The following is a 56558-nucleotide window of genomic DNA, read 5'->3' on the forward strand; positions in this document are numbered from 1 at the left end:
CACCGTCGCCGACGAAGCCCGCGTCACCCAGATCCTGGCGAACCTCGCGGACAACGCCAGGAACGCGGCGGGCGACACCGGTCGGGTCGAGTTCCATTGTGGACAGTCGGCGACCGGCGTCTTCGTCCTGGTCGGCGATTCCGGGCCGGGCGTACCCGAAGCGGATCGCGAGCGGATCTTCGGCAGGTTGGTGCGCTTGGACACCGCACGGCGCCGTGATCGCGGTGGTTCGGGACTGGGCCTGACGATCGCCCGCGGCCTGGCCAGAGCCCACGGCGGGGACCTGACCTGCGAGGCTTCGGGATTCCGGCTCACCCTGCCGTACGGATGAGGTTGTCCAGCCTGGTGCTGTGTCCCGAAAGGACCCGGCCGGGGTCGGCGCCGAGCACGTCGCCGAGCACCGTGGCGTAGACGTCCCGGAAGTCGGTCGTGGCCTTGAGATCGTCGTTGTCGAGATCGGTCAGGCTCGGCTGCTCGCCGTGGAAACCGCCCTGGACGTGCTCGCCGAGCACGAACATCGGGCCCGCGGTGCCGTGGTCGGTGCCTTCACTGGCGTTCGCGCGCACGCGCCGCCCGAATTCGGAGTACACCAGCACGGTGACCTGCTTGCCCCGGTCGCTGCCCTGCAACCGGCGCACGAACGGCGTCAGCGCGGCGTCGAGCTCGGTGAGCAGCCGTTGCTGCGTGCCGCGCTCGTCGGAATGGGTGTCGAATCCGCCGAGCGACACGGAGTACGCGCGGGTCGGCACGCCTGCCTCGACCAGCCCCGCCACGAGATCCAGCTGAGCGGCGAGATCCGAGCGGCCGCCCGCCGAGGCTCCCTTGTTCCGCTGCTCGTCCTCATCGTCCTTTTCGGACGCGTCGTGCGCGGCACCGCCCAGGACGCGGACGGCGTCGTGCAGATCGCCGATCGAGCGAGAAGCCCTGGCACGCCAGGGATCCTCGCCGGGGACCGGGGTGCCGAGAGCGGCGAAAGCCTTGCCCAGCTCGCCCTTCGGCAGTACCAGACCGCTGACCGGCATCGAGGCGGCCGCGGTGCTCTCCCCGGCCAGCAGCGGAGGGAGGACCGGCTCGACCGAGACCGCGCGCAGCGGATCCGCGCCGGAGGTGTCCAGCCAGCGCCCGAGCCAGCCGGTCGGCACCGAAGTGTCGGGGGAGGCGGTCTGCCAGATCGCCATCGACCGGAAGTGGCTGTGATCCGGTTTCGGATAGCCCACTCCCCGCACGACCGCCAGTTTTCGCTCGTCCCACAGGCCTTTGAGCCCCTTCATGCCGGGGTTCAGCCCGAGCCCTTCACCGAGGTCGAGCACTTCCTCAGGCTGATACGCCAGCTCGGGCCTCGCGTCCTGGTACGCCTTGTCGCCCGCCGGGATCACGGTGTTCAGCCCGTCGTTGCCACCGTAGAGCGTGACGACCACCAGCACCCCCGCGTTCGGATCCAGCGGGTTCTCCGCGGCCGCGCTCATCAGCGAGTCCCAGTTCACCCTGGTCGCGCCGACGGCGAGCGCGCCGGCCGCGGTCACCCCGGTCAGGGTGAGAAAACTGCGCCGGGTCACGGTCTTCATGCTGTCCTCCTCATCCGCTCACCACGTACTCGGGCGCGCACGCGGCCACCGTGAGCAGTGTGCGAGGGTCCTTGGCCACGCCGTCCAGCGCTTTCCTGGTCCGGTTGGACCAGGTGTCGATCCCGAATGTCTCCGGCAGTCGTCCCAGCGCGTCGTCCCGCGCCTTCTGGGCGACCAGCCGCGCGAGGTTCAGCCGCGCGACCCCGGCCGACGTCGTCAGCCACGCCCCGCCGGCCGGCCAGCCACCGACGCTCGGCGGCCGGAACGGCAGCTGTCCCATCCCGCGCAAGCCGTTGAGCAGCTTCTTCGGCTCGAGATCGCTCGCCTTCAGCCCGGTCGCGCGCAGCAGGCCGACCAGCCATTCGACGGGCTGTTTGACGATCGTCGCGGCCGTGTCCCGGAACGCCGGTTCCCCGGCGATCGCCCGGAGCGCGGCCTGGATGTCCCGTCCCGGCCCGTACGCGGCGATGATTCGCTGATGTGCGTCCGGCGGCGGTGGTGTCGGTGAAACCAGGCGGAACCACAGCCGGCCGGTCACGAAGGCCGCCGATTCCGGCCGTTCCAGTACGAGGTCCACAAAGGACTCCGCGGTGAAGTCGGCGGTCCGGCCGAAGATCTGTTTCGGTCCGCGGTCCTGGCGTTGGGGTTTCAGCGCGGCCGCACCGGTTTTCTTGTCCAGCGTCCAGCCGGTGAGCGCGCGGGCCGACTCGCGCACGTCTTGTTCGGAGTAGTGCCCGACGCCGAGCGCGAACAGTTCCATGAACTCCCGGGCCAGGTTCTCGTTCGGCGAACCGACCTTGTTGTCGTTGCCGTCGAGCCATTTCAGCATCGCCGGATCCACCACCAGCGCCTTGGCCAGCCCGGTGAACGCGCCGCGGCCGAGCCGGTGGAAGGTCTCGTTCTGCGTCAGCATCAGCGACGGCGTGCGGACCTTCTGCTCGCTGGTCGCGAAATGACCGTGCCAGAACCAGGTGAGGCGTTCGGCGTCGTCGGCGACCATGCGGTCCAGCCACCAGAGCGTCAGCCGCTGCTCCTGCTCGGCTCTGGCCTGCTTTTCCTCCTTTTTGTCCTTGCGGTCGGGCAGCGCGGCCAGTTGCGGGGCCTGTCGTGCGCTTCCCGGCGCGAGGAGGTCGTCCAGCGCGGGGACCGGCTCCCCGGGGCGGGGGCCGAATCCGAACCGATCGGCCAGCCGCCGGGCAGCGGCGCGGTCATCGAGAACAGCCATGGCCCGATTCTGGGCAGCGGCGGGCCGGGCCCGCCAGGAACCCGGGCGCATCTTCAGGTGACCCGAAGGTCGCGGCCGTAGGACCCAGGGCCCAGCGGCAGCCGCCAGGTTCGGTCCCCGGTCCGACGCGCACGGGTGTCCCGCTGGAATTGACTGACGGGCGACGTGATCACGTTCGACGGGAAGAAGACCTGATGATCGAGTTCGACCGGCTCACCAAGCGACGAGGATCGGCGACGATCCTCTCTGACGTCAGTTTCGCGGCGCGCCCCGGCAGGGTGACCGGGTTCCTCGGGCCCAACGGTGCCGGGAAGTCGTCGACCCTGCGGATCCTGCTCGGACTCGACCGTCCGACTTCGGGAACCGCGCTGGTCGGCGGCGTTCCGTTCGCCGAACTGCGGGATCCCGTGCGCAAGGTCGGCGCCGTCCTCGACGGCTCGGGGGCGCATCGCGCGCGCACCGGCCGGGCGCATCTGCAGTGGGTCGCCGCGGCGGGCGGCGTCCCTCGCGGAAGGGTGGACGAGGTCCTGGCGGAGGTCGGTTTGTCCGCGTCCGCGGGGAAACGCGTCGGCGGCTACTCGCTGGGGATGGGACGGCGGCTGGCCCTGGCGGCGGCGCTGCTCGGCGACCCCGAGGTGCTGGTGCTCGACGAACCGGTCAACGGCCTCGATCCGGAGGGCATCCGCTGGATCCGCGGCTTCCTCCGCGAGCGCGCCGCGGCCGGGCGAACCGTCCTGCTGTCGAGCCATCTCATGGGCGAACTGTCGGAGACGGTCGACGACGTCGTGGTCATCGACGGCGGCAGGATCGTCGCTCGGGGAACGCTCGCCGAAGTCGTCGGCGGGCACCGGAACCTGGAGGACGCCTTCTTCGCGCTCACCACCGGGGCCGTGCGATGAGGGCCTACCAGGGCGAACTGCGCAAGCTCGCGTCCCTGCGGTCGGTGTGGGCCTCGATCGCGATCGGCGTCCTGGTCCCGGCCGCCCTCACGTTCCTCAACGCCAAGTCGGCGGCCGCTCGCGGCGGCAACGTGGACGTCGGGTTCCAGGAACTCGCGTTCGGCGTGGTGGGGGCGGTGATCCTGGGTGTCGTCGCGGTGAGCAGCGAATACACGGTGGAGGGGGAGAGCGCCGGTGGCGGCCGTCAGATCACCACGAGCCTGACGGTCGTGCCGTCCCGGCGGCGGTTGCTGATCGCGAAGCTGGCGGCGGTGATCACCGCGGTCGCCGTGCTGGCGGCGGTCTCCTCGGCCGTCACGCTGATGACCGTCGATGCGCTGCTGGGCACGAGTGATTTCGCGCGACTGCCTGGAGTCGTCCTGTACTGGGTGCTGACTGCGCTGCTCGCGTCCGGCCTGACCTTGGTGACGCGTAACGGAATCCTGCCGCTCGTCGTGCTGATCCTGAACTCGTCGGTGGTCACGGTCACCTACCTGCTTTCGAAACTCACGCCGCTTGCCGTGTTCTTCCCCGACCTGGCCGGGGTCCGCATGTTCGTCAGGCGAGTGGATCTGCCCGTCCAGCTCGCACCGGTCACCGGTGGCCTGGTGATGGCGGCCTGGGTCGCGGCGCTGCTCGCCGTGGGTTTCCTGGTTTTCCGCAGGAGGGACGCGTGACGGCCGGGCGGGCTCTCCGCGCCGAGGTACTCAAGTTGCTCAGCCTCCCGGCGACGTACTTCACCCTGCTGGGCACGCTCGGCGTTTCGGTGATCCTCGCGATCGCGTTCTCGCGACAAGGTGTTTCATCCATCGGTTATGCCCAGGCCGGGTTCCTCGTCCTCGGCGTCATCGCCGTGACGTCGGAGTACAGCGGCGGCCAGATCCACCGGACCCTGACCGCCCTGCCCCGCCGGATCGCCCTGCATCTGTCCAAAATGGCCGCTCTGCCGATCGTGGCCGTCCCCGCCGCAGGCCTTACCGCGCTGGTCTGTGGGCCGTTGTCCGAGGCGGCGGGAGCAAGTGCCTATCTCGCGCTCACCACGGTGCTCGCCGCCGCCGTCGCGACGGTCCTGCGGCGGAGTGTTCCGGCGGTGGCCGGGCTGCTCGGGTACTACTTCATCGCGGGCCCGCTGCTCCGGGATCGAGCCGCGTTCGCGGCGTACCTGCCGGACCTCGGAAGTCACCACCTCGTCGTGCTGGGCTGGGTACTCCTCGCGGTCGGGGTTTCCGCGATGGTGTTCCGGAGGCGGGACGCGTGACTCAGCTTCGCGGAGCCACCAGGCCCAGGTCGTACGCCGTGATCACCAGCTGAGCGCGGTCGCGGGCCGACAGCTTGCTCAGCAACCGGCTGATGTGCGTCTTCACCGTCTTGACGGCGATGGTCAGCGTCTCGGCGATCTCGGTGTTGGACAACCCGCGGCCGACGAACGTGAGGATCTCGATCTCGCGTCGGGTCAGCCCGGCCGGCGGGGGCGGGTTCCGGTGCGGCGGCGCCGTGACGTAGTGCTCGATCAGCCGGGTGAGAATGGCGGGCGCGAACAGGGATTCGCCGGCGTGCGTCCGGCGGACGGCGCTGATGAGCTCGTCGGGTTCGGTGTCCTTGAGCAGGAAACCGCTCGCTCCCGCACGGAGCGCGCCGTAGACGTACTCGTCCAGTTCGAACATGCTCAGCACGAGGATCCTGGTCCCGGCCAGGTCGGGGCAGGCGCTGATCTCCTTGGTGGCCACGATCCCGTCCTGGCCGGGCATGCGGATGTCCATCAGCACGACGTCCGGGCTCAGCCGTCGCGCCATTTCCACCGCCTGCGTCCCGTCCTCGGCCTGTCCGACGACGACCATGTCCGGTGAGGCGCCGAGGATGATCGCCAGGCTGTGCCGCAGCAACCGCTGGTCGTCGGCGAGCAGGATCCGGATCGGGGGTTGTCCGGGATTCGTCACCATGCTCCGTCCGGTAGTCGCGCGGTGAGCCGGAAACCGGTCCCGGCCGGTGCCGCGTGCAGGTCGCCGCCGAGTACCTCGGCACGTTCTCGAAGTCCCGCCAGGCCGTGCCCGGCGCCGCGGGCGGGGGACCAGGCACCGCGCGGCCCGTCGTCCTCGACGGTCACGACGATCGTGTCGCCCTCGCGCCGTAGCTCGACATGAGCGATCGTCGGTCCGGCGTACCGCGCGGTGTTCGCGACGGCTTCGCGGACGATTTCGCAGATCGTCGCTTGTACCCCAGGGGAAACGTCCCCGAGCCCGCCGACGTCCAGCCGTGGTTCGAGGCCCAGCGAGCGGGTGGCCTCGACGATGGCCGGAAGGTCCGAGAGGTTCCGTACGGGCCTCAGCGGCGCGCCGCGTTCGTCAGGGTCGCGAAGCACGGCCAGCATGCGCCGGAGTTCGGTGACCGCGTCGCGGCTCGTCTGTTCGATGTCGACGAGCGCCTGTTCGCGTTCCGCTTCCCGGATGTCGCCTTGGACCCGCCTCGCCGCGCTGGCCCGCAGCGTGATCACGCCGAGGCCGTGGGACACGATGTCGTGGAGTTCGCGGGCGATCCGGAGCCGCTCATGGTGCGTGGCGTGCTCGGCCGCCCAGCCGGTGAGGCGTGCTTCGTAGTCGAGGCGTCGCTTGCGGGCGCGGACCAGCGTCCACGTCGTCACTGCGGTCGCCGTGGCCACGACGAGGACCGGCACGACGATCGCGCCGGGCCCCTCCGCGCCGGTGGCCAGCAGCACGATCGCGGCCACGACCAGCACCGCGGAGGCGACCAGCCACGCACGCGATCGCCATTCGGGGCGGTCCGGCGGTGTCATCACCGGCCATCGTATTACCGGCGGGTCGGGTCGTGGGCCGGCCCCAGCACCCACGTTGCGAAAGCCACTTTCGCAACCTTCAACGTTGCGAAAGTGGCTTTCGCGACACCCGAAGCCGGTAGGCACGCGAGCGGCCGAACACAACAGGTTTGCCTTACCCCTCAAGCGAACCGTCCCAGCCACCCACGACCATCTGTACCGAGCCGGTTCTTTCGCGTGGCTGAGTGGACGTCACACGTGACTGGAGGGACGACACGCTCGCGGACGCCTCACACGGCATGCACCAGCGTCAGCGCGCCACCCGCCGCCGAAAGCAGGAGGACGGACCAGCGGACGGAGCGTTCGCCGACCCGGCGGCTCAGTGCTCGTCCCAGCAGGTCACCGGCGAGGGCGGCGCCCGCGACCGCGAGGAGCACGCTCACCGGCACCTCCACCCAGCCGAGACTGGGCAGCGCGACCAGGCCGAGCAGGAAGAAGTAGATCGACAGCGTCCCGCGCGTCTCGTCCGCGCCCCAGCCCGCGCTCGCCCCGTACACCGCCACGGCGGGTCCGGAGAGCCCGGCGACGGAGTTCATCGCCGCGCTCAGCACTCCGGCGCCGATGGCCCCTGTCCGGCCGGCCAGCCGCCTGCTGGTGATGCCGCTCGCCAGCACGCCGACGGCGAGGACGCAGCAGCCACCCGCCGCGAGCAGCAGCGGACGTGCGGGAACCCCGCAGACCACGAGGGCGACGACCGGGGTGAACACCACCGCGGGCACCGTCAGCCAGGCGACCTGCGCCCACCTGATCGCTCGCCAATGGGTGATCGCGACCGCGAGATAGACCGGGAAACCGAGCAGCAGGGTGAGCCGGACGGCGTCGAGCGGGCCCAGCGCCAGCGCCAGGAACGGTACGCACAGCAGGGAAAGTCCCATCCCGGAAAGGCGCTGGGCGACGACCCCGGCCGCCGCCGCCAGCGAAGTCATGGCCAGGGTTCCCACCGGACCACTGTGGACCGGAGGTGGACGGGAGGGTAGGCGGTGCGCGGCGAGGACGTCATAGCCCATCGCTATGAGTAGGCCGCACCAAACGAGATGTCGTGAGTGTTTTGGGTCGTTCCAACGACACTGATCACTCACGATGTCGTCGCCACCACCGCGTGACACCGGACCTATGGCGTCGACTGTGTGGATTTCGGTGCGTTAGATGACCAGAAATCCACACGGTCCCGCGTGACTGGTCCGGTCACGCAGGGGTGTGTGGATATAGGGACGTTGAACGTCCCTATATCCACACACCCCTCACCCTGAGTGACACTTCGTGCGATCATCTGCCACACACCGTCCCGAACTGGACCCGTCGATCGCGCGAGTTCTGGCTCTTCTGGCCGTGCCAGTCGTGCCGCACGCTCGGCGTCACTGCCTTTGGAACAGACGGGAGCGTGAGATGAGGATCGGTGTCCCTCGTGAAGTCAAGAACCACGAGTACCGGGTCGCGGTGACACCCGCGGGCGTGCACGAGTTCACCTCGGCCGGGCATGAGGTGTTCGTCGAGCGCGGAGCCGGGGAGGGATCGTCCCTGCGCGACGAGGACTACGCCGCGGCCGGGGCGAAGGTGCTGGACAGCGCCGACGACGTCTGGGCGACCGGCGAGCTCGTGCTCAAGGTCAAGGAGCCGATCGCCGAGGAGTACCACCGCCTGCGGCGCGACCAGCTGCTGTTCACCTACCTGCACCTCGCCGCGAGCGAGCCGTGCACGCGGGCGCTGCTGGACGCCGGGACGACGTCGGTGGCCTACGAGACGGTGCAGCTGCCGAACGGTTCGCTGCCTTTGCTGTTCCCGATGAGCGAGGTCGCCGGTCGGCTGGCCCCGCAGGTCGGCGCGCAGACGCTGATGCGTGCCAACGGCGGACGCGGGGTGCTGATCGGCGGCGTCTCCGGGGTGGCTCCGGCGCGGGTGGTCGTACTCGGCGCCGGTGTTGCGGGGATGAACGCGGTCGCCGGCGCGGCCGGGACCTGGGCCGACGTCGTCCTGTTCGACAAGAACGTGGACAAGCTCCGCGCAGCCGACCGGATGTACCAGGGCCGGATCCGCACCGCCGCGGCGAACGCCTACTCGATCGCGGAGGCCGTGGTCGAAGCCGACCTCGTGATCGGCGCGGTCCTCGTGCCCGGCGCCAAGGCACCGAGCCTGGTGTCGAACGAACTCGTGTCCCGGATGAAGCCGGGCAGTGTGCTCGTCGACATCTCCGTCGACCAGGGCGGTTGCTTCGAGGACACACGGCCGACGACGCATGCGGAACCGACGTTCCCGGTGCACAACTCGCAGTTCTACTGCGTCGCCAACATGCCCGGCGCCGTCCCGCACACCTCGACGTACGCGCTGACGAACGTCACGCTGCCGTACGCGCTCGAGCTGGCGAACAACGGCCTGTCCGGGGCCCTCGCGCGGTGCCCGGAACTGCGCGGCGGGGTCAGCACCGTGGACGGCCGGCTGACGTCCGCGCCGGTCGGCGAAGCACTCGGAATCGGCTCGGTCGCGCTCGACGACGCGCTCGGCCAGGTCGCGGCCTAGGCCGTGCCCTGTAAGTCTGCTCGCGGTCTTCGCGCCCAGGCGGTCCCTGGACGGCACGGGCGGATGCGGCCGAGTACAACCCGGTACGAGGCCGATCCGCCCGCACCGCCAGGAACCACCTGGATCACGAAGCCCATCGAACAGACTTACAGGACACGGCCTAGGTGGTGCGGGCCGGGATCTGGAGCTACGTTCAGGTCCCGGCCCCGTCGCCGTGAGGGAGGTGCCGTTGCCGCGAACGTTGATCGAAATCGACCGGACGTCCGCCGAACCGCTCTACCGGCAGGTGCGGCGCGCCATCGAGCACGGCATCGCGATCGGCACGTTCGACCCCGCGCACCGGCTGCCGAGCTCGCGTGAGCTGGCCGCCGAACTCAGCGTTTCCCGCAACACCATCAACCTCGCCTACCAGGAGCTGGTCGCCGAGGGGTTCGTGGAGAGCCGGGAGCGCAGCGGGCTGTTCATCAACGCGGAGATGCGGCCGCACTGCGCGGTGCAGGAACGGGGCACCAGCCCGGCCATCGACTGGAGCGCGCGGGTGCGCCGGTACCCGGACGCCGGGGTGCCGCACATCGAGAAACGCGTCGACTGGCACACCTATCCGTACCCGTTCCTCGCCGGGCAGGTGGACGTCACCGCGTTCCCGGCGCGGTCGTGGACCCGCTGCCTGCGTGACGCGCTGTACCGGCCGCACGTGTTTCCGAGCCTGCAGGACAGCGTCGGCTCCGACGACCCGATGCTGGTCGACCTGATCTGCCGTCAACTCCTCACCGCGCGGGGGATCGAGGCCGATCCGTCCGAGGTGCTGATCACCGTCGGTTCCCAGCAGGGTCTCGACCTGCTCGGTCGCGCGCTGCTCGGGCCGGACAGCGTCGTGGCGATGGAGACCCCGGGGTACCTCGACGCCCGGCACATCTTCCTGCGCACCGGCGCCGGGTTGCGTGGCGTCGACGTCGACCAGAGCGGTCTGCGTCCACCGGAGACACTCGACGGCGTCGATCTGCTCTACCTCACCCCGAGTCATCACCACCCGACGAACGCGACGCTGAGCATCGGCCGCCGTCGCCGGCTGCTCAGCCTGGCCGCGAGCGCGGGCACGGTGCTCGTCGAGGACGACTACGACAGCGAGTTCCGGTACCACGGCAGCCCGACACCCGCGCTCAAAGCGCTCGACGGCACCGGTGACGCGATCTACCTCGGCACCTTCTCCAAGTTCCTCTCACCCGGTCTGCGGCTGGGATACCTGGTCGGGCCGCGCGAACTGGTGCGTGAGCTGCGGGAGATCCGGCGCTACGTGCTGCGGCATCCGCCCGGTCACCTCCAGCGGGCGCTGGCGCTGCTCATCGACAGCGGCGAGTACCACCGGTCCCTGCGGCGGTACCGCACGAAACTGATGCGGAAATGGGAGGCGACCTGCGCCGCGGTCACCGAGCACCTGCCGTGGGCGCAGACGGCGTATCCGCCGGGCGGGGTCAGCCTCTGGATGACCGGACCGTCCGAACTGGACTGCCGGGCGCTGATGGAGCGCGCCGAACGCGACGGTGTCCTGATCGAACCCGGTGACATCTTCTTCGTCGGGGACGACCCGCCGCGCAACCACTTCCGGATCGGCTTCGCGGCGGTGCCGTTGCGCGACATCGATCCGGGTATCCGGCTGCTCGGCGAGGCCTGCCGCGACCTGCTCGGCGGCTGAGGGCATCTGGTACCACCGCACCGGACCGTTCTGGACCTGTTCATGCGGCCAGATGTGCCGCACTGTCTGGGGATCCTTCGTGAGCCAGGCAACGTCGCCAGGAGGTCCGTGTGCTGGAGTCCCTTCGAGAAGAACCCGCCGCCGATTTCGTCGCCCTCGGCGGCACGGTGCTCACTTTGGACCCGGCGGGGAGACGGGTCCGCGCACTGGCCGCGAGCGGCGGGCGGATCACCGCGCTGGGCTCCGAACGCGAGATCTCCCGGCTGATCGGCCCGGAGACCACCGTGCTCGACCTGGCCGAGCGCACGGTGATCCCCGGTTTCGTCGAGTCCCACAACCATCCGGCGTTCTTCGGGATGACACTCGCCGCGCCGGTCGACGCCGGCAGCCCGCCCAACGACACCATCGCCGACATCGCCGGCCGGGTCGCCCAGGCGGCCAAGGAGCTCGGACCGGGGGAGTGGATCCGGGGCTTCCGCTACGACGACACGCTGCTCGCGGACGGCCGTCATCCGACGCGCGCGGATCTCGACCCCGTCTCCGGCCGGAACCCCGTGGTGCTGACCCACGTGTCCGGGCACTTCTGCACCGCGAACTCCCTCGCCCTGCGTGAAGTCGGCATCACCGCCGAGACGCCGGACCCGCCCGGCGGGCTCATCGTGCGGGACGCCCGGGGCGAGCCGACCGGGGTGCTCGTCGAGACAGCGGCTTTCCTGGTCACGTCGCGGTTGCCGGGGCAGAGCGCGGGCGAACTGGCCGAAGCCCTGCTCCTGGCGGACGAGGAATACCTCGCCAACGGTGTGACCTCCGTGCACGACACCGGCATCGGGCTCATCGGCGGAGCGGCGGAGCTGGAGGCGTACGCGTTGCTGCGTCGGGCGGGGAAACTGCGCGTCCGGGTGCGCGGATACCTGTTCCACAGCCTGCTTCCCGGCCTGGACGAGGGCAGGCCGGAAGCACCGGACACCGGCGGCGCGGACGACAAGTTCGCGATGACCGGCGTGAAGATCGTCGCGGACGGGTCGATCCAGGGCAAGACCGGCTGCCTCGCGGAGGGGTATACCTGCGACCCGGACGAGCACGGCATGATGCTGCTCGAACCCGCCGAGCTCGGCCGCCGGATCGCCGCGCTCGACGCGGCGGGCTGGCAGGTCGCCGTGCACGGCAACGGGGACGCGGCGATCGACGCGATCATCGACGGCTACTCGCGGCTGGGTTCGCCGTCGGGAACCGGCAGGCGGCACCGGATCGAGCACTGCCAGACGGTGCGCGAAGACCAGCTGGACCGGATGGCCGCCCACGACGTCCTCGCGTCGTTCTTCGTCAAACACGTCTACTACTGGGGAGACCGGCATCGCGACGTCTTCCTCGGCCCCGAGCGGGCGCGCCGGATCAGCCCGCTGGTGTCGGCCCGCTCGCGCGGAATCCACTTCGGACTGCATTCGGACACCCCGGTGACGCCCGTGCCGCCGCTGGAAGGGATCTGGTGCGCCGTACGCCGGATCACCCGGCAGGGCAAGGTGCTCGGCCCCGAACAGGCCGTCGGCGTCGATGCCGCGCTGCGCGGCTACACGATCGACGCCGCGTACCTGGCGGGCGAGGAGAACGTCAAAGGCAGTCTGGAGATCGGGAAACTCGCCGATCTCGCGGTGCTGTCCGGCGATCCCACCACGGTCGACCCCGACCGGATCCGCGAGCTGACCGTGGAAGCCACCGTCAGCGGCGGCGAGGTCGTCTGGCGGCGCGAGACGGCGGGAGCACCGCGATGATCCGCAGCTGGCCGAGTGTCCTCATCGGACTGTTCGTCCCCGCTTTCGCCCTGCTGGCGGGAATTCTGGTGCTGTCGGGATCGACGGCGTCGGTGCTGGGCATCCCGGTGCTGTTCTTCTGGGTGTTCTGCTGCTGCGCGCTGACCACCCTGTGCCTGTGGATCAGCTGGCGTTTCTTCGACCGCGCCCACTACTCGGAGGACGACTGATGCTGATCGCGATCGTGGCGGTGGTGATGGCGGGTTCGATCGGGCTCGCCGTGTGGGCCGGACGGTCCACCCGCGGCGGCGGGATCTCCGAGTTCCTCGTCGGCGGCCGGTCGTTCCCGGCGTGGCTGGTGTACTTCCTCGCGGTCGGCGAGGTGTACAGCATCGGGACGATGATCGGGTTCCCGAGCGGGATCTACGCGCACGGCGCGAGCTACGGGATCTGGTTCATCGGCTACATCCTGCTCGCGTACTCGTTGGGCTACTTCCTGGCCCCGCTGGTGTGGCGGGCGGCGAAACGGTACGACGCGATGACCGTGCCCGACGTGTTCGGACGGCATTTCGGCAGCAGGCGGCTCGAACTGATCACCTGTGTCACGATGCTGATCGCGCTGGTCCCGTGGGGGCAGTACCAGTTCATCGGTCTCCAGGTGGTGCTGAGCAATCTGGGGCTGCGGCTGGATCCCGTGCAGTGCGTGGTGCTGGCGGGCATCGTGGCGTTCGTCTACATCGCCGTCTCCGGCGTGCGGTCGCCCGCGTTCGTGTCGATCCTCAAGGATCTGTTCATGCTGCTCGGCGTGGTGCTCGTCGGAGTGGCGGTCGTGCTCGCCGCCGGCGGCACCGCGAAGGTCAGCGGCCCCGAGGTGCTCAGCGCGGCGCAGACCACCATGGGCGGCTCGGAACTGACGTTCGCGATGACGACGATCCTCTTCCAGAGCATCGTGTTCTATCTCGGTTTCGGTGGCGCGTACGTGTTCCCGGCCCGCTCCGAACGCGCGGTGAAGAGCTCGACCGTGTGGATGCCGATGTACATGCTGATCTACCCGTTCCTGGTGCTGGCCGCGTACTACGGCGTGAGCGCGCATCCGGATCTGAAGAACCCGAACACGGTGTTCATGGTGACCGCCAAGGGTTTGCTGCCCGATTGGCTGCTCGGTCTGGTCGCCGCGGGCGCCGCGCTGTCCGGCGTGCTGGTGCTCGCCGCGACCGCGCTCAGCATCGGCGGCATGGTCTGCCGCAACCTCGCGCCGAACGTCCCGGCCGCCGCGCAACGGCGGTGGACGGTCGTCGCGGTGGCGAGCTTCCTGGTCCTGGCGGCGGTCCTGACCCTCGTCGCGTCGACGTTGATGCTCACGATCCTGAACCTGACCTACAACCTGCTGGCTCAGGTCGTCCCCGGCTGGCTCGCGATCCTGTTCGTGCGCCGGGTGCGGACGGCCGCGGTGGCCGCCGGGATGGTTACCGGGGTGCTCGCCGCGATCGTCCTGTACGTCACCGGTGCGACGTTCGGCGGGTTCAACGCGGGCCTGGTGTCGATGGGGCTGAACGTGGCGGTGGTGGCCGTCTGGAGCCTGGCGGCGCCGGACAAGGCACGGGTGCCGGTAGCGCGGTCGACGGGAAGCGCCCGGGCGTCCGCGGTGACGGCCGGGGCGGTCGTGAGCGGCGAATAGTCTTGCGGGTGCCAAGTCCGTGAAGGCCTCCTTGAGGGACTCTGGGTCCCTCAAGGAGGCCTTCACGGACCGGTGTTCGGCGCAGTCCCGAAGCGTTGCGAAAGCCACTTTCGCAACCTTCAACGTTGCGAAAGTGGCTTTCGCAACACCTGCGGGCCCGCCGAAGGTCACTGGGCGACGGTGATCTGCGTGTCCAACGCCTTGTCGCCCTGTGCCTTCTCGTTGCCGCTCGCTTCGCTCTTGACGCGATCCTTGGCCACACCCGCTCCTTCGAGGGCGGTCGCGATCGCTTCCGCGCGCTTTTCGGAAAGCGCCTTGGACTTTTCGGCGTCGGGGTAACCCGCGTGGGTGGCGACGGCGATCTTGACGTCGTTGCCCTGCATGGCCTTGGCGATCTCGCCGAGTGCCGTCTTGCTCTTCTCGGACAGTTCGGCGCTCTCCGTGGTGAACATGATCGGTGACTGCTGGGCCGCTTGCTGGATCGCCGCGGTCACCTTCTGGGCCGCTTCACCACCGGCCTGACCCGCGTCCCCGGTCCCCGCTCCCGATGACGCGTCGGCTCCGGTACCGGATGACGACGCGGCCGGTGCGCTTGAAGCGTTTCCATTCGCGCCATTCGTTCCAGCCGCACCGTTTTCGCCCTCGGAGCCGCATGCGGCGACCAGACCGGCCACGATCGCCACACCCGTTACCGTCCGGGCAATTGTCCTGCGCATGAAGATTCGAACTCCCTTGGGTCGTCTCGCATTGGCTGACGCCGGGGATACGAACACGAAAGAGCTAAAAGCGCCAATCGTGGTCGAGCGAACGGACGGCAAGACCACCCGAGTGAGCTACCTCGGTAGCCCGGTCTTCACGGTGGTCGAGGCCGATTTCCTTGCCTGGAAAGGGTAAATGAGGTGAAGTCGCGGAAACTCACCCAGCCGTCCGGCTCAGGTTGCAGGACGGCGCGAATGGCCTTTGATGGAGGTACGCGTCGATCTTCGGCGCCCAGCGAATATCAGAGGAGTTCCGATGGGTATCGACTTCGAAGGCATGAAGGACAAAGTGAGCGGGGAGCACGTCGACAAGGCCGCCGATTTCGCGAAATCCCGCTTCGGCGAACACTCCGACAAGATCGACACCGCCGCCGACAAGGCGAAGGACTTCCTCGGCGACTCCGGCGGCGAGCAGCAGGGCGACCAGCAGCAGGACTCACCCTCGGGCCAGTAACCCGAGGACGTCCCGGAACGGGGCGTACCCCGACGTGACCGAGGTGTCGAGAACCCGGGAGCGGCGGTAGAAAGGGCTGAGGTCGAGCCCGACGCCGACCCCGCGGATCTCGACGGTGCTTTCCTCGCGCAGCACCGTTTCCCGCAGATGCTCGTCCAGGTAGTGCGGATCGTTCGCCAGGCTCGTCGCGCTGTCCATGGGGCTGCCGTCGGAGAGGACGAGCAGGATCCGGCGCGATTCCGTTCGCGCGCGCATCCGGCCGCAGGCCCAGGCCACCGCCTCGCCGTCGACGCCTTCCCGGAACAGATCGGCCTTGAGCAGGGCCGCGAGATCCGGGCGCGCCCGGCGCCACGGGGTTTCGGCGTCCTTGAACACGAGGTGGAGCCGCTCGTTGAGCCGGCCGGGATGCCGCGGCCGTCCCGCCCGCCTCCAGTCCCGCGCGGGCCTCGCCCCGTTCCAGCCGCCGGTCGTGAAGCCGAGTACTTCGCAGGTCGCACCGGCGAGTTCGATCGAACGCGCGAAAAGATCGACCAGCGCGGCGACCGGTTCCGCGTGCGCCGTCATCGAACCCGAGCAGTCGATCAAGAACGTCACGAGCGTGTCCGCCACCGGTTCGATCCGTTCGGTGCGGAAGATCCGCCGTTCGGTGGGGGAGCTGATCAGCTGCGCCAGGGCACGGCCGTCGAGCAGGCCTTCCTCCTGGCCGCTGTCCCAGCCGTCGCGCGCGGGCTCGGCGAGCACCGCCTTGAGGTCGCGTGCCAGCCGCCCCGGGCTGACGCCCTGCCTCCCGACCCGGCGGTCGAGCCGTTCGCGGAGTTCGGTCAGCGACCCGGGGCGCACCAGGTCGGCCGCGCGTCGTTCGCGGTCGTACGTGGTGGTGTAAACCCGGTACGCCGCACCGGATTCGCCCAAGGTCCGGCTGGTTCCGGCGGTCGCGGAAGGGATCTGCTCGCCGAGACTCGCGTCGAAGTCGATCAGGAGGGTGAAGCGCGGGTCGATGGGATCGCCGTCGTCCTCGGCCTCCTGCTCGGCCCCGGTGAGCAGGACGCCGACCGTCCGGGCGATCCCCAGCGCGTGCCCGGCGAACGCCTTCTGATCCGTCCGGTGCCGGCGCAGCCCGGCGAGGTCGTGACCGAGCGAAGGCGCCAGCGCGAACCGGGTCGCCTCGATGAGGTCCTCGGTCTCCTCGACCACGGGTTCGCCGGTGATCCGCGACCGGCAGATCTGCGCGACCGTGTACAGCGTCAGGCCTCGGACGGTCTCGGTCAGCCCGGACCGGTGGAACTCCAGCGACCAGCGGACGTGCCGGAGGCGCAGGTTCCGTCGTATCCCCGGCAGTTCGGCCGGCGGGAGCGACTCGACGCGGAACTGTTCCAGCAGCTCGAAAATCCCGCGTTCGGCCGGATCTCGAGGGCACAGGCTCCGGTGCAGGACGGCGTCCGACGTGGTCAGGCGCAACGCCATCCCGTCCGCGATCCCGCGTGAGGACAGCAGATCGTCGTCGGCGGACTGCCGCAGATGCGGCGCGTGCAGGGGAAGCGGCTCGCGTCCCCGATGCAGTCGCCGCGCCCGGAAATGCAGAGCCGGATCGCCGCTGAGCGCGCGGACCGCGGCCGCGCACAACTCCTCGACCTGTTGACGGCGCAGGGTTTCCGTCTGCCCGGCGGTCATGCCGAGAGCAGCTGGAGCTCGTCGTCGAAGCACCGCTGGAAGTACTCCGCGACGATGGCCCGCTCGGCCTCGTCGCATTTGTTCACGAAGGACAGCTGGAACGCCGTCGCCGGATCGCGGAAGATCTCGATGTTCTCCGCCCAGGTGATCACTGTGCGCGGGGACATCAACGTGGACAGGTCACCGGCCTGGAAACCCTTGCGGGTCAAGGCGGCCACCGCGACCAGGGACGCGGCGAGGGGTTCGGGGACGCTGGGCACCCTGGCCCGCACGATCGCGATCTCCTCGGCGGCGGGCAGGTAGTTCAGCGACGCCACGATGTTCCACCGGTCGATCTGCGCGTGGTTCAGCCGCTGCGCGCCGTGGTAGAGCCCGTTGAGATTGCCGAGCCCGACCGTGTTGGCGGTGGCGAACAGCCGGAAGGACGGATGCGGCCGCAGGACCCGGTTCTGATCGGTGAGGGTGAACTTCCCGTCGCGTTCGAGGATCCGCTGGAGCACGAACATGACGTCCGGGCGGCCGGCGTCGTATTCGTCGAGGACCAGCGCGACCGGCCGTTGCAGCGCCCACGGGAGGATGCCCTCCTGGAACTCGGTGACCTGCTTGCCTTCGCGGAGTACTACGGCGTCACGGCCGACGAGGTCGAGGCGGTTGAGGTGACCGTCCAGGTTGACGCGTACGCACGGCCAGTTGAGCCGCGCGGCGACCTGCTCGATGTGGGTCGACTTGCCGGTGCCGTGCAGCCCCTGCACCAGCACGCGGCGGTCGCGGGTGAACCCGGCGAGCAGGGCCAGCGTCACGTCCGGGTTGAAGCGGTACGCCTCGTCGATCTCGGGGACGTGCTCGTCGCGTTCACGGAACGCGCCGACGACGAGATCCGAATCGATGCCGAACACTTCGCGCACCGAGAGCCGCAGCTCGGGAACCATGCAAACTCCTTACGACGGAACACTTTCCGGTTCGGACCCGCCCTCGGCGTCGACGCTGCTGATCGCCTCGGCAGCACGCTGCAAGGCAGGGAGCGTTTGCAGCGCCTTGTCCGGTGTCAGCCGCATGACCGGCGCCTGCACGGCGACGCACAGGTTGGCGCGACCCGGGACGAGGACCGCGACGCAGACCAGGCCGGGCAGGAACTCCTCGTCGTCGAGCGCGAACCCGTCGCGGCGGATGCGGGTGAACTCGGCCTCGAGCGCGTCGAGGTCGGTGAGGGTCTTGTTCGTGTACTGCTTGAGCGGCGCGTGCGCGAGCAGTTTCCGCCGCTGCGCCGGTTTCATCTGGGCGAGGATCATCTTGCCGCTGGCCGAACAGTGGATCGGCACCCGTGAGCCGGGCCGGAGGTAGAACCGCAGCGGTTCCGGGGTCTCCACCCGGTCGAGGTACACGATCTCGTTGCCCGACAAGGTGGTCACGTTGCAGCTCTCGCCGAGTTCGTCGACGAGGTGACGCAGGACGGCGTGCCGCGCGCCGTGGTGGGTCGCGTTGAGGAGCAGGTTCTCCGCGAGCTGCCGCAGCCGGTGGCCGGTGCCGTAGTGGCGGCCGTCGGCCTGGCGGACGAGCAGGCCCGCCCCTTCGAGCTGCTGGAGCATGCGGTGCAGGGTCGGTTTCGGCAGCCCGGTCTCCTCGACGAGGCCCTGCAGCGAGACCAGCTGATCCTTGGCGGCGATCAGTTCGAGCAGGGAGAACAGCCGGATGGTCGGCGTGTCCCCGGTGATCGGATCGGGTTCGCGAAGCAGCTCCATGTCCCGAAAAGTAGCACACCGCGTCTCGGTTTCCAGAATCCGACGTTGACCCTGGGTGATAGTCGTCCTATCGTCGACCGCATCCTGATTTCAGGAACGCCACGTATCGTTTTTTGTAAATCTCGCCTGCCGAAGGAGCGGAACATGACGGAACGGAAGACGGGTGACGGCCGCACGGTCGTCAGCGGCCGGAAGAAGATGACCCCGTCCGAGGCCTTCGTCGAGACGCTCGTGGCCAACGGCGTCACCGACATCTTCGGCATCATGGGGTCGGCGTTCATGGACGCGATGGACATCTTCGCGCCGGCGGGTATCCGGCTCGTACCGGTCGTGCACGAACAGGGCGCCGGGCACATGGCCGACGGCTACGCGCGGGTGAGCGGCAGGCACGGCGTCGTCATCGGCCAGAACGGCCCCGGTATCAGCAACTGCGTGACCGCGATCGCGGCGGCGTATTGGGCGCACAGCCCCGTCGTCATCGTGACGCCGGAAGCGGGCACGATGGGCACCGGGCTCGGCGGCTTCCAGGAGGCCAACCAGCTGCCGATGTTCCAGGAGTTCACCAAGTATCAGGGGCACGTCAACAACCCGAAGCGGATGGCGGAGTACACCGGCCGCTGCTTCGACCGGGCCCACTCGGAACTCGGCCCGACGCAGCTCAACATCCCGCGCGACTTCTTCTACGGCGAGATCGAGGCCGAGATCCCCGCGCCCGCCAGGCTCGACCGCGGTCCCGGCGGGGAGCGGAGCCTCGACGAGGCCGCCGCGCTGCTGGCCACGGCGGAGTTCCCGGTGATCATCTCCGGCGGCGGCGTGGTGATGGCCGACGGCGTCGAGGAGTGCAAGGCGCTCGCCGAACGCCTCGGCGCGCCGGTGGTGAACAGCTACCTGCACAACGACTCGTTCCCGGCGAGCCATCCGCAGTGGTGCGGGCCGCTGGGCTACCAGGGGTCCAAGGCGGCGATGAAGCTGATCTCGCAGGCGGACGTCGTGATCGCGCTCGGTTCGCGGCTCGGCCCGTTCGGCACGCTGCCGCAGCACGGCATGGACTACTGGCCCAAGGACGCGAAGATCATCCAGATCGACGCGGACCACAAGATGCTCGGACTGGTCAAGAAGATCACCGTCGGCATCTGCGGCGACGCCAAGGACGCGGCGGTCGCGCTGACCAAACGCTTGTCGGACCGGACACTGGCCTGCGACTCCAGCAAGGACGCCCGCGCGGCGAAGATCAAGGCGGAGAAGGACGAGTGGGAGGCCGAACTCGACGCCTGGACCCACGAGACCGACGCGTTCAGCCTCGACATGATCGCGGAGCAGGAAGGTGAGGAGGGCAACTGGCTGCACCCGCGGGAAGTGTTGCGGGAACTGGAAAAGGCCATGCCGCCGCGGGTGATGGTGTCGACCGACATCGGCAACATCAACTCGGTCGCTAACAGCTATCTGCGCTTCGAGGAGCCGCGCAGCTTCTTCGCCCCGATGAGTTTCGGTAACTGCGGATACGCGCTGCCGACCATCATCGGCGCCAAGGCCGCGGCGCCCGACCGGCCCGCGATCTCCTATGCCGGTGACGGCGCCTGGGGGATGAGCATGGGCGAGATCATGACCGCGGTCCGCCACGACATCCCGGTCACCGCGGTGGTGTTCCACAACCGGCAGTGGGGCGCGGAGAAGAAGAACCAGGTCGACTTCTACAACCGCCGCTTCGTCGCGGGCGAACTGGAGAGCGAGAGCTTCGCGGGGATCGCGAAGGCGATGGGCGCGGAAGGCATCGTCGTCGAGAAGCTCGACGAGGTCGGCCCCGCGCTGCGGCGCGCCGTCGAGGCGCAGATGAACGAGGGCAAGACCACCGTCGTCGAGATCATGTGCACCCGCGAGCTGGGCGACCCGTTCCGCCGCGACGCGCTGTCCAAGCCCGTGCGGTTCCTGGAGAAGTACAAGGACTACGTGTAGGTCGCTTTGCGCGTGAAGGCCCCCTTCCCTCGGCTGAGGTTTTGAGTGACCAGCCGAGGGAAGGGGGCCTTCACGCGCGTTGGGCGGTGCGTAGGGGAGGGCTGCGGGGAGGCAGCGCCGAGCGTCGCGAAAGCCACTTTCGGGACATCTGACGTCGCGAAAGTGGCTTTCGCGACGTCTTCGGGTCCCGCTGCCCGCGAGGACAACACCCCACTCGTCACCACCGAGCAGAAGTCCGTGAAGGCCTCCTTGAGGGACCCAGAGTCCCTCAAGGAGGCCTTCACGGACTTGGCACCCGATCTGGACCCATCGAACGCCGCCGCTCTGGCGCTGGGCCGGGGCCGGGCGGATTGCGAAAGTCGAAGCACAGACTCGTGTCTCGAAGGAGGTCTCCGTGGACGTCACCCAGTTGCGAGCGCAGGCTCGACGGCATCTCGGCCCGCACTTCACCCGCAAGGACACCTGGGCCTCGGATTTCCCGGTGTTCGTACGCGGCGAGGGAAGCTACCTGATCGACAGCGAGGGACGCCGCCATCTCGACGGCCTCGCCGGGCTCTTCTGCGTCAACATGGGCCACGGGCGCGCCGACATCGCCAAGGCCGCCGCCGACCAGGTCGGCACCCTGGCCTACGCGAGCAACTGGGGTTCGGCGCACACCCCCGCGATCGAAGCGGCCACGCTGCTGGCCGGACTCGCGCCGGGCGACCTCGGGACGACGTTCTTCGTCAACTCCGGCTCGGAGGCGGTCGAAACCGCGCTGAAGTTCGCCCGGCAGTACCACCGCAGCCAGGGACAGCCCGAGCGGACGAAGATCATCAGCCGCGACATGGCCTACCACGGCACGACCATCGGCGCCCTTTCGGTGACCGGGCTGGCGAAGATCAAGGAGCCCTTCGGCCCGCTCATGCCGGGCGTCCGGCACGTGCCGAACACGTTGGGACTGCTGGGAGACTGCGGCCCGGCGGCCGAATTGGACTGTGTCGCGGCGATCGAGCGGGTCATCCTCGAAGAGGGCCCGGAGACCATCGCGGCGCTGTTCGCCGAGCCGGTGCAGAACGGCCGCGGCGCGCTGGTCCCGCCGAAGGGGTACTGGCCCGCGTTGCGCGCGCTGTGCGACAAGTACGGCATCCTGCTCGTGTCGGACGAGGTCATCTGCTCGTTCGGCAGGCTGGGGCACTGGTTCGGGCACGGCGTCACCGGGGTGGTGCCGGACCTGATCACCTTCGCCAAGGGGTCGACGTCGGGCTACGCGCCGCTCGGCGGGGTGATCGTGCGCGAGAAACTGGTCACCGAGCTGTACGACTCGCCGAAGGGCGGCGTCTTCACCCACGGCGCCACCTGGGGCGGGCATCCGGTCGCCACCGCGGTCGCCGTCGCGAACCTCACCGCGATGCGGGACGAGAAGGTGCTCGACAACGTGCTCACCGAGGGCCCGGAACTGTTCGCCGCGCTGAACTCGCTCAAGTCCGCGCACCGCTGCGTCAAGGACGTCCGAGGCACCGGGTTCTTCTACGCCATCGAGCTGATGGCGGACAGCGACAGCGGCCGTGAGCTGACCGAGGCGGAGTCGCTGAAGGTGCTTCGCGAGGTGCTCCCGGAGGCGTTCCGCCGCACGGGCGTCATCCTCCGCGGCGACGACCGCGGCGCGACGATGCTGATGATCTCCCCGCCGCTGGTCGCCGATCACGAGGTGCTCACCGAACTGCTGCACGGCGTCGACGCGATGCTCAACGACGTCGAGAAGGCCGTCCAGCCCTGAACCAGCCCCTTTCACCCGGTGGGGGTCGCCGTCTTCCGGCGGCCCCCGCTTCGTACGTGGAGGTACTTCGATGAGCCTGATCACCGAGGCCACGCCGGACGTGACGCTCGACAGATGGCGGAAGGCGTTGCGCGGGCGGAACCTCCGCGTCGCGCTGCCCGACGGCGACGACGATCGCGCCGTCCGAGCCGCCCTCTCGCTCCGGGCCGAGGGGATCGTGGTGCCGTCGCTGTTCGGCGACGGCGCGCGGCTTCGCTCCGCCGGGGTGCCGGACGACGTGATCGTGGACGTCGCGGACGCCCTCGCCGACGACCGGACCGCGGCCGCCCTGACGGCGGGTTTCTCGCGTCACCCCGAGAAACTCGCCGACGCCCGGCGCGATCCGGTGTTCGTGGCGGCGGCCGCCCTGCGGGCCGGTCGGGTGGACGCCTGCGTCGCCGGGGCGACCCGGCCGACGGCGGACGTCCTGCGCGCGGGGCTGCGGGTCGTCGGCCTGGCCCCTGAAGTGTCCACATTGAGCAGTTGCTTCTTGCTGTTGCTCCCGGACGGGCGGCGGCTGACCTTTTCGGACTGCGCGGTGGTTCCCGAGCCGGGCGCCGAGCAGCTGGCCGACATCGCCCTCGCCGCCGCGGCGACCCATCGCGGTCTGACGGGGGAGGACCCGGTGGTCGCGATGCTGTCGTTCAGCACGCAGGGGAGTGCGGCCCATCAGCGCGTCGAGGTCGTCCGTGAGGCGACTTCGCTGGTGCGCCGGCGAAAGCCCGGCCTCCCGGTGGACGGCGAGCTCCAGTTCGACGCCGCGCTGGTGGCGTCCATCGCGGCGGCGAAGGCCCCCGGCTCCGCGGTCGCCGGTCGCGCGAACGTCCTCGTGTTCCCGAATCTGGACGCCGGCAACATCGGCTACAAGATCGCCGAACGGCTCGGGGGCGCCGTCGCGCTCGGCCCGATCCTCCAAGGGCTCGCGGCCCCGCTCAACGACCTCTCGCGCGGCTGTTCCGCGTCCGACATCGAGACGCTCGCCCTGCTCACGGCCGCCCAAGCCCTGGACGTTCCGTGAAGGCCTCCTTGAGGGACTCAGAGTCCCTCAAGGAGGCCTTCACGGAACGCGGACTAGCCGACGAGCAGGGCCAGGGCGACGTAGGCGATGGTGCCGACCAGCAGCGTGGAGAGCAGCCCGAGCAGCAGCGCCCGCCCGCCAGTGCGGATCAGGGCACCGATCCGGACCGCGCAGCCCAGCCCGAACAGTGCTCCCGCCAGCAGGAGCGTGCAGACCACCTTGGCGACGTCGAGCGCCGCGCCCGGCAGGATCCCGGTGCTCCGCACCACCACCATCGCCAGGAAACCGAGGACGAACAACGGGACCAGCGGGGCACGCTTCCCGGCGGCGGAAGGGCGGCGACGGCGTTCGCGCACGCTGACCGCGGCGACCATCGGTGCCAGCAGGACGACCCGGCTCAGCTTGACGACCACGGCGACCGCGACGGCGGCGGTCCCGGCCGGGGTGGCGGCCGCGACCACCTGGGCGACCTCGTGCACACCCAGCCCGGCCCAGCCGCCGATCCGCAGCGCGTCCATCCCGAGCCAGCCGCCCAGGAGCGGGACCGCCGCGATCGCCAGACCGCCGTAGAAGGTGACCAGGGCGACCGCGGTCGCGACGTCGGAGTCCTCGCGTTCGACGACTCCCTCCATCGCCGCGATCGCCGACGCGCCACAGATGGAGAACCCGGTCGCGACCAGCATCGCGAGGCCGCGCGGGACGCCGATCAGCCTGCCGATCCCGATCGTGCCGAGGAACGTGAGGCCGACGGTCAGCACGACCGCGAGCAGGGTGCCGGGGCCGAGGGAGAGCACCGACGGGAGCGCGAGTTGCAAGCCGAGAAGGACGACACCGGCGCGCAAGAGCTTCTTCGTCACCTTCGCGATCGCTTGCCGGGTGCCGTCCGAGAGGACCGGCAGCGAACCGGCGAGCACCCCGAGGACGACGGCGAGGGTGAGCGCGCTGAGCACGGGAACCGCGGTGCTCAGCAGGTACGCGACGGCCACGCCGAGAGCGGTGACGGCCAGACCGGTCAGATGCGGCTTCGTTCGCCGCGCGGTGATGGTGCCCATGCCGACGAGCGTCGTCCGGCGAAGACCACGCCGGTAGCCGGGAGAGCGACGGGTAGGTCATGCACTTTGGCTATGACCGCACCGGAGCTGGACATCTTGCGCCTGCTCGTTCTCGTCGGCGAGCTGGGCAGCATTAGCCAGGCCGCCGCCGTCCTCGGGATGACGCAGCCGTCGGCGAGCAAACGTTTGTCCACTGTGGAACGCAGGCTCGGCCTGGTGCTGATCGACCGCACTCGCCGCGGTTCCGCGCTCACCCCGGACGGCCGCGTGATCGTGGGCCGGGCGCACCGCGTGCTCGGCGAGCTGGCCGGACTGCTCGACGGCGCCGAAGCCCTGCGGACCCGGCACGAGGCCGGACTCCGGATCGCGGCGAGCATGACGCTGGCCGAGCATCTGGTCCCGGGGTGGATCGGCGAGCTCAACCGCGCGAATCCCGGCCTCCGCCTCGGTCTGGAGGTCACGAATTCGGATCAGGTCGCCGAACTGGCCCGTTCGGGCAAGGTCGACCTCGGCTTCGTCGAGTCGCCAGGGGCACTGCCCGGTCTCACGTCGTGGAAGGTCGCCGTGGACCGGCTCGTGGTGGTCGTCTCCGGTGGCCATCCCTGGGCGCGCGACCGTCGGCCGCTGACCGCGGCGGAGCTGGCGAGCACGCCGCTCGTGGTGCGGGAACCCGGTTCCGGAACCAGGGAGACCGTCGACACCGCACTGCGCAAGGCCGGGCTGGGACCGGTGAAACCTTTGCTGGAACTGGGATCCGCGTCCGCCGTCCGCAACGCCGTCGTCGCCGGCGCAGGCCCCGCGGTGATCAGCGCGCTGGACGTCACGGACCACGGACTGGTGCCTGTCGAGGTGGAGGGTGTCGACTTCGGCCGGACGATGCGCGCGGTGTGGCCGGAAGGCCGGCGTCTCGCCGGACCTGCGGCGGAGCTGCTGGCATTGGCGGTGCGCCGGTCGTCCCGAGGGTGATCTGGACCCCTGTCCCACATCGTAACTGGCACTCGCCCAGGGCCCGACTTGTTCCTACGGTGACCGGAACCACAATGGAGCTCCCAGCGCCACCGCTCCGGCGGTGCGTGCGAGAAGGAGGAGACGTGACTTCAGCGTCCGACCCGGCACAGAGCAGCGGCCTGAAACCAGGGCTCAAGCAGCGACATATGAACTTGATCGCCCTCGGCGGCGTCATCGGAGCCGGACTGTTCGTCGGCAGCGGCGTGGTCATCCAGTCGGCCGGTCCGGCCGCGGTGATCTCGTTCCTCATCGCCGGCCTGATCACCGTGCTCATCATGCGCATGCTCGCCGAGATGACGATCGCCAAACCCGCGCTCGGGTCGTTCTACGTCTACGCGAGGGAAGCGCTCGGCAACCGCGCGGGCTTCGCCGTCGGCTGGATGTACTGGTACTTCTTCGTCATCGTCGTGGCGGTCGAAGCGGTCGCGGGCGGCCGGATCCTGCAACTGTGGGTACCGGACGTGCCACTGTGGGTGCTCAGTCTCGGCCTGCTCCTGATCCTCACCGGCACCAACATGGTCTCGGCCCGTTCCTACGGCGAGTTCGAGTACTGGTTCTCCTCGATCAAGGTCGTCGCGATCGTCGTCTTCCTGGTCGTCGGCGCCCTGTACCTGTTCGGTTTCTGGCCGGGTGCCCACGGCGGTTTGACGAATCTGGTCTCCCACGGCGGATTCGCGCCACTCGGTATCGGCGCGGTACTCGCCGCGGTGGTCCCGTGCATCGGTTTCTACACCGGCGCGGAGATCGTCACCATCGCCGCCGCCGAGTCCGCGGAGCCGCAGAAGGCCGTCGCGAAGGCCATGCGGTCGATCATCCTCCGGGTGGTGCTGTTCTACGTCGGTTCGGTGTTCCTCGTCGTCGCGATCAAGTCCTGGGACGATCCGGCGACCGCGGTGAGCCCGTACGCGGCCGTGCTGGAGGTGCTCGGCATCCCGGCCGTGGCGACGATCATGAACGCGATCGTCCTGACCGCGGTGCTGTCCTGCCTGAACTCGGCCCTGTACACCTCGTCGCGGATGCTGTTCGCGCTCACCAGCAACGGCGACGCGCCGAAGGCGTTCACCAGGCTTTCCCGCAGCGGTGTGCCGCGGCGCGCGATCCTGGCCGGGACGGTCATCGGGTACGTGTCCGTCATCGCCGCCTACACCTCGCCCAACCTGATCTTCCAGTTCCTGGTCAACTCCTATGGCGCCGTCGCGCTGTTCGTGTATCTCTCGATCGCGCTCGCGCAGGTGCGGCTCCGCCGCAGGCTGGAACGGGAGGACCCGGACAAGCTCACGCTCAAGATGTGGCTGTTCCCGTGGCTGAGCTACGCGACCATCGCGCTGATGGCCGGGGTGATCCTGGCGATGGCTCTGCTGCCGTCCACCCGCTCGCAGTTCTGGCTCAGCGCGGTGACGCTGGTGCTGATCCTCGTCGGATTCGAGATCCGCAGGCGGCGCGGCAAGCCCGTGGCCGGGGTTCCGGCCGAGCCCGGCCCCGTCGAACCCGAGCGGGACGCGGCCCCGGCCGCCGTCCGGGAGTGACCCGGTGGTCCCTGACGGACGGTGTGGTGCACACACCGTCTGTCAGGCCGGGCCGAGTGGGATCAGGCGTCTCGCCTCGTGATGGCGGCGAGTCCGGCGTAGATCGCCACGGTCACCCACACCGCCATCGCGATGAGCGCGCCCAGCGGGGAGAGGTGTGTTTCCGTCGCCGCCCCGCTGAGCTGGCCCGCCAGTTCCGAGGGCAGCACCGAGGCGATCCGGCCGCCCCAGGGCGCGGGCAGCAGCATCTGCGGCAGCATCGGGAGGGCGAAGAGCAGCACCGCCATCGTGACCAGCGTTCCGGCGGTGGACCTGATCATCGTGGCGAGGCCGAGCGCGATCAGGGCGACGACCATCATCAGCAGGCCCTCGGCCAGTACCGCCGGAAGACCGGTGTCCACAGTGGTCAGTGACCCGATGGGCCGGTCGCCGATCAGCAGCCTGCTCACGAAGAACGTCGCGACCGCGATCACCTCGCCCGCGATGAAGGTGCTCGCCGCGACGACCAAGGCCTTGGCCAGCAAGAGCTTCCGTCGTACCGGGACTGCGACGAGGCTGGTACGGATCATTCCGGTGGAGTACTCGGACGTGGCGGTCAGGATGCCGAAAGCCATCAGGCACAGCTGCACGACGGTGAGGACGGAGGTGCCGTCACCGAGGCCGCCGAAATGGGCGCGTTCGTCCGGGGTGGCCGCGTCCCAGGCTCCGGCGGAGATCAGGGCCATCAGGCCGCCGACGAAGACGGCCGAGGCCGAGGAGGCCAGCAGCACGCGAGTCGAACGGACCGATCTCGCCTTGACGGTTTCCGAAGCGATGACGTCGATCACGGGTTCGCCCTTTCCGCGCGGTATTCGATGCTGTCGTCGGTGAGCTTGAGGTAGGCGTCTTCGAGGGAGTCGCTGCGCGGCGTGAGCTCGTGTACTGCGATGTGGTTCCGCACGGCGATGTCACCGATGGTCACGGCGTCGAGTCCTTGTGCGGCAAGGCTTCCGTCCGGCTGGCGGGTGACGACGGCACCGGCCGACCGCAGCAGGCGGGTCAGCTCGGCGACGTCCGGCGTGCGCACCAGCACGTCGCGCCGGAACCGTTCCGCGAGTTCGCTGATCGAGGCCTCCGCGATCAGCCTTCCCCGCCCGACGACCACGATGTGATCGGCGGTGAGTTCCATCTCGCTCATGAGATGACTGGAGACGAGGACGGTTCTGCCTTCGGCCGCCAGCGAGCGCATGAGGTCGCGGATCCACCGGATGCCTTCCGGATCGAGGCCGTTGCCCGGCTCGTCGAACAGGAAGACGCCGGGATCGCCGAGCAGGGCCGCGGCGATCCCGAGCCGTTGCTTCATCCCGAGGGAGAACCCTCCGATCCGCTTGCCCGCGACGCCGGCGAGACCGACCCGGTCCAGCACCGCGCGCACCCGCGCCTTCCGGATCCCGTTGCTGCGGGCCAGGCAGTACAGGTGGTCGAAGGCAGTACGCCCGCCGTGCACGGCGGACGCGTCCAGCAAGGCACCCACCTGGTGCAGAGGGCGATCGATGGCCGCGTAGTGCCGCCCGTTGATCAGCGCGTCGCCGGAGGTCGGTGTGTCCAGACCGAGCACGGCCCGCATCGTGGTCGACTTGCCCGCCCCGTTGGGGCCGAGGAATCCGGTCACGTAGCCGGGTTCGACCCGGAAGGAGAGATCGTCCACGGCGACCGTCGGGCCGTAGCGTTTGGTCAGTTCCCTGATCTCAATCATGACGGAAATACTGTCCCGCCAACGGGATCGGCGAATCGGACCGAGGGGCGAAGTCGCGGGTGCGACCACGGTCGTACCCGCCCCGGCGCCGCGGCCAGGTCATCCACTCTGCGGATGACCTGGCGGTGCTTGAGGAGCTACTGCGAGCGCAGGAAACTTTACGGACGCGCGGTTGACCTCCAGTAAGGTTGAGATTCTATCGTCCGTTCATGACGATTCAGTTGAACCACACCATCATCAACGCCACGGATCGGGCCGCCACGGCGGACTTCCTGGTCTCGATCCTCGGGCTGCCCGAGCCCGTCGAATACGGCCCGTTCCTGGTGGTCCAGACCGGCAACGAGGTCTCGCTCGACGTCATGCACAGCACCGAGGAGTTCTCCCGGCAGCACTACGCGTTCCTGGTCGAGGAGGACGAGTTCGACACGATCTTCGGGCGGATCCGCGACGGAGGCGTGCCGTACTGGGCGGGGCCGAGGCACCACCGGCCCGGCGAGATCAACACCGAGGACGGCGGCCGGGGTGTCTACTTCGACGACCCCGACGGTCACATCCTGGAGATCATCACCCGCCCGTACGGATCCGGCGGCTCCTGAACCGGCCGGGAACCACGGCGGGCACCACGCGGTGTCCGCCGTTTTGCCCTTCGAGGCAACTCCGTCTCGTTCGCGGCTTCTAGCGTCTTGGGCAAACCACCCGGTCGAAGGGACGAGCCCGTGGACACACAGACGTCGATGGTGGCGCTGGAGGTCATGGAAATTGACGAGGCGTCCATCATCCCGTTCTTCACGATGGTGGCGGAAGCCTACGAGGCCATGGAGGACAAGGAAAACCTCGACGGCTTCAAAGCGAAGCTGAACGAGAAATCGGATTTCCCGGCCGAGCGGGAACTCTTCCTCCGGCACGTCGAGGACACCGACCGGATGGAGCTGGTCCGACATCTGGCCGAGCTCGGAGCCGACGAGATCCAGCGGGAATGGGAAGCGGCTCAGGCGGCGGGACAGCCGGACGAGGAGGACGAGCCGGATCGGGCGCCGTTCGTGGCCGATCTTCAGACCTACAGCGGGTACTGGGATCGGACCGAGGAGGGTTGGCCGGTCTTCACGGACGCTTTCCAGGGGTATGCGGAGGGTACTCATGGTCAGGTGGCGGTCGGGTTCTTCGAGCGTGCCGCGGCGGGGGAGGACAAGCAGGCCTTGTTCGCCGAGTTCGAGGTGACCTTCGCAGACGACGGTGAGCCCGACGACCCGATGAAGGCCGTGGGGGAGCGGTTCGCCACCCTGTGGGCGGAGTTCGACGGCACCCGGGAGAGCTGGGACCAGTGCCGCGACCTGACCTACGGCGCGGCCAACGAAGCGGACCCGCAGCTCTACGCGATGGTGTACGAGCAGTTCCAGGCGTTGGAGGAACTGCCGATGCCGGACCGGGTCACGCGGCTCAACGAATGGGGCTTCGACCTCAGCGCGACCGGCGAGGAAGACGAGGACGCCACCTTCGCCGCCATGGACGCCATGTTCGACGAGGAAACGATCGCCGAGACGACCAGACGGCTCACCGACGCCGCGGCCACGGCCCTCCCCGAAGAGGCTTCGAGGGTGATCGGCCAGGCGTTCGACGACGTCCTGGCGGAACTGCCCTGGGCGGGAAACCTGACCCAGGAGGAGATCGACGAGGTGCTCGCCTCCGTCAAGAACGACCTGCAGACCAGCTGAGCCGGCGCACCGACCCCGTCGATCGAGAGGAATGACCGATGACCAGCGAAGTCAAGGACGCGCCCGGCAGGGACCTGACCGACCTCAAGGTCCGGCTCGCCGAGGCGCTCCGCGTGCACATGACGCCGGACTTCTCGGCCGAGGAGCTCGACACCGCCGCGGTCATGGAAGCGCTGGATCGTGCCATCGCCGTGACCGGCCTGGACGAAGACGAAGCCGCCGCGTTGTGGGAGTCGTTCGTCGAGGTCGTCGAGCAACTTCCCGAAGCCACGAAGCTCGACGACGCGGACCTCGCCGAGATGATCGCCGAGATGACGATGGCGACCGACTGACGACGGCAGACCACGGCGCGCAGCGAAAGGACCCGGAGACGTGACCGCACCTACGCAGACCAAAGCCGACAGCGCTACCAAATCGACCGTTTCGGTCATGTGGAAGCAGCTGTACACCTCCAAACGAGAAAAAGCGGTGGCGAAATTCGCCAAGCTTCCGCCCGCCGAGCTCGAAAAGCGGAAGACGGAGATGCTGGAGACCATCAAGACGGTCAAAGACCCGCTCAACATGAAGAATCTCCAAGCCATGCAGCTGGCCGCCGACATCCACGAGCTGGGGAACTACGAGTTCATTTACCTCAGCCCCAGTGGCAACGGGCTCCTCGTCCAGGGCAAACTGCTCGAACGGACCGCGGCGACCTTGCGCGACAAGGTCGTCACCAAACTGTTCACGGCCGACCAGAACCTGCGGGGTGCGCAGACCCCGGAGCAGCTGATTCCCGCGCTCGCGACCGCGGACAGCGCGATCAAGGCGTCCGGCGACATGATCGAAGAGCTCGCCAAGACACTCGCCAAGCTTCAGACCTACGCGCCGCAACTGCTGGAAACCAAGGCGGCGAAGGCATGGGCGAATCAGAATCCGAGCAAGGCCACGAAGGCGATCGAAGTCATTCTGAAGATCGGAAACGGAACGCTGGCACTGGGCACCGAGTTCATCCCGCCGGGGTACCGGACGCTCGGCGCGATGGCGGAAGCGGGCAAGGCGGGTTTCGACCGCGTGGTACAGGAATTCAGACTCGCACGGGACGCGAAGGAATTCCAGGACGAGAACCTGAAGGGCGCGGCCTTCGACAAGCTCACTGAAGACCCGGCCGCCATGGCGAAGTACGTGGCGGATCAGTGCGGCAAGAACTTCGACCTGTTGCTCGCCGTCGCCGGTATCGCCTGTGTGGAGGTGCCTGGCTGGGGCGAGGTCGTCTCACCGGCGATCGCCGGGGCCGGTCACGCCTATTTCCAGGAGCGGGTGAGTTTGCTCGAGGCGTCGTTGAAGAAAGCGGCAGGCGCCACAGCCAAGACGTCGAAGGAAAAGGTGCTCGAAAAGACCAAAGAAGCGATCAAGGCGACGGTCAAGGAAATCAAGGACAAGCTGAAGGACCATCTGCTCGAGGCAGTGGGTTCGGCGGGCTTGACCGCGCTTCAGCTCGGACGGTCGAAGACCATGGCCGTCGAGTCGATCTCCAGATTCGTGGTGAAGCAGATCGTCAAGTACCTGCCCATCGACCCGGCGCAACCGATCTCCGGGGATCAGCTGAAGGCCGACATCCAGGAGATCACCAACAACTCGACTCTCACGCTTTATCACAAGAAGGGCCAGGCCGAGGCGCCCATCGATTACCCCTCGGAGACCGCGGACGGGGTGAAGGTCACCATGATCATGGACCCTGTCCCGAGAAAGGACGGGGCACGCACTTTCGTCTGGGCGAAGGCCGAGGGACTGCAAGGCAGGTTGTACCTGGACGACAAGAGCTTCGTCGCCGAGCTACCCGACCCCGAGATCTCCCAGCTTCCCGACGCCGTCAAGGACGGGCGCCCGATCGACATGATCCGTTCCGGCAAGGAGAACGGCCAGTACGTGGCGAGGGTCGAGGGCATATGGGGCCTGGTGGACCCCAAGACCAAGGCGTGGGCGTATGGGCAAGATCTGACAGCCAACGTGAAGGGCAGTGTCGCGTACAACATCACCGCCCTGCTCAGCGGCAAGGTTCCCCAGTCGTATCAAGGAAGACTCTGACCTGGGCCGTCGTGAGCGGTGCGGCCGGTCCGGAACCGGCCGCACCACTCACGAATCTTTCAGCAGCTGATGTACGGATACACCCAGTCTCCCCAATCCCCGGCGGAGCCGTCGCCGCCGTCGTCCACGGCGAGCGCGAGCACTTGCACGTCCTTCACCGGCACGACGAGGTACTGTGAGGGATCTCCGTGCCGCATGTTCCCCGTGGCCTCCAGCTCGACGCCGTCCCCGAGCACACGGAATCCGAGTGTCCCGTTAGGTCCCCGGTCGTCGACGCCCACCGTCACGGCGAGCTGCTTGCACTTGCCGCCGAGGTAGTACTTCACCACCGACGGCGCGTGCGCGCCCAGCCCGCCGCGCGGGGAGACGACGCCGTTGATGGTGAAGGGGTGTCCGTTGTCGACGCTGTCCCGCTCGACCGGGCCGAGGCCGTTCTCCATCGAGATCCACGGAACGAGGTTGGGCGACACGCCCGATGTCGGCGCGAGCATGAGCGGTGCTTCGCCCGACGCGGTCGCGGTCCGCGGGCCTTGCGTGGTCTCGTAAGTCACGACGGCAGGCATCTTGAACGGCTGGGTGGCGGTCCCGATCGGGCGCAGCGTTGTCGTGGTCTTCCACGTTTCACCCGGTGGGAGGATCTCGATGGTCGCTTCGGTGGGGCCCTCGAACTGCCATTGCGCGGGCTCGGTCAACCGCAGACGAGAACCGTAGACCGGCGTGGTGCCGTTGTTGGTGAACTCGACCGTGGCGGTCACCGGCTGGGACGGCGGCACGGAGCCGGGCAGGTCGACGGTCAGCGACGTCCGCGGCGCGGCGGACGCGGTCCTGGGCCACACGCGCAGCACGGTGGCGGCGTGCCGCCCGACGGTTCCGCCGAGCGCGCCGGTCGTGACGGTCTCGTCGCCCGTCCACAGATCACGCACGCGATACCCGGCCGAGTCGGGAAGTCCCGCGTCGGCCACGGAGGTGGTGATCGGCGCGGCGAGCTCGCCGCGGTTGAGCAGCACCAGCACGGCCGATCCGTCGGACATCGGTTTCGTCCACACCTCGGTCCATCCCGTGTCGCGGACCTTGTGCCCGGCGACGCCGGCCCAGTCCCGTTGGACGGCGATGATGTCGGGATTGTTCATTTCCGCGGCCGGAAGGTTGACGTCCGCGGACAGGAACATGTCGACCACCAGTGGCGCGTTGAGCACCGCCCACAACCCGAGTTTGGCCTGGCGCTCCGCGGTGTTGAGGTAGCTGAAGGTGAAAGAGCCCGGCATGTTCCAGCCGCCCGGGCCTTGGTGCCCGTCGAGCCCGAACTGTTTGTCGAGACTTTTCATCGAGAAACCGAAGTCCGAGGTCGAGTTCCAGTCGTTCGATCGCCAGACCTGGGCTCCGGCGGCCCGTGCCCACAGCCACTGCTTCTGGGCGCGGTCGTAGTCGTCGATCTCGAGCGTGATCGGACGGCCGGCGCGTTTGATCGCGTCCGCTATCTTCTTGACCCGCGCGGGCGCGTCGCCGTTGACGCTGTAACAGGTGTCGTAGCGCAGGTAGTCCACGCCCCAGTCGGCGAAGGTCCGGGCGTCGAGGTCCTCGTGGTCGAGCGAGCCCGCCGCCCGGCCGCTACAGGTTTTCGCGCCTGTGCCGCTGTACAAGCCGATTTTGAGCCCGCGTGAGTGGATGTAGTCCACCAGCGCCGGGATGCCGGACGAGAAGGGGGCGCTGACGGTGAGCTTGCCGTCGGCGTCGCGCTGATCCGACTGCCAGCAGTCGCCGACCATGACGTACTCGTACCCGGCGTCACGCAGCCCGGTCGTGACCAGCTGGTCCGCCGCGGCCTTCACGGCGGCCTCGCCGAGCCGGGCGGAGTCACAGTAGGGAGACCCAGTCGCCCAGGTGATCCCCATCGGGGGTCTTTCGCCCGGAACCGGGTCGGGCGGCGTATCGGCCGCCGCCGGGACGGCGGTGGCGGTCAGGAAAAGTGCGCAAAGAAGGACGAAGAAGCGTCGCATTATTCTCCTCGGGAGAAGCGGACAAGACTGCCAGGATCGTCTTGTCGCGCGACAAAGGTCAAGAGGGATGCGTTGGCCTGTAGGGTCATCCGGTCGTAGAGTTCGCGCCGTGACCGAGTTGCCGCGCGAGATCATCGAGCATTACCGGTCGATCGACGAGGGAGCACGACTCACCGGCGCGGTCGGCCGTCTCGAGTTCCTGCGGACCCAGGAGATCGTGCGCCGGCATCTGCCCGCCGGCTCCCTGCGCGTGCTCGACATCGGCGGGGCCACCGGAGTGCATGCCGCCTGGCTCGCCGCCGACGGCCATCGAGTGGCGCTGTTCGACATCGTCGACGATTTCCGGCGACGGACACTGGGCGCCGCGCTGGCTGCCGGAGAACAGGTCGAATGGTTCGTCCTCTACACCGAAGCCAATGTCGAAATCGACATCACGGCCGCCGACGCGTTGCGCGAAATCTGCGTGGAGCTGCGGCGGCACGGAATCACGTTCGCCTTGGCCAGGGTGAAACAGGAACTGCGGGAAGACCTCGCGGCGGCCGGTCTCCTGGAGCTGATGGGCGCCGGGTACCTGTATCCGACGCTGCCCAGCGTGGTGGAGGCGTTCCGCCGGAGGGGGAAGTCGGGTACCGGTAAGGAAAGGAAATCGGGCATGAACGATGTCCAGAGCACACCGGCTGTCCTCGAACAGGATCAGGAGGAACCCTCATGAAAGGCCGGACGGTCGAGGACGTCATGACCGGCGAGGCCCACTCGGTTCGCCGGAGCACTCCGCTCTCCGACGTGACGAGGATTCTGGCCGCTCGCGGCATCAGCGCGGGGGTCGTGAGTGGAAAGTGTCGTTAGAACGACTCAAAACACTCACGACCCCCGTGCCCAGGAGCACCACCTTCGCCTTACTCCTCACCGGCTAAGGGCCGCCCATCAGGTCGTACGTCAGGTAGCAGTCGGCGGAGGCCTCGACGACGATTGTCGTGAACGTTCCGGCCGGGGTGACGCCTACGGTGAAAACGGGGTGCGAAGGCCCGAACAGAGTGAAGACTTCATCGACCCGCACCAGCCCCGGGTCGCTGTCGCCTCTCCCGAGGCGCAGCTCGGCACGAGGCTTGCAATACGGTCTTGCTCTCTGCTCCGGAGTTCTTTCTTCTTCGCACCATCGCGCGCCGGCGCACGTCACGTCGCTGCGGTAGTCCCGGCCGTTGTAGTGGATCTTGTACGGAAGGCCCCTTTCTCCCGGCAGGGCGTAGCCGAAGCGGTTCGCCACCTTGGGGAGGAACGGGGCGCCACACAGCGCGGCGAGCACCACCAGCACAGCGAGGGAAACCACACGCCTGCGGACACGTCGACGACGTGTCGGGGACCGGTCGTCGACGTCTTCCGCGCTCATGGCTCCATCGTGCCCGAGATAGAGGATCCAGGTTTCGTCGTGGACATCGGGAAAGATGTCGGCATGACGGAAATACCTTCCGCGGCAGACCCCGAGAGACGCCACCATTTGGAGGCCTTGCGGAATGTCGCTCAGGCCGAATTGGCCGCCGCCGGATTGCCGGTGGCGCCTGGTGGCCATCCGACGGGCACCGCCGGTGCGGTCGTGATGGTCGATATCCCGGATTTGCGGGGCGTGCTGATCGACTGGCGAGCGCACGATGTCCTTGTCGACGCGGCACAAGAAGCCTGGTTCGACGACCCGCATCGGGAAGGCGAGGAGACAGCCGAGTTCGCGCGGTTGACGTCCACGATCGGTGAGGCGATGGCCGTGGCGATGCGGACCATCCTGACGGCCGCCGGGATGGAGGTGTCCGGCACCGGCAACGACTACGCACCTCATGAGCTTTTGGTGACCCGAAGGCTGGTCCCCTCGGCGTGGAGCGCACGCCGCGACGCGCGGTTCTCCCGGCGATTCGAGGCGATGGGCGCGGCCTGGAACGCTCGGCATGCTGCGGAATGCCCGAATCCGGACTGCGAACATCACCACCCCAAGTAAAGGAGCGGCGACGCCAGGCCCGGCGGGATCCGCAGGGCCCGACGTCGCACGTTCAGCCCTTGAAATAGCCCTTGAACAGGATCTCGCTGATCTTGGTGGTGGTCTCCTGCCCGGTTTCGTAACCGTTCTGGATGACCTTGGTGTTATTCATCAGGGCGAGGGTGTATCGCTCGTGCGGTCCGACGAAGCCGACGGAGTTCATGATCCAGGAGCCGTCGTCGTTGTCGTCGGACCAGCCGTCCTTGTTGCCGGGCCGCGCGGCCGCGCCGGCACCCCAGACTCCCCACTGCTGGTTGACGTCGACGGTGCGCATTTCGCGGACGATGTAGTCGCGGTGCTGACGGGGCAGCTTCGTCAGGACGTAGTTGACCAGCCGGTCCAGGTCGTTCGCGGTGGTCAGGATCCAGCCCCAGTGATGCGGGTGCTGGTCGGTGAACCGCATGTCGGTCATCCCGTACGACGGGAAGCGCTTGGCGAACTCGGCCTCCCCGCCGTACCGGGTCCACAGGGTGTGGGCGGCGGCGTCGTCGCTGGAGTTGAGCATCCGGTGGATCAGGTCCCGGTCCTCGGCGGTCAGCTTGACCGCGCCGGAATCGTTGCGCAGCAACAGGTCGACGACCATGGCCAGCTTCGGCGTGGAGCAGGCCCAGATGAGGGTCCCGGCGGCCGCGCTCCGGTAGACGGCACCGGTCCAGCGGTCCCGGAGGACGATCCCGGTCTCGCCGGGCCTGCTGTCGGCGTAGGCCTGGGCCCGTGCGATACGCGCCTGGAGTTCCCGGTCGAAGCGGGTCGTCGCGCCGGCGGGTGAGGCGGGTGTCAGCGTGAGTATCGCGAGCGTCGCGGCCAGCATGACCAAAAGTCTCTTCATGTGTTCCCCAGGTTTCGTATCGGTCCTTCTCGAGCCTTCAGGCGTTCACAGGTACAGGAGGTTGCCACAACCCGTCGAACAGTGACGGCGGTCACTCTCCGGTGTCGTACACGAAATCTACGACGTAGATCGCGTGTATACACCGCTTTGGCAGTTTGGGCTCATGTCCGACACCATTTCCGGGGACACCCGGGCACTCGCCCTGCCGAACCTGCTGCGGGGCGCGATCGAGGCCGCGCGGGACGAAGCCGACAAGCTCGGCCGTCTGCCGGGCCATCTGGTCACCGAACTCCGCGACGCCGGTGCGTTCAGCCTGTTCACTCCCGCCGAGTACGGCGGACTGGAGGTGTCGCTCACCACCGCGCTGACCGTTTACGAGCGGTTGGGCCGGATCGACACCTCGGCCGCCTGGGTCGTCTGGAACGCCAACTTCGGTTTCACCGCGGCGATGCTCGGCGAGGCGGGTGCGGCGAAGGTCTGGACAGGTGGCCCGGAACCGGTGCTGGCGAACGCGGGCCAGCCGGGCAAGGCCGTCGTGGTGGACGGCGGGTACCGGCTTTCCGGGCAGTGGGGCATCGTCAGCGGGATCGAGTCGGCCGAGTGGTTCGTCCCGCTCGCCGTCGTGATGGACGGCGAGCAGCCCGCGACCACCGAGGCGGGCAAACCGGATGTGCGCCTGTTCCACGTCCGCCAGGACCAGCTGAAGATCGAGCACACCTGGGACGTCAGCGGCATGCTCGCCACGGGCAGCCATCGGGTGGTGCTCGAGGACGCGTTCGTCCCGGCCGAGTTGACGGCGAACATCGACGACCCGCTGCGGCTGGACCGGCCCACGTATCGGCTCAACCCCATCCTGCTGGTCTTCGCCGGCTGCACCGCCGTCGCGCTGGGCACGGTCGAGGAGGCCATCGACGAACTCGTCGCGCTCGCCCCCGGCAAGACGACCCCGTTCGGCGGTCTGCTCGCCGAGCAGCCCCACGTTCAGGAAACGCTGGCCCGCCACGAAGCCGCGGTCCGTGCCGCGCGCCTGTTCCTGTTCGACGTGGCCCGGCGGATCGACGAGGCCGCCGAGCGGGCCGTGCCGACCACTGTCGCCCTCCACGCCGATCTGCACTCGGCCATGGCCCACGCGGCGGCGGTCGGCCGGGACGCGCTGGTCGCGATGTACCGGTTGGGCGGCTCCACCTCGCTCTACCGGGGCAATGCCCTGGAACGGCTGCACCGCGACGGGATGGTCGCGCTGCAGCACGTCAACCAGGCGCCGGAATTCTTCGGCGGTTCGGGACGGGTCCGGCTGGGTCTGGAACCCGGTTTGCCCCTGTTCTGAAGCCGGTTTCGCGCAGGCGCGTCGACCGTCGGTACGTGCCCGGTGGGGTGCCGTACTGCCGCTTGAACGCCACGGCGAAAGCGAATTCCGAGTGGTAGCCGACGGCTTCGGCGATGGTGCTGAGCGGTGTGTCGGACTCGCGCAGCAGCCGGGCCGCGGTCGTCATGCGCCACCAGGTCAGATAGCGCACCGGTGGCCGGCCCGCCAGTTCGGTGAAGCGCCTGGCGAACGGTGCCCTGGACAGGCCGGCGCGTTCGCCCAGCGACGCGACGGTCCAAGGGTGCGCCGGGTCCCGGTGGATGGCGTGGAGGGCCGCCGCGATGGCGGGGTCGCGCAACGCGGCCGCCCAGCCGGTTTCGGGGTCGGTCGGCGTGCCGTCGAACCAGGCGCGCAGGGCGTAGAGCAGCAGCATGTCCAGGAGCGCGGGAATGGCGGCGTCGGTGCCGAGCCTCTGCCGCTCCACTTCGGCGCCGAGCATGTCCACCACGGTCTTCAGTTCGGTACGACCGTCGGCACGGGAGTCGAGGTGGAGGACTTCGGGCAGGTCCTGCAGCAAGGGGTGATGGCCCTCGGGGGCGAGTTCGTAGGCGCCGCACAACGTCACCGTGGATCGTCCCGCGGTGTCGGCGATCGCGAGGGGAGGGCTGTCGTCGGCGGCAGGGGCACACGCCTGGGTGGTCGGTGACGTGGCCGGGCCGTCGGCGAGCACGTGCCCGCGTCCGTGTGGCAGGAGCACGACGTCACCCGCGACGAGCCGTATCGGTGCGGCATCGGCCGGGAGGAGAACACAGCTGCCCCGCACCACCACCCGGAATCCGACGGCGCCGGGAACGGGCGCGAACTGCTGCGCCCACGGGCCGTCCCAGGCGACGAGGGCCGACCTCGGCCTGCCGGTGCGCACCACCGACAGCACATCGCTCAGCACGTCCACGATGGTCGACCCTACGCGTTCGAAGACGATCGCGAAGGAAACAAGCGGCTTTGGCACATGGTTCGTCTCGGCCGGGGACTTTACGGTCGAGATCATGAAAGCCGCACGAATTCATCAGCACGGCGACGCGAACGTCATCCGGATCGAGGAGGTCGCCCGGCCGGTTCTCGCGGAGGGCGAGGTGCTGATCAAGGTCGCCGCCACCTCGTTCAACCCGACCGAGGCGGCTCTGCGCGCCGGTGCGTTACGCGACCTGGTGCCCGTGGACCTGCCGCACACACTGGGCTGGGATGTCGCCGGCACGGTCGTCGAACTCGGCGGGGGAGTGCGCACGCACGCTGTCGGCGACCGGGTCATCGGCTGGATCGACGGCGCGGCCGCGGAATTCGCCGTGGCCGACGCCTCGGCGATGGTCGCCGCGCCCACCGTCGTCCCCCTCGCCGACGCGGCGGCGCTGCCGCTCGCCGGGTTGACGGCGTGGCAGGCGATCGAGCGCGGCCGGCTCCTCCCGGGTGAACGGATCCTGATCAACGGCGCAGGTGGCGGGATCGGCGGTTTCGCCGTCCAACTCGCCAAACGCGCTGGGGCACAGGTGATCGCCACCGCCAGTCCCCGCAGCAGGCACACGGTTCTGCGATACGGCGCCGATCAGCTCATCGACTACACCGCCACCTCCCTCGGCGACGCGCTCGACGGTCAGGTCGACGCCGTCCTGAACCTCGTGGGCCTCGACCGGCGGCAGGCCGACGCGCTGGTTCCGCTCGTGCGCCCCGGAGGCCGCGTCATCTCGGTCACCAACGAGATCGACGCACCGCGCACCGGCGGCGTGACCACCACGCATGTCTTGGTCCGCAACGACTCCGCCCAACTCGCCGAACTGGTGGCCATGGTCGACAGCGGCGCGATGGCCATCGACGTCGCCGAACGGCACCCGCTCGGCGAACTCGTTTCCCTGCACCGCAGAAGCGAGACGGGCGACATCCGCGGCAAAGTCATCGTCCTCCCGGCTACCTGATCACGAGGTTCACCGGCTGGGCCGGGCGGCGATCGCGGCCGCCACCAGGGCGGCCGCGAAAAGCGCGTACGAGGCGAGCAATCCGGTGCCGGAGGAACTCAGAGCGCCACCGACGGCCCGGCCGAGCAACTGTCCGACACATTCCGCGGTGATGACGGCGGTCGCCAGTTCCGCGGCGCTGAAACCGTTCGAGTCCGCGGTCGTGGCTCTGATGTACAGGCCCGGATAGGCCAGTCCGACGCCGATTCCGGCGACGGTCCAGGCGACGAGGGCCACGGGAAACGAACCGCCGAAAGCGACGACGGCGGTGCCGAGGGCGGTCAAACCCAAGCCCACGGCGGGAAACCGCGCCGAGGTGAACTTGGTGGCCACCAGGCTGGTCACCGCCCAGCCCAGCGGGGCGGCGCTCAGGACGATCGCCGCCTGCCCGAGGCTCACCTGGAACACGCTCGTCAGGAGCACGGTGATCAGGCTGTCCGCGCCGAAATAGCCGATCGCGAACAGCACCATCGCGCCGAGCGCGGCCGGGGTTCCGGGCCGGAGCCGCGCGGTACCGGCGGGCAGGATCGCGATCATCCCGACGACGGTGATCGCCGCCCCGGCCAGCGCGATCGGCCACCTGCCCATGCTGAACACGACACAGGCCGCGCCCAGCGGCACCGACAAGGTCCGCAGCAGCGGGCGCGGTACCTCGTCCGTGGGTGGTTCTCCGCGAGCCGCGCGCACCACCAGCAACCGTCCGAAAAGGACGAACGGCACCGGCAGCACCAGGGTCCACCGCCAGCCGACGAGATGTTCCAGGCCGAGGGTGGCGGCCGGGCCGACCAGCGCGGGCAGGATCCACATCGCCGAGGACGCCGCGATCACGCGGATCCGCAGCCGGTCGTCGAGATGCCGGATCGCCGAACTGACCCCGAAAACCGCGAGGAGACCGCTGGCGAGCCCGGCGGAGAACTGGCCGAGCGCGAACATCCACGCCGTCTGCGACACGGCGGCCAGGAACAGCCCGCCGAGGTAGGCGATCATCCCGGCGGCGAGGGTGCCGCGAGGCCCCAGACGGCCGAGAACCCGGCTCGCCAGGGGGAGCGCGACGAACAGGCCCAACGTCGACCCGGCGATCAGGAGGCCGAGGCTGTTCTTCGCGTCGAGATCGGCGGCGACGACGGGCAGCAGGGTCGACGCGACGAACCCGGTCACGGCGGCCGCGAACTCGAGCGCGACGATGCCGACCGCGAGGAAAAGCGGTCCCGCGCGCCGGGTCTCGGTCACGTGTAGAGGTCTCGTTCGTACAGGTTGAGCTGCACCCAGACACCGTCGGGATCCTGGACGCGCATCGAGTACCCGAAGCCCTCGTCCATCGGCGGTTCCGGCTCGAATCCGGCCGCCCGCAGGCGTTCCGCGACGTCCTCCAGCGGTTCGCCGACCTCGAAGGCCAGCTCGCACCGGCCCACGTCCTCGCCCGACGACTGGTGGATGGCCAGCATCCCGCCCTCGGCGGGCAATTCGACCCAGCCGCCAGGGCGCGACACCGAACCGACCCGCAGGCCGAGCGCCTCGTAGAACCGCGTCATGGCAGCGACATCGGCGCTGTACCGGATCGGCATGACCTTCATCGTTCGCGTTCCTCACTGGTCCGCAGGTAGTCCTCCAGCACCCGTTCGACGAACGACGACAGCGATTCGTCGGCATCGACGGACGCGTGCTTCACCCGCTTGATGAGGTCGGGCGGCAGGTAGACGTTGAATTGCCGTTTCTCGACCTGAGCCATGACATGATGCTAGCAAATGAGCATCCTGTCATGCGAGCGATCGAGGAGCACGAGGGGAATCGTGACCAGCGCCAGGGCCGCGCCGATCCACGGGATGGCGGTCAGCGAAGCCCCCAGGTCCAGCGCCCCGGCGGCGAAAGCAGGCGTGAGACTGATGCCGAGCTGGAAGGCCGAGACCGTGGTCGCCCCGGCGAGGGTCGGGGCGGAGGCGGCGAGCGTGAACACCCGCCCGTAGAGCGCCGGGTTGACCACGAAGGCGGCGACGCCCAGCAGGAACACCAGCGGCACGACGACCCACGCGGAGTCCGCGAAGAGAGCGAGCAGCGCGGAGAACACCGCGATGCCGAGGACGCCGCCGAGCAGCGCGTGGTGCGGGCGCCGGTCGGAGATCCGGCCACCCACGGACAACCCGGCGAAGGCGCCGACCCCGAACAGCGCGAGGACCGCGGGAATCCAGACCGCGGGAACGACGTCCGACAACATCGCCGACAGGTAGTTGAAGGACACCATGTAGGCGGCGGTGCTCAGGATCGTGATGGCGTAGACGCCCCACAGGCGCCAGGAACGCATCGCGCCCAGTTCCCCCGAAAGGCTCGGGGCGGCGGACGCGGTGGCGGGCAGACCGGCGGCACAGGCGACCACGCCCACGACCGTGAGCGCCACGACACCCCAGAAACCGCCCGTCCAGTCCGTGAGGTTGCTGAGCAGGGTGCCCGCGGGGCCTCCGGCGACCATGGCGACGCTGAGCCCGGCGACGACGACGCCGGAGGCGCGGGCGTTGCGGTCGGGCGTCACCAGGCTGATCGCGGTCACGGCGGCGACGGCGAAGAAGCCGGCGTAGGCGAGACCGGCGACGAACCTGGTGACCAGCAGGATCCAGTAGTCGTCGGCGAGCAGGCCGGTCGCGATGGCGGCGGCGAAGACGGCCTGCGTGGTCATCAACGCCGTCCGCCGCGGCCATTTCAGGCTGAGCACGGCGAACGGCGGGCCGCCCAGGACGACGCCGAGGGCGAACGCGGTGATGAGCACGCCCGCGGACGACAGGGAGACACCGAGGTCGGCGGCGGCCGAGGGAAGAACCCCGGCCATCAGGAACTCGGCGCTCCCCATCGCGAACAGGCTGAAGGCGAGGAGATAGACCCCGGCGGGGAGCCGTTTGGTTTCGATCATGGCGCCAGCGTCGGCGCCTTCTGGCTGTTTCGGCAAAGAACTTTGCCGGTATCGGGACGAGCTGCTGTGCTGGAGGCATGGAGAGCCAACCCACTGTCACCGCCGCGATCGAACTGATCGCGCCCAGACTGCGCCGCGCCCGGGAGAAGAAGGGCACGACGCTGGTGGAACTCAGCCGTGCCACCGGTATCTCCACCAGCACCCTGTCCCGCCTCGAATCCGGCGGGCGCAAGCCGAGCCTCGAACTGGTGCTGCCGGTCATCGCCGCACTCGGCCTGCGCGTCGACGAGATCGTCTCGTCGCCGAGGGTGCTCGAACCACCCGAGGACGGCCGGGTCCTCATCCCGCTCACGCGGCACGAAAACGGGCCGAGGGCGTACAAGATGACGATCCCCGCGGGCGACGACGAACCCCGCCCGCGCACGCACACCGGCCGTGAATGGCTTTACGTGCTTCGGGGCAGGCTGCGGCTGGTGCTCGGTGACCAGGACGTCGTCCTCGGCCCCGGCGAGGCGGCCGAGTTCGATTGCCGGACGCCGCACTGGTTCGGCGCCGCCGGCCGCGGGCGGGTCGAGGTGCTCAGCCTGTTCGGCAAGCAGGGCGAGCGGGTCCACGTCCGGGCCCGCACCCGATGAGCTGTATGTCCTCTCACTCGGCGGAGGCGAGGGTGAGCCGGTCGTCGTAGGGAAAGCGGTCCTTCTCGTCTGCCGGTAGCGGACCGCGGACGAAACAGCGGTGCAGCAACAATTCCCGGCGCTGGTCCAGTGGCACGGTGGCTTGTTCAGGCGAGCCGGGCGGGTCGACGGCGATGTCCACCTCGCCGTCCCAGTTGAGGTGCAGGCCTTCCACATCGGAGTAGAACCGGGTGAAGGAGGTCCGCCACTGCGAGTTCGAACCCCAGCCGTGCGACAAGTCGTCGGTGGGGCGCGATGCTCGGCGAAAAGTGAAGTATAGCGTCGAAGTCGTGGCCACGGTGGCGTCGATGAGGTGCCGAGGCGCTCGCACTCGCACCCCGGCCCGGCTGAACAACAGGTCACCGAACCACAAGCCTGGCCACAGCACCTCTTCCACGGTCACGTTCGTCGCCGACGGGTCCTGCACCACCGCGACGATTTCGTGGTGGAACGGGGAGAACGCGCCGGCGTGGTCGAACGGGACCAACCCGATGCCGGAGAAGAACTCCGTGTGCGTGGCGGACGTGTTTCCCGGCGTACAGAACCGTTCGATCAGATAGTCGCTGATCCGGCCGAGCCCGTACAGCTTCATGATCCGCCACAACTGCTCGTCGTCCCCGGTGTATCCGCCGACAGGTATTCGTTCCCGTTCACGCAGCGGTTCCAACTCGGCCAGGTGGTCGGCCGCGATCGACCGCTGACCGTCCAGGTACGTCCGGCACCCGCCTGCGTCGTCATCGAGTTCGAGCAAGCCTTCGTAAACCTGACGGAAATATCCCCGGTCGAGTTCCACGGCGCGATCATGACAGCGGGCTGCCAGGGGGGCGTCAGTGCCCTGTGCGGGAGATGCCAGCGGGCGGCGGCAGCCTGCGTGTCGAGGACAGGGCACAGCTCTGGTCCGAGACGGAAGGACAAAAGCATGAGTGATCTCGTGGTGCACGACGTCGTCATCGTCGGCGCCGGCCCGGTCGGGCTCTTCCTGGCGATCGAGCTCGCGACCGCGGGAGTGAAGCCGCTCGCGCTGGAGCGGCTCGTGGAGCCCGACCGGGGGATCAAGGCCGCCGCGATCGGCGCGGTGGCTGTCGAGGCGCTGGAGCGACGCGGGTTCGCGCAGACGCTCGAGGCGGAACAGGCGAAGCTGCTGGCGAAAGCGGCACCTGCCGGATCCGGACCGGTGAGGAAGCCGGGCGGTCATTTCTCCGCGTTGTTCGTGATCGACCAGGATCTCCAACGCGACCCGGATCGCCACAGCCGCATGGTGCCGCAGGAGGTGCTCGAAAGGATCCTGACCGCGCGGGCGGGCGAACTCGGGATCGAGATCCGCCGTGGTGTCACGGTGGAGGACTTCAAACAGGACGACGACGGCGTGACCGTGCGGACGAGCACGGGTCCGTTGAACGCCCGATACCTGGTCGGTTGCGACGGCGGCCGGAGCAGCGTCCGCAAGCTGGCCGGTTTCGAGTTCCCCGGCACGGAGCCGACCATCACCGGCTACCAGGCCGTCATCGAGTTCGACGGTCCGCCGCCGGATCGGCGCGCGCCGGTCACCCAGGCGGAGGTCGAGGCGTCGATCCAGCGGGTGAGCGGCACCGACGTCCGGATCCTGTCGATGTCGAAGGCGACGCGCTGGTCCGACAACGCGCGGCAGGCGACGACCTACCGCAAGGGCCGGGTTCTGCTCGCGGGCGACGCCGCGCACGTCCACTCACCTCTGGGCGGCCAAGGCCTGAACCTCGGGCTCGTCGACGCGGCGAACCTCGGCTGGAAGCTCGCCGCGGCGGTGAACGGGCGTGATCATCTCCTCGACTCCTACACCGCCGAGCGCCATCCCGTCGGCGCGCGCGTCCTGGAGAACACCCGTGCGCAAGTCGCGTTGATGCGTCCTGACCCGCTCACGAGCGCGCTGCGCACCGTCGTGAGCGACCTGATCACGCTGCCCGACGGCAATCGCCACATCGGCGAGATGCTCTCGGGTGTCGGCATTCGCCACGATCTCGGCGACGACGACCCGCTCGTCGGCACTCTCGTGAAGGATCAGCTCCTCACGCTCGCGGACGGCGATGAAGAACGGCTCTACGCGCTGGCGGAGAAGGGCGGTGGACTGTTCGTCTCGCCCTCGGAACGGCCGCTCCCACCGACTGTGCGCCACGTGGGGACCAAGGAGGGCCCGTCGATGCTGGTCCGTCCCGACGGCTGCGTCGCGTGGACGGAGTCGTCGTCCAAGCCGCTCGAGGAGGCGCTCACACGCTGGTTTTCTTGAGGGACAAGGCAAGGCGAGGTGTCAGGCTCGCTCGCCGGTGTGCCGGCTTCGGATGTTGTGAAAGCCACGTTCGCAACCTTCAACGTTGCGAACGTGGCTTTCACAACATCTGGACCTTGGCGCCGACTGTGTGGATTTCGGGGCGTTGGATGACCAGAAACCCATACAGTCCCGTGTGACTGGTCCGGTCTCGACGGGGTGTGTGGGAATAGGGACGTTGAACGTCCCTATTCCCACACACCCCTCACCCTGAGTAGCACTCGCGCCCTCGTCGGCCACGTCAACCGGACACCTTGCCTTACGGCTCAATAACCCTATTTGCCACTCACGACCTCGGTCCTGCCTGGTTCAGGCCTGCTGCTCGGTCAGGCCGCGGGTCGTGACGACCCGGGCGCTGCCGTCGGCCAGCCGGTAGGACAGTCCGGCGATCGCGGTCTCCCCGGCTTCGATCTTGTCGGCGAGCAGCCGGGAGCGGTCGGCCAGGAGGTCGACGGTGTGCCGGATGTGCTCGTCGATGATGTCGTCGTCGCCGGTGAGGCCGGCGGCGCGGGCGGCGAGGATGCTCGGGGTGACCCGTTCGATGACGTCACGGACGAAGCTGTTGGTGCCGAGCCCGTCGGTCAGCGCCGCGCGGGTCGCGGCGACGGCGCCACAGGAATCGTGGCCCAGCACGACGACCAGGGGACAACCGAGGACGCTGACGGCGTACTCGATGCTGCCCAGCACCTCCGAGCCGGCGACGTGGCCGGCGGTGCGGACGACGAACAGGTCGCCCAAGCCGCGGTCGAAGATGATCTCGGCGGCCAGCCGTGAGTCGGAACAGCCGAAAAGGACAGCGAAGGGACGCTGTCCGGGGGCTGTTTCGGCTCGGCGGGTGGCGTCCTGGTTCGGGTGCTCCGGGGTGCCCGCGATGAATCGCCGGTTACCGGTGAGCAGAAGGTCGAAGGCCTCGGAAGGGGTCGGCGGCGCGTCGCTCATGAACCGGACGATACCGGCGGCTGTCAAGATCAGCATCTCGGTCAGGTGCGTGTCAGCGCCGTGACTGCGCGGTGTCAGCGCGGGAGGTGATCGTGGTCCTCGGGCTCCGCGGCTGATCCCGGAGCCCGGGATTTCGTTTTCTGGAAAGGAACACGGTATGACCGAGGGGACGAACGAGACCACCGGACCGCGCTTCGGTGGTGACGTCGAGGACGGCTGGGGGAAGGTCGCCGACGCGTTCCGCGCGAACTTCGAGGGAAGTCCTGGGGAGGTCGGCGCCGCGTGCAGTGTGTACGTGGGCGGCCGTCCCGTCGTCGATCTGTGGGGCGGTCTCGCCGATCGGGAGGCGAACCGGTCGTGGGACAAGGACACGATCGTCCAGGTCGCGTCCACGACGAAGGGCGCTGCCGCGATTTGCGTGCATCTGCTGGTGCAGCGCGGTGAACTGGATCTGGACGCCCCGGTGGTCCGGTACTGGCCGGAATTCGGTTCCGGAGGCAAAGAAGGGATCCTGGTGCGCTGGTTGCTGTCGCACCAGGCCGGTCTGCCGGTCGTGGACGGACCGCTGACCTTCGAGCAGGCGTGTGCCTGGGATCCGGTCATCCGGGCGCTCGAGACGCAGAAACCGTTGTGGCAGCCGGGTACCGAGCACGTCTACCACGCGGTCACGTACGGCTTCCTGGTCGGGGAAGTCGTGCGCCGGATCACCGGCAAGTCGCTCGGCACGTTCTTCGCCGAGGAGGTGGCCGCGCCGCTCGGGCTCAGCGCCTGGATCGGGCTGCCGGAGGCGGAAGAGCCAAGGGTGGCCCGGTTCGAAGACGCGGCTCCGTTCACCGTGGAGGAGTTGCTCGCCGGCATGATCGCGACGACCGGGCTCGACGCGGAGACGGTCACCGCTTGGGTCGAGTCCATGTGGACCCCGGACGCGGTCCAGATGCGGGCCGGAGTTCTCGGTGGCGCCCTGGATCCCGCGACCGGCTACTTCCGCACCCGTGCCTGGCGCGCGGCGGAGTTCCCGGCCGCGAACATGATCGCCGACGCGGGATCGCTGGCGCGGATGTACGCCGCCACTGTCAGCGACGTCGACGGCTTGCGGCTGCTCGATCCGTCGACGGTCGAAACGATGACGGCGATCCAGACGGACAAGACCAAGATGTACGGGTTGCCGCCAGGGCTGGACATCCCGGCCGACCGCTCCTTCAACATGTCCCTGGGGTTCTGGCGGGCCTGCCCGCCCATGCCGATGCTCGGGCCGGGTTCCTTCGGCCATCCCGGTTCCGGCGGATCGATCGGTTTCGCCGACCCGGACGCCGGTGTCGGCTTCGGCTACGTCACGAACCTCTGGAACTACCGGCCCGACGACACACGGGCGGCGAACCTGGCCAACGCCGTCCAGGCCTGCCTCGGATGACGGCTTAGCCGAGTCCGTGAAGGCCTCCTTCACTACCTTCAGGGTAGGTAAGGAGGCCTTCACGGACCTGCCGCACGCACCAGGGCCAGAATCGGCGGTGTGCAGTTCGCCATTCTCGGGCCTGTCGAGGCCCGCCGTCCCGACGGGAGCCTGGTCGCCCTCGGCGGCCCTCAGCTGCGCGGGCTGCTCGCGCTCCTGGCCCTCGACGCCGGACGTGTCGTCTCCGCCGGGCGGCTGATCGACGGCTTGCACGGCGACCATCCGCCCGAGGGGGCCGCCGAGGCGTTGCAGTCCCAGGTTTCGCGGCTTCGCCGTCGGTTGCGGGACGGCGGCGCGCCCGACGGTCTGGTCGAGTTCACGTCCGCCGGGTACCGGCTGGCCGTCGACCCCCAGGACGTCGACGTTCACCGGTTCGAACGGCTCATCACGCGGGCTCGGGAGACTCCGGACCCGGCTGCCGCGCACGAGTTGTTCGCCGAGGCCTTGGCTCTCTGGCGCGGCCCGGCGCTCGACGGGCTCGCGGACGCGCCGAGCGCGGCCCGGCTGGCCGAGTTGAGCCTGGCCGCGGTGGAGGATCAGGTCGAGGCGGGCCTCGCCCTCGGTCGGCACGAACAGCTCGTCGCCGAACTCCGAGAACTCACCGGTGCGCATCCGCTGCGCGAACGGCTCACCGGTCAGCTCATGCGGGCGTTGACCGGTAGCGGCCGTGCCGCCGAGGCCTTGGCCGTCTTCGCCGAGATCCGCGAGCGCCTCGCCGACGAACTCGGCGCCGAACCGTCGGCGGAACTCGCGGACGCGCACATGGCGGCCCTGCGCACCGCCGCACCTGGCCCGCTCCGGCGGGTTCCGGTGCCGCTGACCGGGTTGATCGGCCGCGCCGGTGAGCTCGGCAGACTGGCCGAGGCGGTGCGTGACTCCAGGCTTGTCACGCTCACCGGGCCGGGTGGCGCGGGTAAGACCCGGCTGGCCGTCGAAGCCGCGGCAGGTCGATCGGGTGAAGTGTGCTTGGTGGAATTGGCGGCGACGACCGAGGTGGCGCGGGCGGTGCTCGCCGCCCTGGGGTTGCGCGAACAGGGCGTGCTGGTGCCGGGCGCGGCGCCGGAGCCCGCCGACCGCCTGGTCACGGGACTCGCCGACCGGCCGCTGCTGCTGGTCCTCGACAACTGCGAACACGTCGTCGCCGAGGTCGCGCTGCTGGTACGGCGGCTGCTCGGCGAGTGCGCGGGCCTGCGCGTGCTCGCCACCAGCCGCGAGGCGCTGGGCCTGACCGGCGAGACGCTGGTGCCGGTCGGCGCGCTGTCCGCCGAAGCGGCGGAACGGCTGTTCGCCGAGCGGGCCGCGGCGGTCGCGCCCGGTGTCGTTCCCGATCCGGCCGCTGTCACGCGGATCTGCGCCGCCCTCGACGGCCTGCCGCTGGCGATCGAGCTCGCCGCGGGTCGCCTGCGGTCGATGTCCGCGGACGACGTCGCCGCCCGGCTCGACGACCGCTTCCGGCTGCTGTCCCGCGGCGAGCGGACCGCCGAGCAGCGGCACCGGACCCTGCGCGGTGTCGTCGAATGGAGCTGGAACCTCCTGGAACCCGGGGAACGACTGCTGGCGGGCCGGTTCGCGGTGTTCGCCGGGGGAGCCCGGCTCGGCGCGGTCGAGCGAGTGTGCGCGGTGCCCGGCACCGACGTCGTGCTGACCGGTCTCGTCGAGAAGTCCCTCGTCGAATTCGACGGCGGCCGGTACCGGATGCTGGAGACCATCCGGGCGTTCTGCGGCGACCATGGCGAAGACCGCCGCGCGGCGCACGCGCGGTACTTCCTCGACCTCGCCCGCGCGGCCGAGCCGAAACTCCGTAGCGCGGACCAGTTGACGGCGCTGGCGGAGCTGACCACCGAGCACGCCGACCTGCACGCCGCGCTGCGCTGGAGCGTCACCGAAGCGCCGGAAACCGCGCTGCGGCTCATCGCGGCGTTGACCTGGTACTGGTGGCTGCGCGGGCTGCGGAGCGAGGCGGCGCCGTTCGCGGACGCCGTTCTCGCCGCCGTCGGGCCGGAGCCGCCGCCGGGACTGTCCGAGGAGTACGTCCTGTGCCTGATCCACGCGTCGGCCACGGACGTGGACATCGAACCGATCCTGCGGATGTCCGAGGAACCGCTGAAGCATCCGTATCTCTTTCTCCTGTGGGCGTTTTCGCCGCGTAGCAAGGCGAAGGAGGGGGAACGGCTCGCCGCGCGGATCGGCCCGGACGCCTGGTCGCAGGCGTTCGCGCGGATCGGGGACGGTCTCGGCGCGCAGTACCGCGGACGGGTCACCGAGGCCGAATCCCACTTTTCGGCGGCGTTGGACGGGTTCCGCGCCCTGGGTGACCGCTGGGGCCAGGCGAGCGCGCTGGAGAAGCTGGCGGAGTTCGCGGACTGGCGCGGCGACCACCCGCGGTTCCGGGAACTGATGGACGAGTCGATCCGCCTGGCCCTCGACCTCGGCGCGGTCGAAGACACCGCCGACCTGCTCTGCCGCCGCGCCGAGGGGGTGCTCCAGGCCGGGAACGTCGAGGCAGCCAGGGCCGACTACGAAGCCGCCGCCGAACAGGCCCGCGCCGCGGGCACGCCGTTGACCCTCGCACGGGCCCGCGGCGGACTGGGCGAGATCGCCCGGCGCTCGGGCGACCTCGCCGCGGCCCGGCGGTGGTACGGCTCGGCGCTCGGCCTGGCCGTCGATCCGGTGACCGGTGGGGAGACGCGAATCCACCTGTACACCGGTTTCGGCTGGACGGCGGTCGCGGAGGGGAACCTCGACGAGGCGACCGAGTCGCACCAGGAGGCGCTCGCCACCGCGCTCGAGTACGCGAACCTGCCGGGCGCGGCCCAAGCGGTCGAAGGGCTCGCCGGTGTTCTCGCGGGGCGGGGTGAAGACGAGCGGGCCGCGTTCCTGCTCGGCGTCGCCGTCGGGCTGCGCGGCGCCCCGGTGATCGGGGACCTCGACGTCGACGCGGTCACCGCGCGAGTGACGGCGCGCATCGGCGCCGCCAGGTACGGCGAGGCCTTCGAACGCGGCCGCGAAACACCTCCTGAACAGGCGATCCGGACCTCCGGTCAGCGGCGGTTCACGCTCGGTTCGTGAACGGTCAGCGGCGCCGCCCACGATTCCGGGCATGACGAAGAACCGCGAAATCCTCATCTCCGGCGCCAGCGTCGCCGGCCCCGCCCTCGCCTGGTGGCTGCGTCACCACGGCTTCCGCCCGACCATCGTGGAACGGGCCCCGAGCCCGCGCGAGGGCGGCTACAAGGTCGACATCCGCGGCGTCGCCGTCGACGTGGTCCGCCGGATGGGCCTGCTCGACCAGGTGCACGCGGCGAGCACCGGCATGCGCGGAGCGGCGTTCGTGAACAAGCGCGGCAAGGAGATCGCGATACTGGACGCCGACACGTTCGGCTTCCGCCACGGCGACGACACCGAAATCCTGCGCGGCGACCTCGCGAAGGTCCTCTACGAAAGCACTCGCGACGACTGTGAGTACGTTTTCGGCGACTGGATCACCGGTCTCGACCAGCGTGACGACGGGGTGCTGGTGACGTTCGCCCACGGCGAGCCGCGGCGGTTCGATCTGGTCGTCGGCGCGGACGGCCTCCATTCCGGGGTCCGCGCGCTGGCGTTCGGCCCGGAAGAGGACTTCCTGCGCCGGTTCGACGCCTGCATCTCGATCTCGACGGTGCCCAACACGTTCGAACTGGATCGCTGGGAGCTGTTGCATTCTGCGGCGGCCGGCAAAATGGTCAACGTCTACAGCACCGCCCGCGCCGACGACGCGAAGGCCGCGTTCTGGTTCAGCGCGCCGTCCACGGCCTACGACCACCGGGATGTGGAAAGCCAGAAAGACCTCGTGGCCGCCCAGTTCACCGACCTGGGCTGGGAGATCCCCGAGCTGCTCGACGCGATGCGCCAGGCCGACGACTTCTACTTCGACCAGGTGTGCCAGATCCACGTCGACCGTCTTTCGGCGGGCCGCGTGACCCTCGTCGGTGACGCGGGCTATTGCCCGTCCCCGGCGTCGGGTCAGGGCACCAGCCTCGCCTTGGTGGGCGCCTACGTCCTGGCAGGTGAGCTGGCCGCCGCTTCGGGCGACTTTTCGGCCGCGTTTTCGCGGTACGAGGCGGAAATGCGGCCTTACATCGAGAAGAACCAGGCTTTGGCGAAGACGGCGCTGAGCGGGATCATCCCGCGGTCGCGGGCGTTCGCGTGGATCAACACCCGGATGATCAAACTGATGCCGTACCTCCCGGGCCGTAACCGGGTCCTGGAACAGATGGCCCGCCCGGTCCGCGAAGCGGCGAACGCCTTGGTGCTGAAGGACTACGCGACGGCCGTGCACTGAGTGTCCGCGTCGGTGGTGGGTCTGTGAGGGCCTTCGGGCGGGTCTGCGGGTGTCGCGAAAGCCACTTTCGAGACACGTGACGTCCCGAAAGTGGCTTTCGCGACACCCGCAGCAGGCACGCTGGCCGAGATCAGGCACTGGGACGACTCCGCGCGCCGGCCCGCGACGCTCCGTGGACCGGACCGCCGGCGCGATTGGTCCGGATTACTCCGATCGGCCCTGCCGGGAAGGACCTCCGGCGAATAAGTTGCGGCTAACAACAAATCCTGCCGTCGACGAAGCCTGTGGGAAGGACCGCGATGAAGTCTCCGAAGAGGCGCCGGGCGATAGTCGCGTTGGCGGCCGCGGCCGCACTCGTTGCACCCGCACCGGTGACCGCCGCACCCTTGGCGGACGCCCCCGGCGCGCCGGGCACCGGGTCGGCCTGGACGACCGGCGGCAAGGAAGGTTTCGGTACCGCCACCGCTGCCGCGTCGAAGGTGTGGTTCACCCTCGGCCAGGGCATCGGCCACGAGATCTACTACCCGACGGTGGACGTCGCCAACGTCCAGGACCTGCAGTACGTCGTGTCCGACGGCGCCGGTTTCACACAACTGGAACGGGACAGCACCACCAAACGACTGGAGCTCACCGATCCGCGCTCGCTGAGCTACCGGCAGATCAACACCGCCGCCAACGGCCGGTACCGGATCACCAAGACCCACACGGCCGACCCCACCCGGTCCACCGTGCTGATCCAGACCCGGTTCGAGGTGCTCAGCGGGGGACCGCTGCAGCTGTACGTGTTGTACAACCCGTCGCTGAACAACAGCGGCATGGGGGACACCGGCGCCACTTCCGGCGGGCAGCTGGTCGCTTCGGACGGGCCGGTGTCCAGCGCTTTGGCGGCCTCCACCGGTTTCGTCAAGGCGACCAGCGGCTACAGCGGGACCGCGAGCGATGGCTATGTCGACTTGAGCGGTGATCACGTTCTCGGCACTCAGTACGACTCGGCCTCCACGCCCGGGAACCTGGTGCAGCTGGGGCAGATTCCCGTGAACACCGACACCACTTTCACCCTCGCGGTCGGATTCGGTGGTGATCGCGGCGCCGCGTCGGCGAACGCGTCGGCCTCACTCGCGAGCGGGTTCGCGGCGGCGGACACCGCGTACCGGTCCGGCTGGAGCGGCTACCTGTCTTCGCTGACCGCGGTTCCCCGCTCGATCACCGGCGCCGGTTTGACCACCCAGTACAACGTCGCGCTGATGACCCTCAAAGCCCACGAGGACAAGACCTACCCCGGAGCGAACGTCGCCTCACTCACCAATCCGTGGGGTGAGGCGAAGGACGCGAACGGGACGGGGGACTGCGGTTACCACGCCGTCTGGTCTCGCGACCTCTACCAGGTATCGACAGCGCAGATCGCGGCAGGAGACTCGGCCGCGGCCAACCGTTCGGTCGACTATCTGTTCACCGTCCAGCAACGACCGGACGGTTCGTTCCCGCAGAACACCCGGCTCGACGGCACCAACTGCTGGACCAGCCTGCAGATGGACGAGGTCGCCTTCCCGATCGTGCTCGCGTGGCAACTGGGCCGGTCCGACGCGGGGATGTGGGCGAAGGTGAAGAAGTCCGCGGACTTCCTGGTCGCGCGCGGTCCGTCCACCCCGCAGGAACGCTGGGAGGAGAACGGCGGCTACTCGCCGTCCACCATCGCCGCGGAGATCGCCGGGCTGATCTGCGCGGCGGACATCGCCGAACGGAACGGGGACACGGCTAGTGCCGCCCGGTACCGCGAGACCGCGGACGGCTGGCAGGCGCGAGTCAGCGCCTGGACGTTCACCACTTCCGGGCCGCTCGGTGACGGCCGGTACTTCCACCGTATCGACGGAAACGGTGACCCGAACGACGGGCAGAACATCTTCCTGCGGAACGGTGGCGGAAACCACGACGAACGCGCCGTCATCGACGCCGGCTTCCTGGACCTCGTACGCCTGGGCGTGAAGCCCGCCGCCGATCCGGACGTCGCCGCCTCGCTGCCCGAAGTGGACTCGACGCTCAAGGTGAACACCCCGAACGGTCCGATGTGGTACCGGTACAACCACGATGGCTACGGCGAAACCGCGTCCGGCGGTCCCTACACCGGCGCGGGCGTCGGACGGTTGTGGCCACTGCTCACCGGTGAGCGCGGGGAGTACGAACTGGCCAACGGCCGCGAGGCGACGACGCATCTGGCCGCCATGGCCGCGTCGGCGAACCCGGGCTACCTGATCCCCGAACAGGTCTGGGACCGGCCGGGTTCCGGCGGCTTCACCTTCGGCGAAGGCACCGGAGCGGCGACCCCGCTGGCCTGGTCGATGGCGCAGTTCGTCCGGCTGGCACACTCGATCGACGCGGGTGCGCCGGTCGAGACACCGTCGGTGGTCAAGCAGCGGTACACGAAAGCGTGCTCCGGTGTCTCGGCGAAGTTCACGGTGAACGCCACCACCTCGTGGGGGCAGAACATCTTCGTCGTCGGCGACCGTGCCGAACTCGGAGCGTGGGACCCGGCGAAGGCCGTCCCGCTGGCGTCGATCGACTATCCTTTGTGGACCGCGAACGTCACCCTTCCGCAGGGAACCGCCTTCCAGTACAAGTACATCCGCAAGGAAGGCGGCGCCACCACCTGGGAATCGGGTGTCAATCGCGCCGGTGCCGCCTCGGGTGGCTGCACGATGGCGCTGAACGACACCTGGCGGCCTTGACCCTGAGGCCCTTCGCGCCCAGGCGGTCCCTGGCGGAGCCGGCCGGCAGCGCCTAGGACGCGACCGTGAACTCCAGTGCCCACCGGCCGTCCGTCACCGGGACCGCGCCGCGGAAGGCGAGTCCGCATCCGGTGGCCAGTCCGGTCAGCTCCTCGACCGTCCTTTCCTTGCTGCCGAAGCACATCAGCATGAACAGATCGATCGCGGTGTCGGCACCGTGTCCCCGTACCGGCTCGATCAGCACGACGGATCCGTTCGGTGCGGCGGCACGGCGGCAGCCGATCAGGATCTCGCGGGCGTGCTCGTCGTCCCAGTCGTGCAGGATGTCGGACAGCAGGTAGGCGTCGGCCCCCGTGGGCAGGGGGTCGAAGAAGCTGCCGGGCACGGCGCTCGCCCGGTCGTCGAGTCCGGCG

Annotated in this window: 52 protein-coding genes (1 of these 52 cut by a window edge); 29 read left to right on the plus strand and 23 right to left on the minus strand. The window is 69.1% G+C overall.

What is annotated here, in order from left to right:
* Positions 1–331, plus strand: a 331-nt coding sequence (locus B0293_RS44110) for a sensor histidine kinase (protein ID WP_245820047.1), incomplete at its 5' end; no start/stop codon positions are given.
* Here B0293_RS44110 and B0293_RS03685 read toward each other — a convergent pair.
* Complete coding sequence (locus B0293_RS03685; RefSeq protein WP_005163719.1) at positions 312–1565, minus strand: DUF1501 domain-containing protein; 1254 nt, start codon at positions 1563–1565, stop codon at positions 312–314. The two genes, B0293_RS44110 and B0293_RS03685, sit on opposite strands and share 20 nt — an antisense overlap.
* A gap of 10 nt (positions 1566–1575) precedes the next feature.
* Complete coding sequence (locus B0293_RS03690) at positions 1576–2790, minus strand: DUF1800 domain-containing protein (RefSeq protein WP_005163718.1); 1215 nt, start codon at positions 2788–2790, stop codon at positions 1576–1578.
* A gap of 194 nt (positions 2791–2984) precedes the next feature.
* Here B0293_RS03690 and B0293_RS03695 point away from each other — a divergent pair, with 194 nt between their 5' ends.
* The 3 genes from B0293_RS03695 to B0293_RS03705 are packed head-to-tail and all read left to right on the plus strand — an operon-like array spanning position 2985 to position 4986.
* Positions 2985–3689, plus strand: a complete 705-nt coding sequence (locus B0293_RS03695; protein ID WP_005163716.1) for an ABC transporter ATP-binding protein — start codon at positions 2985–2987, stop codon at positions 3687–3689.
* Positions 3686–4405 carry an ABC transporter integral membrane protein gene (locus tag B0293_RS03700; protein ID WP_005163715.1) on the plus strand — a complete coding sequence of 240 codons (720 nt, stop codon included), beginning with the start codon at positions 3686–3688 and terminating at the stop codon, positions 4403–4405. The genes B0293_RS03695 and B0293_RS03700 overlap by 4 nt, the downstream gene beginning before the upstream one ends.
* On the plus strand, positions 4402–4986 hold the full coding sequence (locus B0293_RS03705) for a hypothetical protein (RefSeq protein ID WP_005163713.1): 585 nt from the start codon (positions 4402–4404) through the stop codon (positions 4984–4986). The genes B0293_RS03700 and B0293_RS03705 overlap by 4 nt, the downstream gene beginning before the upstream one ends.
* A gap of 1 nt (position 4987) precedes the next feature.
* On the opposite strand, the gene B0293_RS03710 is transcribed toward B0293_RS03705, so the two are convergent.
* The 3 genes from B0293_RS03710 to B0293_RS03720 form a co-directional block, all read right to left on the minus strand.
* Positions 4988–5668, minus strand: a complete 681-nt coding sequence (locus B0293_RS03710) for a response regulator (protein WP_039919185.1) — start codon at positions 5666–5668, stop codon at positions 4988–4990.
* Positions 5662–6519, minus strand: a complete 858-nt coding sequence (locus tag B0293_RS03715) for a sensor histidine kinase (RefSeq protein ID WP_039919184.1) — start codon at positions 6517–6519, stop codon at positions 5662–5664. The genes B0293_RS03710 and B0293_RS03715 overlap by 7 nt, the downstream gene beginning before the upstream one ends.
* A gap of 269 nt (positions 6520–6788) precedes the next feature.
* Positions 6789–7499 (minus strand): TSUP family transporter, encoded by a 711-nt coding sequence (locus tag B0293_RS03720; protein WP_245192033.1) that lies wholly within the window; start codon positions 7497–7499, stop codon positions 6789–6791.
* A 445-nt stretch (positions 7500–7944) separates the two neighbouring features.
* Between B0293_RS03720 and ald the strand changes: the two genes are divergently transcribed.
* The 5 genes from ald (at position 7945) to B0293_RS03745 (ending at position 14191) form a co-directional block, all read left to right on the plus strand.
* The gene (ald, locus tag B0293_RS03725) at positions 7945–9072 is read left to right on the plus strand and encodes an alanine dehydrogenase (protein ID WP_005163704.1); all 1128 of its coding nucleotides are present in this window, start codon (positions 7945–7947) and stop codon (positions 9070–9072) included.
* A gap of 229 nt (positions 9073–9301) precedes the next feature.
* On the plus strand, positions 9302–10765 hold the full coding sequence (pdxR, locus tag B0293_RS03730) for a MocR-like pyridoxine biosynthesis transcription factor PdxR (protein WP_005163702.1): 1464 nt from the start codon (positions 9302–9304) through the stop codon (positions 10763–10765).
* Positions 10766–10875: 110 nt separating this feature from the next.
* The gene (locus tag B0293_RS03735) at positions 10876–12534 is read left to right on the plus strand and encodes an amidohydrolase (RefSeq protein WP_005163700.1); all 1659 of its coding nucleotides are present in this window, start codon (positions 10876–10878) and stop codon (positions 12532–12534) included.
* Entirely contained in the window at positions 12531–12743 is a 213-nt protein-coding gene (locus B0293_RS03740; protein WP_005163697.1) for a DUF3311 domain-containing protein, read from the plus strand. Before B0293_RS03735 ends, B0293_RS03740 begins: the two co-directional genes overlap by 4 nt.
* Positions 12743–14191: a sodium:solute symporter family protein gene (locus tag B0293_RS03745; RefSeq protein ID WP_005163695.1), complete on the plus strand. Its 1449-nt coding sequence runs from the start codon at positions 12743–12745 to the stop codon at positions 14189–14191. Before B0293_RS03740 ends, B0293_RS03745 begins: the two co-directional genes overlap by 1 nt.
* Before the next feature lie 167 nt (positions 14192–14358).
* Here B0293_RS03745 and B0293_RS44115 read toward each other — a convergent pair whose 3' ends face one another.
* Positions 14359–14685, minus strand: a complete 327-nt coding sequence (locus B0293_RS44115; RefSeq protein ID WP_245192032.1) for an OmpA family protein — start codon at positions 14683–14685, stop codon at positions 14359–14361.
* A 520-nt stretch (positions 14686–15205) separates the two neighbouring features.
* Here B0293_RS44115 and B0293_RS03755 point away from each other — a divergent pair.
* Positions 15206–15403: an antitoxin gene (locus B0293_RS03755; protein WP_005163691.1), complete on the plus strand. Its 198-nt coding sequence runs from the start codon at positions 15206–15208 to the stop codon at positions 15401–15403.
* Here B0293_RS03755 and B0293_RS03760 read toward each other — a convergent pair.
* The 3 genes from B0293_RS03760 to B0293_RS03770 are packed head-to-tail and all read right to left on the minus strand — an operon-like array spanning position 15386 to position 18813.
* Positions 15386–17074, minus strand: a complete 1689-nt coding sequence (locus B0293_RS03760; protein WP_039919182.1) for a cobaltochelatase CobT-related protein — start codon at positions 17072–17074, stop codon at positions 15386–15388. The genes B0293_RS03755 and B0293_RS03760 overlap by 18 nt on opposite strands.
* On the minus strand, positions 17071–18003 hold the full coding sequence (locus tag B0293_RS03765; RefSeq protein ID WP_005163688.1) for an AAA family ATPase: 933 nt from the start codon (positions 18001–18003) through the stop codon (positions 17071–17073). The genes B0293_RS03760 and B0293_RS03765 overlap by 4 nt, the downstream gene beginning before the upstream one ends.
* Before the next feature lie 9 nt (positions 18004–18012).
* Positions 18013–18813 carry an IclR family transcriptional regulator gene (locus B0293_RS03770; protein WP_005163686.1) on the minus strand — a complete coding sequence of 267 codons (801 nt, stop codon included), beginning with the start codon at positions 18811–18813 and terminating at the stop codon, positions 18013–18015.
* A 144-nt stretch (positions 18814–18957) separates the two neighbouring features.
* Between B0293_RS03770 and xsc the strand changes: the two genes are divergently transcribed.
* The 3 genes from xsc (at position 18958) to B0293_RS03785 (ending at position 23582) form a co-directional block, all read left to right on the plus strand.
* Entirely contained in the window at positions 18958–20766 is a 1809-nt protein-coding gene (gene xsc, locus B0293_RS03775; protein WP_005163685.1) for a sulfoacetaldehyde acetyltransferase, read from the plus strand.
* Between the two features lie 394 nt (positions 20767–21160).
* On the plus strand, positions 21161–22525 hold the full coding sequence (locus B0293_RS03780) for an aspartate aminotransferase family protein (RefSeq protein WP_005163682.1): 1365 nt from the start codon (positions 21161–21163) through the stop codon (positions 22523–22525).
* 70 nt (positions 22526–22595) lie between these two features.
* Positions 22596–23582 carry a phosphotransacetylase gene (locus tag B0293_RS03785; protein ID WP_005163681.1) on the plus strand — a complete coding sequence of 329 codons (987 nt, stop codon included), beginning with the start codon at positions 22596–22598 and terminating at the stop codon, positions 23580–23582.
* 53 nt (positions 23583–23635) lie between these two features.
* Here B0293_RS03785 and B0293_RS03790 read toward each other — a convergent pair whose 3' ends face one another.
* On the minus strand, positions 23636–24634 hold the full coding sequence (locus B0293_RS03790) for a YeiH family protein (protein WP_005163680.1): 999 nt from the start codon (positions 24632–24634) through the stop codon (positions 23636–23638).
* A gap of 72 nt (positions 24635–24706) precedes the next feature.
* Between B0293_RS03790 and B0293_RS03795 the strand changes: the two genes are divergently transcribed.
* Complete coding sequence (locus B0293_RS03795) at positions 24707–25600, plus strand: LysR family transcriptional regulator (protein ID WP_039919181.1); 894 nt, start codon at positions 24707–24709, stop codon at positions 25598–25600.
* 188 nt (positions 25601–25788) lie between these two features.
* Complete coding sequence (locus B0293_RS03800) at positions 25789–27168, plus strand: amino acid permease (RefSeq protein ID WP_005163673.1); 1380 nt, start codon at positions 25789–25791, stop codon at positions 27166–27168.
* Positions 27169–27230: 62 nt separating this feature from the next.
* Here B0293_RS03800 and B0293_RS03805 read toward each other — a convergent pair whose 3' ends face one another.
* Positions 27231–27995, minus strand: a complete 765-nt coding sequence (locus tag B0293_RS03805) for an ABC transporter permease (protein WP_005163672.1) — start codon at positions 27993–27995, stop codon at positions 27231–27233.
* On the minus strand, positions 27992–28903 hold the full coding sequence (locus B0293_RS03810) for an ABC transporter ATP-binding protein (RefSeq protein ID WP_005163671.1): 912 nt from the start codon (positions 28901–28903) through the stop codon (positions 27992–27994). Before B0293_RS03810 ends, B0293_RS03805 begins: the two co-directional genes overlap by 4 nt.
* Positions 28904–29112: 209 nt before the next feature.
* On the opposite strand from B0293_RS03810, the gene B0293_RS03815 reads away from it, so the two are divergent.
* The 4 genes from B0293_RS03815 (at position 29113) to B0293_RS03830 (ending at position 32679) form a co-directional block, all read left to right on the plus strand.
* Positions 29113–29499, plus strand: coding sequence for a VOC family protein (locus tag B0293_RS03815; protein ID WP_039919180.1), 387 nt, complete (start codon positions 29113–29115; stop codon positions 29497–29499).
* A 120-nt stretch (positions 29500–29619) separates the two neighbouring features.
* Positions 29620–30615, plus strand: a complete 996-nt coding sequence (locus B0293_RS03820) for a hypothetical protein (RefSeq protein ID WP_005163669.1) — start codon at positions 29620–29622, stop codon at positions 30613–30615.
* Between the two features lie 38 nt (positions 30616–30653).
* A complete protein-coding gene (locus tag B0293_RS03825; protein ID WP_005163667.1) occupies positions 30654–30947 on the plus strand; it encodes a hypothetical protein in 294 nt (97 codons plus the stop codon).
* 97 nt (positions 30948–31044) lie between these two features.
* Complete coding sequence (locus B0293_RS03830) at positions 31045–32679, plus strand: hypothetical protein (RefSeq protein WP_039919179.1); 1635 nt, start codon at positions 31045–31047, stop codon at positions 32677–32679.
* A 59-nt stretch (positions 32680–32738) separates the two neighbouring features.
* Here B0293_RS03830 and B0293_RS03835 read toward each other — a convergent pair whose 3' ends face one another.
* Positions 32739–34571 carry an NPCBM/NEW2 domain-containing protein gene (locus B0293_RS03835; RefSeq protein WP_245192031.1) on the minus strand — a complete coding sequence of 611 codons (1833 nt, stop codon included), beginning with the start codon at positions 34569–34571 and terminating at the stop codon, positions 32739–32741.
* Positions 34572–34785: 214 nt separating this feature from the next.
* Between B0293_RS03835 and B0293_RS44120 the strand changes: the two genes are divergently transcribed.
* Entirely contained in the window at positions 34786–35388 is a 603-nt protein-coding gene (locus B0293_RS44120; RefSeq protein WP_005163661.1) for an STAS domain-containing protein, read from the plus strand.
* A gap of 198 nt (positions 35389–35586) precedes the next feature.
* On the opposite strand, the gene B0293_RS44125 is transcribed toward B0293_RS44120, so the two are convergent.
* On the minus strand, positions 35587–36243 hold the full coding sequence (locus tag B0293_RS44125; RefSeq protein ID WP_245192030.1) for a hypothetical protein: 657 nt from the start codon (positions 36241–36243) through the stop codon (positions 35587–35589).
* A gap of 27 nt (positions 36244–36270) precedes the next feature.
* Here B0293_RS44125 and B0293_RS03850 point away from each other — a divergent pair, with 27 nt between their 5' ends.
* Positions 36271–36660 (plus strand): hypothetical protein, encoded by a 390-nt coding sequence (locus tag B0293_RS03850; RefSeq protein WP_245192039.1) that lies wholly within the window; start codon positions 36271–36273, stop codon positions 36658–36660.
* 52 nt (positions 36661–36712) lie between these two features.
* Here the strand turns inward: B0293_RS03850 and B0293_RS03855 are convergent, their stop codons facing one another.
* Positions 36713–37528 carry a serine hydrolase gene (locus B0293_RS03855; RefSeq protein WP_005163655.1) on the minus strand — a complete coding sequence of 272 codons (816 nt, stop codon included), beginning with the start codon at positions 37526–37528 and terminating at the stop codon, positions 36713–36715.
* 163 nt (positions 37529–37691) lie between these two features.
* Between B0293_RS03855 and B0293_RS03860 the strand changes: the two genes are divergently transcribed.
* Entirely contained in the window at positions 37692–38855 is a 1164-nt protein-coding gene (locus B0293_RS03860) for an acyl-CoA dehydrogenase family protein (RefSeq protein ID WP_005163651.1), read from the plus strand.
* Here B0293_RS03860 and B0293_RS03865 read toward each other — a convergent pair.
* A complete protein-coding gene (locus B0293_RS03865) occupies positions 38779–39786 on the minus strand; it encodes an AraC family transcriptional regulator (protein WP_077241244.1) in 1008 nt (335 codons plus the stop codon). The genes B0293_RS03860 and B0293_RS03865 overlap by 77 nt on opposite strands.
* A 94-nt stretch (positions 39787–39880) precedes the next feature.
* Here B0293_RS03865 and B0293_RS03870 point away from each other — a divergent pair, with 94 nt between their 5' ends.
* The gene (locus tag B0293_RS03870; RefSeq protein WP_005163649.1) at positions 39881–40801 is read left to right on the plus strand and encodes an NADP-dependent oxidoreductase; all 921 of its coding nucleotides are present in this window, start codon (positions 39881–39883) and stop codon (positions 40799–40801) included.
* Positions 40802–40810: 9 nt separating this feature from the next.
* On the opposite strand, the gene B0293_RS03875 is transcribed toward B0293_RS03870, so the two are convergent.
* Genes B0293_RS03875 through B0293_RS03890 form a run of 4 tightly spaced genes read right to left on the minus strand, consistent with a single transcriptional unit; the run spans position 40811 to position 43739 of the window.
* Positions 40811–42070: an MFS transporter gene (locus tag B0293_RS03875; protein ID WP_005163647.1), complete on the minus strand. Its 1260-nt coding sequence runs from the start codon at positions 42068–42070 to the stop codon at positions 40811–40813.
* On the minus strand, positions 42067–42414 hold the full coding sequence (locus tag B0293_RS03880) for a VOC family protein (RefSeq protein ID WP_005163641.1): 348 nt from the start codon (positions 42412–42414) through the stop codon (positions 42067–42069). The genes B0293_RS03875 and B0293_RS03880 overlap by 4 nt, the downstream gene beginning before the upstream one ends.
* Positions 42411–42569, minus strand: a complete 159-nt coding sequence (locus tag B0293_RS03885; RefSeq protein ID WP_005163639.1) for a hypothetical protein — start codon at positions 42567–42569, stop codon at positions 42411–42413. The genes B0293_RS03880 and B0293_RS03885 overlap by 4 nt, the downstream gene beginning before the upstream one ends.
* Positions 42570–42578: 9 nt before the next feature.
* Positions 42579–43739, minus strand: coding sequence for an MFS transporter (locus B0293_RS03890; protein ID WP_005163636.1), 1161 nt, complete (start codon positions 43737–43739; stop codon positions 42579–42581).
* 77 nt (positions 43740–43816) lie between these two features.
* Between B0293_RS03890 and B0293_RS03895 the strand changes: the two genes are divergently transcribed.
* The gene (locus tag B0293_RS03895) at positions 43817–44374 is read left to right on the plus strand and encodes a helix-turn-helix domain-containing protein (RefSeq protein ID WP_005163634.1); all 558 of its coding nucleotides are present in this window, start codon (positions 43817–43819) and stop codon (positions 44372–44374) included.
* Between the two features lie 13 nt (positions 44375–44387).
* On the opposite strand, the gene B0293_RS03900 is transcribed toward B0293_RS03895, so the two are convergent.
* Positions 44388–45206, minus strand: coding sequence for a hypothetical protein (locus B0293_RS03900; RefSeq protein WP_005163632.1), 819 nt, complete (start codon positions 45204–45206; stop codon positions 44388–44390).
* A 126-nt stretch (positions 45207–45332) separates the two neighbouring features.
* Here B0293_RS03900 and B0293_RS03905 point away from each other — a divergent pair, with 126 nt between their 5' ends.
* Positions 45333–46673, plus strand: a complete 1341-nt coding sequence (locus B0293_RS03905) for an FAD-dependent monooxygenase (RefSeq protein WP_005163630.1) — start codon at positions 45333–45335, stop codon at positions 46671–46673.
* 348 nt (positions 46674–47021) lie between these two features.
* Here the strand turns inward: B0293_RS03905 and B0293_RS03910 are convergent, their stop codons facing one another.
* Complete coding sequence (locus B0293_RS03910) at positions 47022–47651, minus strand: carbonic anhydrase (RefSeq protein WP_039919204.1); 630 nt, start codon at positions 47649–47651, stop codon at positions 47022–47024.
* 157 nt (positions 47652–47808) lie between these two features.
* On the opposite strand from B0293_RS03910, the gene B0293_RS03915 reads away from it, so the two are divergent.
* The 4 genes from B0293_RS03915 to B0293_RS03930 all read left to right on the plus strand — a co-directional run bounded on the left by B0293_RS03915 (position 47809) and on the right by B0293_RS03930 (position 56145).
* Complete coding sequence (locus B0293_RS03915) at positions 47809–49062, plus strand: serine hydrolase domain-containing protein (RefSeq protein WP_005163627.1); 1254 nt, start codon at positions 47809–47811, stop codon at positions 49060–49062.
* Between the two features lie 99 nt (positions 49063–49161).
* On the plus strand, positions 49162–52170 hold the full coding sequence (locus B0293_RS03920; protein WP_005163625.1) for an ATP-binding protein: 3009 nt from the start codon (positions 49162–49164) through the stop codon (positions 52168–52170).
* A gap of 31 nt (positions 52171–52201) precedes the next feature.
* Complete coding sequence (locus B0293_RS03925; protein WP_005163623.1) at positions 52202–53422, plus strand: FAD-dependent monooxygenase; 1221 nt, start codon at positions 52202–52204, stop codon at positions 53420–53422.
* A gap of 299 nt (positions 53423–53721) precedes the next feature.
* Positions 53722–56145, plus strand: coding sequence for a glucan 1,4-alpha-glucosidase (locus B0293_RS03930; protein WP_039916139.1), 2424 nt, complete (start codon positions 53722–53724; stop codon positions 56143–56145).
* A gap of 52 nt (positions 56146–56197) precedes the next feature.
* Here B0293_RS03930 and B0293_RS03935 read toward each other — a convergent pair whose 3' ends face one another.
* On the minus strand, positions 56198–56558 hold the 3' portion of the coding sequence (locus B0293_RS03935) for a methyltransferase (protein ID WP_039916142.1). It continues 644 nt past the right edge of the window; only the last 361 of its 1005 coding nucleotides appear in the window; its start codon lies off the right edge, out of view — the gene reads right to left on this strand; the stop codon is at positions 56198–56200.

Origin of the sequence: Amycolatopsis azurea DSM 43854, assembly GCF_001995215.1 — a bacterium.
Taxonomy (GTDB): Bacteria; Actinomycetota; Actinomycetes; order Mycobacteriales; family Pseudonocardiaceae; genus Amycolatopsis; species Amycolatopsis azurea.

What these genes read in the sequence shown, in the direction of transcription:
- B0293_RS03905 (WP_005163630.1), top strand. Translation starts at nt 45,333, where the DNA reads ATGAGTGATCTCGTGGTGCACGACGTCGTCATCGTCGGCGCCGGCCCG.
- B0293_RS03760 (WP_039919182.1), bottom strand. Translation starts at nt 17,074, where the DNA reads ATGACCGCCGGGCAGACGGAAACCCTGCGCCGTCAACAGGTCGAGGAG.
- B0293_RS03860 (WP_005163651.1), top strand. Translation starts at nt 37,692, where the DNA reads ATGTCCGACACCATTTCCGGGGACACCCGGGCACTCGCCCTGCCGAAC.
- B0293_RS03685 (WP_005163719.1), bottom strand. Translation starts at nt 1,565, where the DNA reads ATGAAGACCGTGACCCGGCGCAGTTTTCTCACCCTGACCGGGGTGACC.
- B0293_RS03700 (WP_005163715.1), top strand. Translation starts at nt 3,686, where the DNA reads ATGAGGGCCTACCAGGGCGAACTGCGCAAGCTCGCGTCCCTGCGGTCG.
- B0293_RS03895 (WP_005163634.1), top strand. Translation starts at nt 43,817, where the DNA reads ATGGAGAGCCAACCCACTGTCACCGCCGCGATCGAACTGATCGCGCCC.
- B0293_RS03830 (WP_039919179.1), top strand. Translation starts at nt 31,045, where the DNA reads ATGTGGAAGCAGCTGTACACCTCCAAACGAGAAAAAGCGGTGGCGAAA.
- B0293_RS03770 (WP_005163686.1), bottom strand. Translation starts at nt 18,813, where the DNA reads ATGGAGCTGCTTCGCGAACCCGATCCGATCACCGGGGACACGCCGACC.
- B0293_RS03825 (WP_005163667.1), top strand. Translation starts at nt 30,654, where the DNA reads ATGACCAGCGAAGTCAAGGACGCGCCCGGCAGGGACCTGACCGACCTC.
- B0293_RS03745 (WP_005163695.1), top strand. Translation starts at nt 12,743, where the DNA reads ATGCTGATCGCGATCGTGGCGGTGGTGATGGCGGGTTCGATCGGGCTC.
- B0293_RS03695 (WP_005163716.1), top strand. Translation starts at nt 2,985, where the DNA reads ATGATCGAGTTCGACCGGCTCACCAAGCGACGAGGATCGGCGACGATC.
- B0293_RS03795 (WP_039919181.1), top strand. Translation starts at nt 24,707, where the DNA reads ATGACCGCACCGGAGCTGGACATCTTGCGCCTGCTCGTTCTCGTCGGC.
- B0293_RS03800 (WP_005163673.1), top strand. Translation starts at nt 25,789, where the DNA reads ATGAACTTGATCGCCCTCGGCGGCGTCATCGGAGCCGGACTGTTCGTC.
- B0293_RS03785 (WP_005163681.1), top strand. Translation starts at nt 22,596, where the DNA reads ATGAGCCTGATCACCGAGGCCACGCCGGACGTGACGCTCGACAGATGG.
- B0293_RS44125 (WP_245192030.1), bottom strand. Translation starts at nt 36,243, where the DNA reads ATGGCCACCAGGCGCCACCGGCAATCCGGCGGCGGCCAATTCGGCCTG.
- B0293_RS03850 (WP_245192039.1), top strand. Translation starts at nt 36,271, where the DNA reads ATGGTCGATATCCCGGATTTGCGGGGCGTGCTGATCGACTGGCGAGCG.
- B0293_RS03790 (WP_005163680.1), bottom strand. Translation starts at nt 24,634, where the DNA reads ATGGGCACCATCACCGCGCGGCGAACGAAGCCGCATCTGACCGGTCTG.
- B0293_RS03890 (WP_005163636.1), bottom strand. Translation starts at nt 43,739, where the DNA reads ATGATCGAAACCAAACGGCTCCCCGCCGGGGTCTATCTCCTCGCCTTC.
- B0293_RS03835 (WP_245192031.1), bottom strand. Translation starts at nt 34,571, where the DNA reads ATGGGGATCACCTGGGCGACTGGGTCTCCCTACTGTGACTCCGCCCGG.
- B0293_RS03915 (WP_005163627.1), top strand. Translation starts at nt 47,809, where the DNA reads ATGACCGAGGGGACGAACGAGACCACCGGACCGCGCTTCGGTGGTGAC.
- B0293_RS03855 (WP_005163655.1), bottom strand. Translation starts at nt 37,528, where the DNA reads ATGAAGAGACTTTTGGTCATGCTGGCCGCGACGCTCGCGATACTCACG.
- B0293_RS03690 (WP_005163718.1), bottom strand. Translation starts at nt 2,790, where the DNA reads ATGGCTGTTCTCGATGACCGCGCCGCTGCCCGGCGGCTGGCCGATCGG.
- B0293_RS03925 (WP_005163623.1), top strand. Translation starts at nt 52,202, where the DNA reads ATGACGAAGAACCGCGAAATCCTCATCTCCGGCGCCAGCGTCGCCGGC.
- B0293_RS03910 (WP_039919204.1), bottom strand. Translation starts at nt 47,651, where the DNA reads ATGAGCGACGCGCCGCCGACCCCTTCCGAGGCCTTCGACCTTCTGCTC.
- B0293_RS03710 (WP_039919185.1), bottom strand. Translation starts at nt 5,668, where the DNA reads ATGGTGACGAATCCCGGACAACCCCCGATCCGGATCCTGCTCGCCGAC.
- B0293_RS03765 (WP_005163688.1), bottom strand. Translation starts at nt 18,003, where the DNA reads ATGGTTCCCGAGCTGCGGCTCTCGGTGCGCGAAGTGTTCGGCATCGAT.
- B0293_RS03870 (WP_005163649.1), top strand. Translation starts at nt 39,881, where the DNA reads ATGAAAGCCGCACGAATTCATCAGCACGGCGACGCGAACGTCATCCGG.
- xsc (WP_005163685.1), top strand. Translation starts at nt 18,958, where the DNA reads ATGACGGAACGGAAGACGGGTGACGGCCGCACGGTCGTCAGCGGCCGG.
- B0293_RS03815 (WP_039919180.1), top strand. Translation starts at nt 29,113, where the DNA reads ATGACGATTCAGTTGAACCACACCATCATCAACGCCACGGATCGGGCC.
- B0293_RS03755 (WP_005163691.1), top strand. Translation starts at nt 15,206, where the DNA reads ATGGGTATCGACTTCGAAGGCATGAAGGACAAAGTGAGCGGGGAGCAC.
- ald (WP_005163704.1), top strand. Translation starts at nt 7,945, where the DNA reads ATGAGGATCGGTGTCCCTCGTGAAGTCAAGAACCACGAGTACCGGGTC.
- B0293_RS03880 (WP_005163641.1), bottom strand. Translation starts at nt 42,414, where the DNA reads ATGAAGGTCATGCCGATCCGGTACAGCGCCGATGTCGCTGCCATGACG.
- B0293_RS03740 (WP_005163697.1), top strand. Translation starts at nt 12,531, where the DNA reads ATGATCCGCAGCTGGCCGAGTGTCCTCATCGGACTGTTCGTCCCCGCT.
- B0293_RS03715 (WP_039919184.1), bottom strand. Translation starts at nt 6,519, where the DNA reads ATGACACCGCCGGACCGCCCCGAATGGCGATCGCGTGCGTGGCTGGTC.
- B0293_RS03810 (WP_005163671.1), bottom strand. Translation starts at nt 28,903, where the DNA reads ATGATTGAGATCAGGGAACTGACCAAACGCTACGGCCCGACGGTCGCC.
- B0293_RS03885 (WP_005163639.1), bottom strand. Translation starts at nt 42,569, where the DNA reads ATGGCTCAGGTCGAGAAACGGCAATTCAACGTCTACCTGCCGCCCGAC.
- B0293_RS03930 (WP_039916139.1), top strand. Translation starts at nt 53,722, where the DNA reads ATGAAGTCTCCGAAGAGGCGCCGGGCGATAGTCGCGTTGGCGGCCGCG.